Below are 56,972 nucleotides of genomic sequence, written 5' to 3'. Positions count from 1 at the left end.
CCATAACAACGGCCGCACCGAAGGACACGTGAACCGCATCAAGATAATCAAACGACAGATGTACGGCCGCGCGAAATTCGACCTCCTCCGCAAACGCGTCCTACTCGCGTAACCGGCCATCACGGAAATTGCGCCAAAACCGAATTACCTGATTGCTCACAGTGAGAGCCCATGTCGACCAGCACAGTGCCGTAGACGTATCTGCGGCGCAGCGCGAAGTCGTCGACCCCCACCGCTGTTATCATCACCCGATGACGAGTGCTCGGGCAGGGCACGCACCATGCGTAGCAGCGTCGTCCGACTCACCGCAACACCGACCCGCTCGGCGAGTCGCGCGCCCGCACGGCCCGCGAGCGCCACGCCGATCGCCTCCAGTACCCGGTGCAGCAGCATGCTGCGCCGGCCATACCGGACGGTCAGCTCCTCGACCTGCTCGACGAACGTCCGGCGCGCGCACGCGCCACGGTGCAGAGGAATCGCCGTACTCGCAACCGGATCCGCACCCGCTGGCTACCGATCGCGGCGTCCGAAAGAACGCGCTCGTACCGGCTATGGACACGACTCGACCGTTCACCACAGCCCGGACAGGAAGCTGCCCCTGGCACGGACTCGCGCGCGGATCTCGACAAAGCCGTCAACCAACCGGGTGATCTCTTCGATCACGACACCAGCCAAGTGCGTTAGCAGGACACGAAGGCTTCCACGGTCACATGGCCGCCATGATCATGCCTACCAAGGCCGTCTCATCGGCAACACGCGCAACACCAGCATCACGAAATGTGTGCCAGAACCCGGAAACCACCCGTCGCGTCGCGCCGGCCGACGGCTACCGGGCCGACCTACGGTCGAGCCTGGCGGTCGTGACGGCGGGGCAACGGGTGTCGGTCGCCGACCTCGACAGCGGCGACCTGTGGCCGCTGTCGGTGCCGGACGCCACGGGTGCGTGCCTCGACCCCGGCGGCGCGAAGGTGGCGTACGTACGTGAGCGCGCGCTGCGGCTGGTGGACGTGGACGGTACGAACGACGCCGTGCTCGTCGAGCCGGAAGGGCCGGACGTCAGCATCGGGCTCGCGGAGTTCGCGGCGTGGACGGCGGTCGAAGGCGGCCGCGGCTTCTGGTGGGCGCCCGACGGCCAACGGCTGCTCGCCCTCCGCGTGGACGAGAGCCCGCTGCCGGTCCTGCACCTGGCCGATCCGGCGCAGCCGGACGTGGAACCACGCCGCTGCCGGTATGCCGCGGTGGGGGCGGCCGGTGCGGACGTGACGCTGCAGCTGGTCGGGCTGGATGGCACGGCACGCGAGGTGCAGTGGGACCGCGACGCCTTCGAGTACCTCGTGCGGGTCGAGTGGCAGCACGGCAACCCGCTGCTCGCCGTGCAGAGCCGGGACCAACGCCGCGTGCAGCTGCTCGAGGTGGCGCCGCAGACAGGCGCCACCTCGGTGGTCCGCGAAGTCACCGACCGCGCCTGGGTGACGGTGCCTGCCGGGGTTCCGGCGCGCACGGCGGCCGGGGAGGTCGTCTGGGTCGAGCGCGACCACGACACCGACACGTACCGGTTGCTCGTCGACGGCGCGTACGTCACGCCACCCGGCCTGCAGGTGCGGCACGTCACCGCGTCCGACGACACCGTCACATTCGTTGCGCAGGACGACCCCACGGAGATGCACGTCTACGCGTACGACGGCACGCTGCGCCGGCTCAGTGCGGGCAGCGGTGTGCACGACGGGCAGCGCCGAGCCGGTACCACCGTGCTCGAGAGTCGCACCTGGGACGGGCAACGCACGTCGGTCGACGGTCGGGCCCTGGCGGCCGAGGCGGAGGCGCCGAAGCTCGAGCTGCGGGTCGAGCTGGTCCGCGCGGGTGCGCGTGAGCAGCGGACCGCGGTCTTCCGGCCGTCCTGGCACGAGCCGGGTGCGGGACAGTTGCCGGTGCTGATCAACCCGTATGCCGGTCCCGCGCTGCAGGTGGTGTTGGCGTGCCGTTCGTGGCACTACCTGCTGTCGCAGTGGTTCGCCGAGCACGGCTTCGTCGTGCTGACCCCGGACGGGCGCGGCACGCCTGGCCGCGGACCGCTGTTCTAACGCGCGGTGCACGGTGACATCCTCCGGCCCGTACTCGACGACCAGGTCGACGCGCTGCACGCGGTGGCCGAGCGGGACGGCGATCTCGACCTCGACCGGGTGGCCATCCGTGGCTGGAGCTTCAGCGGCCACCTCGCCGCCGCGGCGGTGCTGCACCGGCCGGAGACGTTCCACGCGGCGGTCGCCGGTGCGCCGGTGACCGACCAGCGGATGTACGACGCGCGGTGGAAGGAGCGGTTCGCCGGGCAGCTCGCCGACCAGCCGGCGGGTTACCGGGAGAGCTCGTTGCTGCCGTACGCGGCGAACCTGTCCAGACCACTGCTGCTCGTCCACGGCTTGCTGGACACGAACGTGTGGAGCCTGCACACGTTGCGGTTGTCCGCGGCGTTGACGGCGGCTGGCAAGCCGCACAGCACGCTGTTGCTGCCCGGCCAGGGGCATCGGCCGTCCGACGAGGACCTGGTGGCGAACCTGCCCCACCTGGAGCTCGCGTTCCTCCGGCAGGCGCTATCGCTCGGGTAGGTGTCCGCGGTCGACGCGGAGCCGGGTGGCGAGGATGGCGGCCTGGGTGCGGCGTTGGATGCCGAGCTTGACGAAGATGTTGGAGATGTAGTTCTTGACGGTCTTCTCCGCCAGGAACAACCGGCTGCCGATCTCGCGGTTCGTGAGCCCCTCGCCGATCAGCTCGAGCACCTGTCGCTCCTGTCGGCTCAGCGCGTTGAGCGGGTCCTGCTTGGCGGCGTCGGCGCGGATCCGGTTCAGCAGCTGGGCGGTGGCGGCGGGGGCGAGCAGCGACTGGCCCTTGGCCGCCGTACGGACGGCGTCCACGATCCGGGTGCCGCGCACCTCCTTCAACAGGTAGCCGGCGGCGCCGGCCATGACGGCCTGCAGCAGCGCGTCGTCGTCGGCGAACGAGGTGAGCATGATGCAGGCGAGCGAGGGGAGCCGGTCGCGCAGTTCCCGGCAGATCTCCACGCCGTTGCCGTCCGGCAGCCGGACGTCGAGGATCGCGACGTCCGGCGCGAGCGCGGGGACGCGGGCGAGAGCCTGCGACGCGTTCCCCGCCTCACCGACGACCTCGATGTCGGGTTCCTCGGCGAGCAGCGCACGCACTCCCTGCCGCACGACCTCGTGGTCGTCCAGCAGGAAAACCTTGATCACGTCGGGCACCCGCCCACGCTACTCACATGTCAAGTTCCTGGGTAGGGACTTGTGTCCCTCGCCGGCGGTTCTACTGCGTCAGGGTGTCGAGGTGGGCCTTCGCCTGCTTCGCCTTCGTGCGCGCCTGGTCGACGGCGTCGTCCGCGGCCGTGGCCGCCTCCTCGGCGGCAGCGACGCGCCGCTCGGCGGCCGTCCGGTCGCGCTCGGCCTCCTCGAGCGCCGCGACCAGCTCCTCGTGACGTGCGATCGCCTCGGTGAGCCGGTGCTCGGCGGCGCTGATCTCGCGGCGGCACGTGGCGGCCTGCTGCTCGGCGTCGTGGACGAACCGGGTCGCCCTGTCGTACTCCTTCCGCGCCTTCGCCAGCTGGAAGTCCGCCGGTGGCGCGCCGGTGTCTGCGGCTGCCGGCGCCGCGGCCGGGAGGCCGAACATCGCGCTGGCGTCCGGTTGCAGCGCAGTGGTGAGCCGCCCGGCGAGCAGCGCCGCGGCCGCGTCCGGCTCGATGAGCGCGGTCTGCACCGTCTGCTCGACCTCGGTGAGCACGGTCTCGCTGGCCGGGTGCTCGAGCTCCGCGGCCACCGTACGTGCCTGCGCGCGCAGGTCGTCGACGAACCGGCGCCGCCGTTGGGCGAGCTCCCGCAGCTCCTCGCCGGCGAGGGTGGCCTGCGCGCCGCGCAGGGCCTCGCCGAGCTCCGCCAGCTCGGCGATCTCCGCCTGCCGGTGTCGCTGCAGCATGTTGCACAGCCAGGCGCTCGTGGACGGCCGCCGCAGCGCGCGGATCGCCTTCGCGGCCACCTTGTCGCCGGCGGCGGCCGCCTCTTTCGCCCGTTGGTCCCTGGTCGCTGTGAACTGGCTCGGGTGCAGTCCGTACAGCTCGTCCGCGACGTCCTCGACACGCGATGTCATGACACCAGTATGCGGGCGGTGACCCGTTACGCGCGGCGATCGTGGTTACCGAGGGGACCGCTATGTCTCATCTCCCGTTCGCCTGGTCGTCGTCCGGGTACGTTTGGCTCGCCGTTGCCGTTTCTTGACTCCGGCGGCTGCCGTCCGCCGGATCGGTGGGAGGGTTGGCGATGGACGAACTGACGAACGCCGGGCGCGTCCGGCCGGCACCATGGACCTGGCTGGTGCTGCTGGCGGTACTCGCAGTGATGGTAGGTGGCATCGTGGGTGGACGCGGCCTGCTCGCCACGTCGCAGCAGTCGGCGGCGCCGGCGAAGGAGGAGGCGAAACCGTTGGTGCTCGGGCACCGCGGTGCGTCCGGTTACCGGCCGGAGCACACCGTGGCGTCGTACGAGCTGGCGGCGCGGATGGGCGCCGACTACATCGAGCCGGACCTGGTCGCCACCAAGGACCACGTGCTGGTCGCACGCCACGAGAACGAGATCTCCGGCACCACCGACGTCGCGGAACGCCCCGAGTTCGCGGACCGGGAGACGACGAAGACCATCGACGGCCGGGAGATCACCGGCTGGTTCACCGAGGACTTCACGCTCGCCGAGCTGAAGACACTGCGGGCGGTCGAGCGGATCCCCGACATCCGGCAGGAGAACACCATCTACGACGGCCGCTACGAGGTGCTGACCTTCCAGGAGGTCATCGACATCAGGAAGCGGCTGCAGAACGAGCTGGGGCGCCCCATCGGCCTGCTGCCCGAGCTGAAGCACTCGACCTACTTCAAGTCGATCGACCTCGACCTGGAGAGCCCGTTCGTGAAGGACCTGCGCGCCAACAAGCTCGACTCGGAGAAGTCGCGCACGGTGGTGCAGTCGTTCGAGGTGACCAACCTGCGCGAGCTGCGTGAGGACTGGGGGCTGCGTATCCCCGCGGTGTTCAACACCTCGGCGTCCGGGCAGCCGTACGACTTCGTCGAGTCCGGCGACCCGCGCACGTACGAGGACCTGCTGCAGCCGGAGGAGCTGCGCAAGCTCGCGGCGTTCGTGGACATCCTGGGGCCGGAGAAGCGCCAGGTCATCCCGTGGAACGACGACGACACACTGGGCGAGCCGACGTCGCTCGTGGATGACGCGCACGACGCCGGTATCCAGGTGATGCCGTACACCTTCCGCGCGGAGAACGAGTTCCTGCCGGCGGACTACCGCACCGGCGATTCCCCCGCCGACTTCGGCCGGGCGATCGCCGAGCAGAAGGAGTACCTGGACGCAGGGGTCGACGGCATCTGGTGCGACCAGCCGGACATCTGCCTGGTGGCCCGCGACGAGTGACGCTGTTGACCTGCCGGGCCCAAAGCTGAGCTTTGGGCCCGGCAGGTCGCCCTTTGGGGTCGTAGCGGTGCGTGTTGGCCTAACCTCTGACCAGGAGGTTTCCCAGTGCGCTATGGGTTCGCGATCGACCAGAGGACGTGCATCGGCTGTCATGCCTGCACGGTGGCCTGCAAGACCGAGCACGAGGTACCTGTCGGGCAGTTCCGTACGTGGGTGAAGTACGTCGACCGCGGCGAGTTCCCGACGTCTACCAGGGACTTCGCGGTCATGCGGTGCAACCACTGCACCGATGCGCCGTGCGTGAAGATCTGCCCCACCGGGGCGCTGTTCACCCGCGACGACGGCATCGTCGACTTCGACGGTGACAACTGCATCGGCTGCAAGAGCTGCCTGCAGGCGTGCCCGTACGACGCGATCTACATCGACGAGGACACGAAGACCGCCGCGAAGTGCAACTTCTGCGCGCACCGGGTCGACAACGGGTACGAGCCGGCGTGCGTGGTGGTCTGCCCGACGCACTCGATCTGGGTCGGTGACCTGGACGACAAAGACAGCGGCATCTCCCGGCTGATCGACAGCCACCCGACCGCCGTACGGGCGCCGGAGCAGCAGACCGGGCCGAACGTCTTCTACCTGGGCGCCGACCGTGCGGTGCTCGACCCGCTCGAGGCACCCGCGGACAACGGCTACCTCTATTCGACTCCCGACGCGCACACAGCCGAGGTGGCCGGCGACCTGGTGCGCGACTCGCGTGAGCACGCCACGACGACGCTGAACACCGCGCACCCGCGGCCGTGGGGCTGGCGGGTCACCACGTACCTGTGGACGAAGGCCGTCGGCGCGGGCGCCATGCTGCTCGCCGTCATCGCGCACCTGGTCGGTCTGGAGCTCGGCGGCCTCGGTGACGTGGTCGCGCCGGTGCTCGGGCTGGTCGGCGCCGCGACCACCGGCGGGCTCCTGGTGTGGGACCTGAAGCGGCCGGAGCGCTTCTTCTACATCTTCACCAAGCCGAACCTACGGTCGTGGCTGTTCTGGGGGGCCGTCGTGCTCGCCGTCGGGTCGGCGCTGTTCGCGCTGTGGCTGTTCGTGGCGATACTCGCCGCGGCGGGCGCGATCGGCGCCGGTGGCGCCGCCACCGCACGGACCTGGCTCGCCGTGCCGACGCTCGCCGGCGCGGTGCTGATGACCGGCTACACGGGCTTCCTGTTCGGCCAGGCGGAAGGACGCGACCTCTGGCAGTCGCCGCTGCTGTTCTGGCACCTGATCGTGCAGGCGCTCGCCACCGGCGGCGGCGCGATGGTGGTGTTCGCCGGGGCGTTCGGCCTAGAGACCGACGCGATCACGTTCCTCGTGCGTACGTTCGCGCTGGCGACCGTGGGCCACGTGGCCATGCTGCTGCTCGAGTACTACGGCCGTCATCCGACGAAGAACGCCGCCGCTGCCGCACACATGGTGCTGCGCGGCCGCTACGCGAAGCTGTTCTGGAGCGGGCTAGGCGCCGCGGTGCTGTCCGTCGCGCTTGCCGCGGCCGGCTGGACCGGTGCGCTCGCGCTGCCCATCGTCGCCGGCCTGCTGGTGCAGTTCGCGCTGCTCGCGTACGAGAGCGTGTTCGTCCGTGCCGGCCAAGACGTCCCACTGTCCTGAAGGAGTTTCCGTGACAGAGCTGCTGCCCGGCGCGCGCACGCACGAGCACCTGCGCAACTTCCCGCCACCGGAAGACTGGGACAACCACGTCGAGTACGACGCGAAGGCACATCCGCGCAAGGTGCCGCGCAAGTACATGCTGATCCCCACGACGTGCTTCAACTGCGAGTCCGCCTGCGGCCTGCTCGCGTACGTCGACAAGGAGGACCTCTCGGTCAAGAAGGTCGAGGGCAACCCCGCGCACCCCGGCTCGCGCGGCCGCAACTGCGCGAAGGGCCCGGCAACGGTCAACCAGATCAACGACCCGGAGCGGATCCTGCACCCGTTGCGGCGTACGGGGAAGCGTGGTGGCGGCGGCTGGGAGCAGGTCAGCTGGGACGACGCCCTCGACGACATCGCAGGGCGGATCAGGACGGCGATCCAAGAGGACCGGCACGAAGAGGTCATGTACCACGTCGGTCGGCCGGGCGAAGACGGCTTCGCGGAGCGGTTCCTCGGGGCCTGGGGTGTCGACGGGCACAACAGCCACACCAACGTCTGCTCCTCGGGTGCGCGGTTCGGCATGACGCTGTGGGGTGGCTACGACCGGCCGTCGCCCGACCACGCCAAGGCGAAGGTCATCCTGCTGCTGTCCAGCCACCTGGAGACCGGGCACTACTTCAACCCACACGCGCAGCGCATCATGGAGGGCAAGCAGTCCGGCGCGAAGCTCGTCGTGATGGACCCGCGGATGTCGAACACCGCGAGCCACGCCGACGTCTGGATCGCGCCGTGGCCCGGCAGTGAGGCGGCGATCCTGCTCGCGGTGGCCTCGCACCTGTTGCGCACGAGGAGGATCGACGAGGCGTTCCTGCGCCGCTGGCTGAACTGGCGTACCTACCTCACCGAGCGGCACCCGGACGCAGAGCCGACGTTCGAGGCGTTCCTCGACCGGCTGGAGGCCGACTACGCCGACTACACGTTCGAGTTCGCCGCCGAGGAAGCGCAGGTGCCCGTCGAGCGGATCCAGGAGCTGGCCGAGCTGGTCGCAGACTCCGACCACCGGCTCGCGTCCCACGTCTGGCGCTCGGCGTGTGCCGGCAACTACGGCGGCTGGCAGGTCGCCCGCGCGCTGTGGTTCGTGCTCGCACTCACCGGCTCGATCGGCACCGAGGGCGGCACCAGCCCCAACGGCTGGAACAAGTTCATCCCGCACGGCCCGGACATGCCGGGCGCGCACGACCACTGGAACGAGCTGGCCTGGCCGCCGGAGTTCCCCACTGCTACGAACGAGATGTCCATCCTGCTGCCGCACTTCCTGCAGGAGGGCCGCGGCAAGCTGGACGTCTACTTCAGCCGGGTGTTCAACCCGATCTGGACGTACCCGGACGGGTTCACCTGGATGCGCACCCTGTCGGACGAGGACAAGGTCGGCGTGCACGTCGCGCTCACGCCCAACTGGTCGGAGACCGCCGAGTTCGCCGACTACGTGCTGCCGACCGGCCACTCGACCGAGCGGCACGACACGCACTCGTACGAGACGCACTCCGGGCGCTGGCTCGGGTTCCGCCAGCCCGTACGTCGGGTGGCGATGGAGAAGCTGGGCAAGGAGTTCGACGACACGAGAGACGTCAACCCGGGCGAGGTCTGGGAGGAGAACGAGTTCTGGATCGAGCTGTCGTGGCGGATCGACCCGGACGGCTCGCTCGGTATCCGTAGGCACTTCGAGTCCCCGTACCGGCCGGGCGAGAAGGTCACCGTCGACGAGTACTACCGGTGGGTGTTCGAGAACCAGGTGCCGGGTCTGCCGGACAAAGCCGAGGCCGAGGGCAGGACGCCGCTGGAGTACATGCGCAAGTACGGCGTGGTCGAGGTGGCCACCGACCTGTACCGTCAGGACGAGCGGCAGCTGAGCGAGGCCGAGCTCGACGGCGCAGAGCCGGACGCCGACGGCGTGCTGCGCAAGCCGACGACCGAAGACTCGGTGCCGCCGCTGATCGGCGAGGCGGGCGCGGTCGGCGTGCAGCACGAGGACGGCACGGTCAGCGCCGGCTGGCTGACCCCGTCGCGCAGGCTCGAGGTGTACTCCACCATGATGCGCGACTTCGGGTGGGAGGAGCACGCGACGCCTGGCTACATCAGCTCGCACGTCGCGCGGAGCAAGATCGACCTCGAGCGCGGCGAGCTGGTGCTCGTGCCGACGTTCCGGCTGCCGACGCTGATCCACACCAGGTCCGGCAACGCGAAGTACCTCAACGAGATCTCCAACTCGCACCCGGTGTGGATGAACACCCGCGACGCGCAACGCAACGGGCTGAAGACCGACGACCTGGTGCGGATCAACACCGCGATCGGGTACCTCGTCGGCCGGGTATGGGTCACAGAAGGCATCAGGCCAGGCGTGTGCGCGCTCTCGCACCACATGGGGCGGTGGCGGCTGCACGACGCCGAGGGCAGCCGGTGGGTCTCCGGCCTGGTGGACATCACGCACCCGGACGGCGAGGACTCCTGGCTGCTGCGGTACAAGGGCGGCGTGGAACCGTTCGAGTCCGACGACCCGGACTCGTCGCGGATCTGGTGGTCCGACCCCGGCGTGCACCAGAATCTCGCGTTCGGCGTGCAGCCGGACCCGTGGTCGGGCATGCACTGCTGGCTGCAGAAGGTGCGGGTCGAACCCGCCAAGTCAGGCGACCAGTACGGCGACGTGTACGTGGACACGCAGCAGTCGTGGGCGGCGTACCAGGAGTGGATGGCCGAGGCGCAGCCGCGCACGGGTCCTGACGGCCAGCGGCGGCCGGAGTTCATGATGCGCCCGGTGAAGCCGAAGCGGCGCGCGTTCCGGGTCGAGCAATGAGCCTCGGGCTGCGGCGCAGAGCCGTCGACGTCGACCGGGTGCGGGCCGCGGTCGCTGCGGTGCCCGACCCGGAGATCGGCATGTCGCTCGGCGAGCTCGACATGGTGCACGACGTGTCGGTGGACAGGCGCGGGCAGGTGACGGTCGCGGTGCGGCTCACCACGATGAACTGTCCGCTGGCCGACGAGATCCGGGCTGCCGTAACGCAGGCGGCGGCGTCGGTCGACGAGGTCGCCGGCGTCGACGTCCGGCTGGACACCATGGACAACAGGCAGCGTGCGGCCGTGGGGGAGAAGCTGCGCTCGACGCAGCGTCCGCTGCACTCCGCGCTCGGCGGCGGCCCTGCGGTGTACGCGGTGGCCAGCGGCAAGGGCGGGGTCGGCAAGTCCACCGTCACGGCGAACGTCGCGGCGGCGCTGGCCCGGCAGGGCAAGCGGGTCGGTGTGCTCGACGCGGACGTGTGGGGTTACTCGATGCCGCAGCTGTTCGGCGTGCGGCGTGCCCCGATCGCGTTCGAGGGCGTCATGCTCCCGGTCACCGCGTACGACGTGGCGTTGATGTCCATCGGGTTCTTCGTCGAGGACGACCAGCCGGTCGCGTGGCGCGGCCCGATGCTGCACAAGGCGCTGGAGCAGTTCATCGCCGACGTCTACTGGGGCGACGTCGAGGTGCTGCTCGTCGACCTGCCACCCGGCACCGGCGACATCACGCTCTCGGTGCTCGAGCTGCTGCCGGACGCCGCGCTGCTCGCGGTCACCACGCCGCAGGTCGCCGCGCGTTCGGTCGCGTCCCGGGTGGGCAAGCTGGCGAAGGAGTCCGGCATGCCGATCGCCGGGGTGGTGGAGAACATGTCCGCCGCCGTGTGCAAGGACTGCGGCGCGCACAGCGAGGTGTTCGGCTCAGGGGGTGGCCAGCTGCTCGCCGAACAGCTGGACGCGGAGCTGTGCGGCCAGGTGTCGTTGTCCGTAGAGCTGCGCGAGGCCGGCGACCGAGGTGTGCCAGCCGTGCTCGACGCCCCAGACTCGGCGTCGGCGGTGGAGCTGCGCAGGGTCGCGGAGGCGCTGCCGGTGATGCGCCGCAACGTGGTCCGCCGCCCGCTCCCGCTGAGCGTCACGTAACGGCTAACCCGGGTGCTGCGGGTTGGCGCCGCCCATGGCGACGGCGACGACGTCGCGGAGCAGGCCGGTGAGGCGACGGCCGGCGGGCCAGATCACCCGGAGCTTGCGGTTCAGCTCGACGCCGTCGATCTCGATCGCGCGCAGCCGGCCGTCGGCGAGCTCCTCGGCGACCGCGAGCGAGCTCAACACGGCGGGTCCGAGGCCCTCCTCGACGGCGGCCTTGATGGCGGTGGTCGACGAGAGCTCGACCAGCGGCCCCACGATCGGCGCGTACAGAGCGAGCATCGCCTCCAGGGTGTCGCGGGTGCCCGAGCCGGGTTCGCGCTGCACCAGCGGCGTGCCGGCGAGCTCGCTCGCCGGGATCGGCCGGCGCCTGCGGGTCCACGGGTGCCCGGGCGCGACGACGACCGCGAGCCGGTCGCGGGCCACCGTCCGCTCGTGCAGCCCGGCCGGGAGGTCGGGGCTCTCCACGAAGCCGAGGTCGGCGCGGTCGGTGAGCACCAGGCGGGCCACCTCCGTGGAGTTCGCGACGCGCAGCGCGACGGTGGTGTCGGGCCGCCGGCCGTGCAGCTCCGCCAGCCAGTGCGGCACCAGGTACTCCGCGGTGGTCATGCTGGCCGCTATCCGCAGCCGGCCCTCGTGCTTCGCGCGCAGCGCCGCCACCCCGGCGTCCAGCGAGATCGCCGCACTGACCACCCGTTTGGCCCAGTCGGCGACGACCGCGCCCTCCGCGGTGAGCTTCGAGCCGTGCGCGGAACGCTCGATCAGCGGCAGGCCGAGCAGCCCCTCGAGGTGGCGGATGCGGGAACCGGCGGCCGGCTGCGAGATGCCGTGCTCCTTCGCCGCACGGCCCAGGCTGCCGAAGCGTGCGACGCCGAGCAGCAGGTTCAGCGCGCCGATCTCCGGTGTCCTCGCCGGCAGCGGGCCGCCGAGGCGCGGGGGCTCGTCGGTTGCTTCGGGGAGCAGCGACTCGGTCATGAGGAGACGTTCGGCTCCCATCGGTCGGGCACACGCGAATCGTCGTCGACTCTACCGCGGGCCGGTAATGTGCCCGCGTAGCCGGGATAGGAGCAGCCAATGACGGGTCGGGCAGTGTTGGTGACGGGTGCCTCGAGGGGCATCGGTCGTGCGGTGGCGGCGGCGTTCGCGGAGCGCGGTGACCGGGTGGCGGTGCATCACCGCGGGAACCCCGAGCTCGCCGAGCAGGTGCGGCAGGAGCTGCCGGGCGAGGGGCACCTGGTGGTGCAGGCAGACGTCGGCGATCCGCAGGCGGCGCGCCGCATGGTGGACGAGGCCGCAGCGGGCCTCGGCGGCCTGGACGTGCTGGTGAACAACGCCGGGGTGATGATCCAGTCGCCGGTCGAGAGCGCGGGCTACGACGAGTGGTGTGCCGCGTGGGCGAGCGTCGTCGGCACCAACCTGTTGGGTGCGGCGAACGTCACCTGGTGTGCGGTGCAGCACCTGCGCGAGCGGGCCGACGCGCGCATCGTCAACGTCTCGTCCCGCGGCGCGTTCCGCGGTGAGCCGGCCGCGCCCGCGTACGGTGCGAGCAAGGCGGGGCTGAACGCGTTCGGGCAGTCGATCGCGAAGGCGCTCGCGCCGCACGGCATCGGGGTGGCGACCGTCGCGCCTGGTTTCGTCGAGACGGAGATGGCCCGGCCGGTGCTGATGGGGGAGCGCGGTGAGCAGACGCGTGCGCAGAGCCCGTTCAACCGGATCGCCCGCCCGGAGGAGATCGCCGCTGCGGTGGTCTGGCTCGCCTCACCGGAGGCGGAGTGGGCGAGCGGCGCCGTCCTGGACATGAACGGCGCCTCGTACCTGCGTACCTGACCGGCGTGTCGCGGCGCGTGGAGCGCTCGGTCGTGCCAGATTGGCTTGCGTGAGTTGGGGGAGACACCGCGTGCGCGTACGCGGTGTCGTTTGGTGCAGGTGGGGCACCTGGGGCACAATAGGAGTCGCGCAGTTGTCGAATCTGCTGGCAGGGCCGCTGGGGAAGGCGTTCCACGCCGGGAGAAGGAGGCAACTGTGACGGCACGCGGCGTCTTGTACGTCCACTCTGCGCCGCCCGCGATGTGCCCACATGTGGAGTGGGCCGCGTCGGGCGTCCTTGGCGTACGCGTTTCCCTCGAATGGGCCCCGCAATCGGCGTCTCCTGGCACCATGCGTGCCGAGGTGTGCTGGCAGGGGCGGCCAGGCACGGCAGCGCTGATCGCCTCGGCGATGCGCGGCTGGGACCGGGTGCGCTACGAGGTGACCGAGGACCCCAGCGAGGACTGCGACGGCTCCCGGTTCATGTGGACGCCTGCGCTTGGCATGTTCGCCGGCGTCACCGGCGTCGAGGGCGACATCCTGGTCTCCGAGCACCGGCTCCGCGCGGCAGTGGTCGCCACCCAGGACGGCCAGAGCACGCTGCGCCACGAGGTAGACCGCCTGCTAGGCAGCCCCTGGGACGACGAGCTGGAGCCCTTCCGCTTCGCCGGCGACGGCGCCCCCGTGCGCTGGCTGCACGCCGCCATGTAACCCGCAGCCGTCGCTGACTACAGGCCTCTGCGGGCGGCACCGCCTTGCGGCGCAGTTGCGAATGGTCGCCGCTGACTACAGCGCTAGCTGGGCTGCGAACGGCGCGCGGTCGACTACGGGCCCTCTGCGGGCGGCACTGCGGCGCTCCACCGAACTCACCGGCTGTTGCTGACTACCCCCATGTGCGGGCGGCTCACGGTCGTCCTGGCCGCCTCTACGCGGCCAGTGTCGCGCTCCGCAGGCCGCGAGCGGCCGCCCCTGTCCCCGCACGGCGCGTGCCTGCACGCCGCCCGGGAGCTACTGGCGCGCGGTCAGCTGCGACACCTCGCCGGTTGCCGTCACACCGCGACGGCTCTCGGCTACGGCGCTAGGCGGGTGGCTTGAGGTTGTTGCCTTCGCCGCCTTCGTCTTCTGCGTACTCGTCGACGGTGTCGTTGCGCAATGCCTTGAAGAGCTTCGCGGCCTTCGCGTCGTCCATGAAGAGCACCGCTTGGCCGGCGACCATGCCGCCGCCCCTGATCGGCAGGGTGAGGAACGTGAGGTCGTCCTGGCGGGTGTTCCGGTAGTGGAAGGCCAAGGAGCGCAGCATCCCGCCGCTGACCGAGTCGTCGACGGTGATCGACTTGCTCGTCGCGTCGAGGAGCTGGTCGAGGCGGCGGGGGCTGGCGAGTACGTCCTTGCTGCGCGCCCGGTCGAGCAGCGCCAGCAGGAAGGCCTGCTGCCTACGGATCCGGTCCAGGTCACCGTTCGGCAGGCCGCAGCGCTGCCGTACGTACAGCAGTGCCCGCCGGCCGTTCAGGTGGTGCTTGCCCTTGCGCCACACGGTGCCGTTCGAGCAGTCGGTGACCGTACGGGGCACGGTGACGTCGACGCCACCGACGGCGTTGGTCATCGTCTTGAAGCCGGCGAAGTCGATGGCGGCGTAATGGTCGATCGGGACGCTGGTGAGCTGTTCCACGGTACGGACGAGCAGCCGCGGCCCGCCGTACGAGAACGCCGCGTTGAGCCTGCCCTTGCCGTGGCCGGGGATGTCCACCCAGGTGTCGCGTGGCAGCGACGTGACGGAGATCTGCTCGTTGTCCTCGGCGAGGTGCACGATCATCATGGTGTCGGTGCGCTGCGCGCCCCGCTGCCACAACGGCCCTTTCGCGTCCTCGCCCGAGGTGCCGTCCTTCGCCCTGGTGTCGGAACCGACGACCAGCCAGTTCTGCGCCTCTACGTCGAGCGCCTTGTTCGGCCGGTCCTTGCGGTTCTCGTCGATGACGCCCTTCTCGCGCGCGACGTTCTGGTCGTAGCGGTGCATGGTGTAGCCGTAGCCGGTCGCGGCGGCGGAGACCAGGAGCAGCACCACGCCCAGCGCGACCAGGAGTCGCTTGGTGCGTCGGCGTGCCCTGCTGGGCACGGGCGCTCGTTCGGTGCTTTTCGGCATGCGTCGCCCCCGGATCGGCGGTTTAACCTACCAGCCTATGGACGCTCGAGGGTCGACTGCGGTGGTCAGCGAAGCACGCCGTCGAGCACTGCGCATTGTCAGCGCGTGACTACAGCAAAATTCGCCGTATACCGGTACATGCTCGGCGATCGGCGCACCCAGCCGAGCCGGCGGTCACAGCGGGATGTTGCCGTGCGTGCTCGTGCCGTCCGGGGCGGTGGCGATCGCGCCGGCGATGGCCGTCCGGGTGTCCGCGGGCTCGATGATCTCGTCGACGACGCCGATGTCCTTGGCCCGGGCGATACCGCCGCTGATCCGCTCGTGCTCGTCGGCCAGCTCCTGCTCCACCTGCGTCAGCTGGTCTTCCGGTACCTCGGCCAGCCGCCTCCTGTGCAGCACCCGGATCGCGGCGACGGCACCCATCACCGCCACCTCGGCCTGCGGCCAGGCGAACACCTTCGTCGCGCCGAGCGCGCGGGAGTTCATGGCGATGTACGCGCCGCCGATCGCCTTCCGCGTCACGAGCGTCACCCGCGGCACGGTGCACTCGGAGAACGCGTGCAGCAGCTTCGCGCCGCGGCGGACGATGCCGTCCCACTCCTGTCCGACGCCGGGCAGGTAGCCAGGGACGTCTACGAGCACCACCAGCGGCACGCCGAACGCGTCACAGGTACGGACGAAGCGCGCCGCCTTCTCTGCGCTGGCCGCGTCCAGACAGCCGCCGAGCCGCATGGGGTTGTTCGCGACGACACCGACGGTGCGGCCGCCGAACCGGCCGAGAGTGGTGACCACGTTCGGCGCCCAGCGGGGGTGCAGCTCGAGCCCCGGCTCGTCCAGGATGGCGTCGATGAGCGGGTGTACGTCGTAGGCACGTTTGGGGTTGTCTGGCAGCAACACGCCGAAGTCGCGGGCCTCGACCTCGCCCATCTGGCCCTGTGCGCCGAGCAGCGCCGCGAGCTGTCGTGCCTTGGCGAACGCGTCGTCGTCGTCCTCGCTGACCACGTGCACCACACCGCTGCGCCTGCCGTGCGGCTCGGGTCCCCCCAGCCGCAGCATGTCCACGTCCTCGCCGGTGACGCTGCGCACCACGTCGGGGCCGGTGACGAACAGCCGGCCGCTGCTGCCGCTGAGCACCACGAAGTCGGTGAGCGCGGGACCGTACGCGGCGCCCCCGGCGGCCGGGCCGAGCACCACGGAGATCTGCGGCACCTTGCCGGACGCGAGCGTCATGGCGTGGAACACCCGGCCGACCGCGTCCAGGCTCTCCACGCCGTCGCGCAGCCGCGCGCCGCCGCAGTGCCACAGGCCGATGATCGGCACGCCTTCGGCGACGGCCGTCTGGTAGGCCTGCACGACGCGGGTGCAGCCGTCGATACCCATCGCGCCGCCCTGCACCCTGGCGTCGCTGGCGAACGCGATGGCGGGTGCGCCGTCGATCATGCCGCGGCCCACGAGGAAGCCGCTGTCGTCTTCCGCACTGATCAGCGCCAACGTGTCGGCGTCGAAGAGGCGGGCGAGGCGGACGCGCGGTTCGCGCACGTCGACTTCGGTCGCCGAGGTGGAGTTGGCGGTGACCGTCACGAAACGACCTCCAGAGTGTGCAGGCTTCGTTGGGGTGCCGTGCGCCGTGGGTGTGCGGCGCAGCGGCTGTCAGTTGTGCGTGGCGAACGCGACGATCGCGTTCGCGCCGCCGAATCCGAACGCGTTGTTGAACGCCACCAGCCGCCCGTCGGGCAGTGTGCGCTTCTCGGTGGCGATGTCCAGCGACATCTCGTCGTCGAGGTCGTCCACGTTGATGGTCGGTGGCACCACCCGGTGGTGCAGCGCCAGCACGGTCGCGAGCGACTCGATGGCGCCGGCCGCGCCGAGCAGGTGCCCGTGCAGCGACTTGGGTGCGGTGATGACCAGGTTGTCTGCGGCCTCGTTGCCGAGCATCGCCCGGATGGCGGTCGCCTCTGCGACGTCACCGAGCGGTGTGGACGTCGCGTGCGCGTTGATGAGCGCCACCGACGCCGGCTCGACGCCGGTGTTGGCGAGCACGGCCTTGATCGCGCGCCTGATGCCGTTGCCCTCCGGCTCCGGCTGGGCGATGTGGTGCGCGTCGTTGCTCAGCCCGTAGCCGAGCACCTCGGCGTAGATGGTGGCACCCCGCGCCTGCGCCGACTCCAGCGACTCGAGCGCGAGCGCGGCGGCGCCCTCGCCCATGACGAACCCGTCCCTGCCCTTGTCGAACGGGCGGGAGGCCCGCTGCGGCTCGTCGTTGCGCTTGGAGAGCGCCATCATGTTCGCGAACGCCGCAAGCGGGAGCGGGTGGATGACCGCCTCCGTGCCGCCGGCGATGACGACGTCGGCACGGTTGTCCACGATCATCTGGTACCCGTTCGCCACGGCCTCCGCGCCGGACGCGCACGCGCTCACCGGCACGTGCACGCCGGCCTGCGCGCCGAGATCGATACCGACGGCACCCGCAGGCCCGTTCGGCATCAGCATCGGGACGGTCAGCGGGCTGACCCGCCGCGGCCCCTTCTCCTTCAGGTTGTCGTACTGCGCCAGCAACGTGGTGAGACCACCGATGCCGGTCGCCATCACCACGCCGCGGCGTTCCGGCGGCGTCTGCGGGTCGCCGGCCGACTGCCACGCCTCCCGGGCGACGATCATCGCCATCTGCCCGGACCGGTCCAGCTTGCGGGCCTCGACCCGGTCGAGCACGTCGGTGGGTTCCACCGCCGCCCGGCCGGCAATGCGTGCCGGCAGGTCGGCGAAGAGCTCGTCGGTCAACGCGACGACCCCCGAGGTACCTGCCAGCATCTCCGTCCACGTGCTGCCGGCGTCGGCGCCCAGGGGAGAGAACGCGCCAAGCCCGGTGACCACTACACGTCGGTCAGCGCCCATCTGCTGCTACTCCCTCCTCGTCGCTGTTCGAACCGGCTCGCCGCACCGTCAGCTGGCTTGCTTGATGTAGTTGACGGCGTCGCCGACCGTGCTGAGGTTCTTCACGTCGTCGTCGGGGATCTTTACGTCGAACTTCTCCTCGGCGGCGACGACGACCTCCACCATGGCCAGGGAGTCGACCTCCAGGTCGTCGGTGAAGCTCTTGTCCAGCTGGACGTCCTCGGTCGGCACGCCGGCGATCTCGTTGACGATGTCCGCCAGGCCGTTGAGGATCTCCTGCTCGCTTGCTGCCATCTGGCTGTGCTCCTTCTCGTGGTTGGTTGCGCACCCGCGGACGCGGGCGTACTTCTGTTGTCCCGTGGTCGACGTCAGGGGATCATCGCCACCTGGGCAGCGTAGGTGAGACCCGCGCCGAAGCCCACGAACAACGCCAGGCCGCCGCTGCTCACTTCACCGCGTTCCAGCAGCGCGCCCATCGCGAGCGGGATCGACGCCGACGACGTGTTGCCCTGCCCCTCGATGTCCTTGGCGACCACGACCGAGTCCGGCAGCTTCAGGCCGCGGGCGAGCACGTCGATGATCCTCGTGTTCGCCTGGTGCGGGATGAACGCGGACAGCTCCTCCGGCTGCACACCGGCGCGCTCGAGCGCCTTCTTGGCGACCGGCACCATCTCGTAGCTGGCCCAGCGGAAGACCTTCGGACCCTGCATCCGCAGCGCCGTCGGCGGCAGCGCCTTGCCCTCCTGGGCGGCTTGGAACACCTCGATGTAGTTGGGCTCCTGCTGCACCGTCTCGATGCGGGCGCCGTCGCTGCCCCACGCCACAGGACCGATGCCCGGCTCGTCGGACGGGCCGACCACCACGGCCCCGGCGCCGTCGCCCCACAGCATGGCCATGGTGCGGTCGTACGGGTCGATGATCTCCCTGAACCGTTCAGAGCCGATGGTGAGGACGTACCGCGCCGTACCTGCGCGCACCATGTCGTTCGCGGTGGCGAGCGCGTACGCGAACCCGGCACAGGCGGCGTTGAGGTCCATGGCGCCGGCCTTGGTCAGGCCGAGCCGGTCCTCCACCTCGCTGCTCGCGGCCGGCGTCTGCATGTGGTGCGTGCAGTTCGCCACGATCACCAGGTCGATGTCCGCGGGGTCGACGCCGGCGTTCGCCAGCGCCTTCTCGCCGGCGGCGGTGGCCATGTCGGCGACCGTCTCGGTGTCCGCCCACCTGCGGGTGATGATGCCGGTGTGGCTGCGGATCCACTCGTCGCTCGAGTCGATCTGCGGCGCCACCTCGTCGTTGGTGACGACGCGGCTCGGGCGGTAGGTACCGAGAGAGAGCATGCGGGCGCCGGGAACGGCGGGTGCGACCTTCACGAGGACACCTCCGGGTGCAGACGGACGAGGGGCTGGCCGGGCGAGACGGGGTCGCCGTCCTCCACGAGCCACTCCACCACCGTGCCGCCGTGTCGTGCGGTGATCGGTTGCTCGTTGCGGCGGGCGACGAGGCTGCCGATCTCGCCGCCTGTCGGTACGGTGCTGCCGGGTTCTGCGTCGCCGCGGCGGAACGTGCCGGCGGCGGGCGCGACCACGAGCCGCCAGGTCGGCTGGTTCTCCAGCGGGCTCGGCTCACCGTGTTCCTCGACGAGCTGCTTGGCCCTCGGCAGGCCGTCGGGGGTCTTCAGCGCCAGCGTCTCCACGCCAGGCAGCGCGCGCTTGATCAGCCCGGTGAGAGTGCCGGCGGGCGGCATCTCGATGACCGCGGTGACCCCGAGGTCGCTCATCGTGCCCATCACCTGGTCCCAGCGCACCGGCGCCGCGACCTGCTCCACCACCCGGTCCAGCACCTCCGTGCCGCTGTGTACGACGCTGCCGTCGTAGTTGGACAGCACCCTCGTCCGCGGGTCCCTGGTGGTCATGGCGGACGCGTACGCGCGAAGCCCGTCCACGGCGCTGCCCATGTACGAGGTGTGGAAGGCGCCGGCCACCTGCAGCGGGCGCAGCCTGGCGCCCTCCGGCGGGTCGCCCTTCAGCTTCTCCAGGTCGGGGAACGCGCCGGCCGCGACGACCTGCCCGGCGCCGTTGATGTTCGCGGGGGTGAGGCCGTACTCCTCCAGCTTGGCCAGTACGGCGTCCTGCTCGCCGCCGAGCACCGCCGTCATGCCGGTGGGGGTGCGGTCAGCGGCGGCGGCCATCGCCTCGCCGCGCTCCCGGACGAAGACCATCGCCTGTTCCGCGGAGATGACGCCGGCACCGGCGGCCGCGGCGATCTCGCCGACGCTGTGCCCCGCGACGGCGCCGACCTTGCGGAACGCGTCCACCGGGTGTGGGAACAGCGCGAGCGCGGAGACCAGGCTCGCCGCGACCAGCAGCGGTTGGGTGACCGCCGTGTCGCGGATCTCGTCCGCGTCCGCCTCGGTGCCGAACCGCACCAGGTCGAGCCCGGCGCAGGTGCCGAGCCAGTGCAGTCGGTTCCGGAATCCGGGGAGCTCCAGCCACGGGGTGAGGAAGCCAGGGGTCTGAGCGCCCTGGCCGGGCGCGACGAGAACGAGCATTACTCCACCCTGCCGGCCCGGGCACCCCGCTGTGGCTGGTGTCCGGTACGAAGTTGGATGTCAAACAATTGTAGGAGACCTACAACGGCGGCGACCAGGAATTGCGCGAGCAGGTGTTACGCGGGGTCGCCTAGCCGGCCGAAGGCGAGGGCGAGCCGGAGCGTGAAGGCGCCGCGCGACGTGGTCGGCGGGTACCCGGTGACCTCCGTGACCCGGCGTAACCGGTACCGGACGGTGTTGGGGTGTACGTACAGCGTCCGGGCGCATGCCTCGAGCGAGTGGCCCTGGTCCAGGTACGCGCCGACGGTCTCGAGCAGCACCGGGTTCGCGGTCAGCGGCTCGTACACCTCCCGCACCAGGTGCTGGCGGGCCGCCGCGTCCCCGTCGAGCGCGCGTTCCGGCAGCACGTCCGCGGAGGCGATCAGCCGCGGCGCGTCCGGCCAGGCGATGACCGCACGCTCGGCGGCGAACGCCTCCTGCGCCGACCGCACCGCCGCCCGCAGGTCGGCGACGACCGGGCCGACCACCACCGGGCCCTTGCCGAACTCGTCCGCGAACTCGGCGGCGACCGCCAGCGGGTCGCTGACGCTGCCGAGCAGGATCGCCAGGTGGTCGCTCTGCACCCCGGCGAGCACCTCCAGGTGGGCGTGCCTGGCCCGCCGGTGCACGTTGCTCACCGCGGTCTCCGGGTCGGTGTCCGGCCGGCTGCCGACGACCACGACGATCCGATCCGGGGCCGGCCAGCCGAGCGCGGACGCGCGCGAGGCGATCGACTCGTCCGCCTCGCCGCGCAGCACGGCGTCCACCACCAGGGCCTCGAGCCGGGCGTCCCAGGCGCCGCGGGCCTCCGCCGCCTGCGCGTACACCTGGGCGGACGCGAACGCGATCTCGCGGGAGTAGACGAGCAGTGCCTCGCGCAGCCCGGACTCGTCGCCGGGGGCGGCGAGCTCTGCCACGTACGACTCGACCAGCTCGTGGGTGGCTCGTACCAGCTCCACGGTCTGCTGCAGGCTCACCTTCCTGGCCAGCTCCCGCGGCGCGGTGCCGAAGACCTCGCCGAAGACCTTGGGCTGCCTGGTCGGGTGCCGCAGCCACTCGGTGAACGACGCGATACCTGCCTGGGCGACCAGCCCGACCCAGGAGCGATCCTCGGCCGACATGGCGGCAAACCAGGGCAGCTGTTGCTCCATTCGCCCGACCGCCTTCGTCGCGAGCTCACCGCTGGCGCGCTCGAGTCGGCGGATCGTGGCGGCACGCTGCCGTTCCACGTTCAGCAGCGTATCGCTGTCACCGGGAGGGACGCGTAGTCGCGTGCGGCCTGTGTACACACCCGTTCACCCCGAAGCGACGTAGCCAGGGGGTACGGTCGTGCCGTGGAACCCGTCCAGGCGATGGAGCGGATCGCCTTCCTCCTCGAGCGCGCCGACGAGCCGACCTACCGGGTGCGTGCCTTCCGCGGTGCGGCCGACGTGCTGCGCGAGCTCGCGCCAGGGGAGCTGGAGCGGCGGGTCGCGGCCGGCACCCTGCAGGAGCTGCCCGGCATCGGCAAGGTCACCGCGACGGCGATCGCGGAGGCGTACGCGGGGGAGGTGCCGGTCTACCTCAGGCGGCTGGAGGCGACCGAGGGCACCGACCTGAGCGCGGCGGCCGCCGAGCTGCGGGCCGCGCTGCGCGGCGACCTGCACTCGCACTCGGACTGGTCCGACGGCGGCAGCCCGATCGAGGTGATGGCCGCGACGGCGCGCGACCTCGGGCACGCGTACCAGGCGGTGACCGAGCACTCGCCGCGGCTGCGGGTCGCGAACGGCCTGTCCGCCGAGCGGCTGCGCAAGCAGCTCGGCGTGGTGCGCGAGCTGAACGAGCAGCTGGCGCCGTTCCGGCTGCTCAGCGGCATCGAGGTGGACATCCTCGCGGACGGCAGCCTGGACCAGGACGAGGACCTGCTCGACCAGCTCGACGTGGTGGTGGCCAGCTCGCACTCCAAGCTGGACCTGCCGGAGCGCGAGATGACCAAGCGGATGGTGCTCGCCGTCGCGAACCCGCGCGTGGACGTACTGGGGCACTGCACGGGGCGGAAGATCAAGGGGAAGCGGCGCAACGAGTCGACCTTCGACGCGGAGATCGTCTTCGAGGCGTGCCGGCGGTTCGGGGTGGCGGTGGAGATCAACTGCCGCGCCGACCGGCAGGACCCGCCGAAGCGCCTGCTGCGGCTGGCGGTGGAGGCGGGCTGCATCTTCACCATCGACACCGACGCCCACGCCCCCGGCCAGCTCGACTGGCAACCGAGCGGCTGCGAGCGCGCCGTGCTGTGCGGCGTCCCGCAGGAACGGATCGTGAACACCTGGAGCCCGGACCAGCTGTTGGCCTGGACCCGCGACCGGGAGCTGCCCGGCTGAGCCCGGGTGCCGCCTACTGGAAGCCGAGCCTGGCCAGCGGCTCGACCAGCTTGCGCTCCTCGTAGCTGAGGTGCGACAGCAGGGCGTCGCTGAGCACGTCCACCGTCTCCTTGAGGTCGGCGATGTCGCCGGTGCCGGCGACCAGCGCGACCAGCGCACGGTCGACGCTCTCGAGGACCTCGTGGATGGTGTGGTGCTCCTCCTCGAGCCGGTCCAGCACCGGCACCAGCCGGGGGTCGGAGCGGCGCAGGTGCGGGAAGACCTGCACGTCTTCCAGCGTGTGGTGCATGGTGACGAAGCGGCAGTAGTTCGCGCAGTACGCGCCGAGCGCCCAGTTGTTCTGCCGCATGCTCATCGTGTGCAGGTGGGAGCGGGCCTGACCGGCCGACAGCTCGCCCGCCGCGACCTGGTCCGCGAGGCTGCGCAGCTGCGCGAGCTCGTCCCGCAGGGGGTCGTGCACGTCGACGAGTGGCGTCCGGACGCCTGCTCGTGCGGTGTGTACTGGCGGTCGGTATCCGGTGCCGGGACAGAGGGCCGCGTGGACTCGTCCCACACCGCGGTCTCGCTCTGCCTCGTCCCGTCGTCGGGCGTGGGACGTACCTGAAGTGGCGGCATGGCTCCGGTTTCGCGATCAACTGTTGGTATTACGAACTAAATTAGCCATCGCACAGCGGGTCGTCAAAAGCCGTCGTCCACAACCGGGACGGAAGTACGGCCTAGAAGTACGGGGTGATGATGCCGAGGTCGCCGACGTCGAGGCGGGGGACGGGGAACGCGGTGCGCCACGGCCGCAGCAGCACCTTGTACTCGCGGCGGGACAGCGTCGGTCGCGCGAAGGCGCCCGCGACCGCGTCACGCAGGGCCTTGAGGCCATCGTTGGCGGCGTCCGGGTGCTCCGCGTCGGCGAGGGTGTCGCGGAAGGTCGTGGTGATCGACTCGAACGTGCGCAGCACGTCGACCACCAGCGGGCACTCGGGATCGAGCGCACGGTCTCGCGCGCTCGCGACCTCGGCGGTGTTCGTCCACACCTCGCCGAGCAGGTACAAGTCGTCGACACCGAGCAACGGGATCTGCCCGACGATGCCGGTGATCTCGTCCAGGTTGGGATGCTTGACCAGCTCCGTCACCGGGCGTCGGCGGCCTGCGAGAAAAGAAGGTCTCCACGACATGGCCAACCTCCGCAGACAGCGACACACATTCCGTCGAGTGTCGCCGACCATAGCTCGGGACGTCCCGTAGCGCCAGTCTCGCAACTACGGGCCGTGGCGGTCAGGCGTCGCCGCCGGACTCGCCGGGGTCCGCCGCCTGGACGTCGTGCAGGTGGTAGGTGTCGATCGCCTGCTGCAGGACCTCCTGCTTCACGTGGCCCTGCTTGGCGAGCTGGGTGAGCACCCCGAGCACGATCGACTCGGCGTCGATGTGGAAGTACCTGCGCGCCGCGCCGCGGGTGTCGGAGAATCCGAACCCGTCCGTGCCCAGGGCCAGCCAGTCGCCAGGCACCCAGCGGGAGATCTGGTCAGGTACGGCACGCATGAAGTCGCTCACCGCGACGATCGGCCCGGTCGACTGCTCGAGCGCCTGCGTCACGTACGGCGTACGGTGCTCGTCGTCCGGGTGCAGGTAGTTCCACTCGTCGCACTCGACCGCGTCCCGGCGCAGCTCGTTCCAGGACGTGACCGACCACACGTCGGCGGCGACGCCCCACTGCTCGGCCAGCAGCTGCTGCGCCTGCACCGCCCACGGCATGCCGACGCCGGACGCGAGGATCTGCGCGCGCGGCTGTTCGGCGCCGTCCGCCCCGGTGCGGTAGCGGTACATGCCCTTCAGCAGGCCCGTCACGTCCAGGTCCGCGGGCTCCGCCGGCTGCTCGAGCGGCTCGTTGTAGATCGTCAGGTAGTAGAAGACGTTCTCGCCGTTCGGGTGCTCCTCCGACGACGAGTACATCCGCCGCAGGCCGTCCTGCACGATGTACGCGAGCTCGTACGCCCAGGCCGCGTCGTAGTGCACGCACGCCGGGTTGGTGGACGCGAGCAGCGGCGAGTGGCCGTCCGCGTGCTGCAGGCCCTCGCCGGTGAGCGTAGTGCGGCCCGCCGTGGCGCCGAGCAGGAAACCGCGGGCCATCGAGTCCGCGGCGGCCCACATCTGGTCGCCCGTACGTTGGAAGCCGAACATCGAGTAGAAGATGTAGACCGGCACCATCGGCGTGCCGTGCACGGCGTACGACGTGCCGGCGGCGATGAACGAACCCATCGCGCCGGACTCGGTGATGCCCTCGTGCAGCAGCTGGCCCTGCTCGGACTCGCGGTACGAGAGCAGCATGCTGCGGTCCGCCGGCTCGTACTGCTGGCCGTGCGGCGCGTAGATCTTCTGCGAGGGGAACAGCGAGTCCATGCCGAAGGTGCGGAACTCGTCCGGCGCGATCGGCACGAACCGCTTGCCCAGGTCGTCGGACTTGATCAGGTCCTTGAGCAGCCGGACGAACGCCATGGTGGTGGCGATCTTCTGCTTGCCCGAGCCCTGTTTGAGCTCCTTGTACACGTCGTCGCCCGGCAGCTTCACCGGCTTGGCGCGAACGATCCGCTCGGGCAGGAAGCCACCGAGCTGACGGCGCCGCTCCATCATGTACTGGATCTCGTCGTCCTTCTCGCCCGGATGGTAGTAGGGCGGCAGGTCGGCCTCGAGGGCCTCGTCCGAGATCGGCAGGTACAGCCGGTCGCGGAACTCCTTCAGGTCGTCCTTGGTGAGCTTCTTCATCTGGTGCGTGGCCATCCGGCCCTCGAAGCTCTCCAGCGTCCAGCCCTTGATCGTCTGCGCGAGGATCACCGTGGGCTGCCCGACGTGCTCCCGTGCCGCCTCGAACGCCGCGTAGACCTTCCGGTAGTCGTGCCCGCCGCGGGAGAGGCGCTGCAGGTCCTCGTCGGAGAGGTCGGCGACCATCTTGCGCAGCCGCGGGTCGTCACCGAAGAAGGTGTCCCTGATGTACTCGCCCTCGCTGATCACGTACGTCTGGAACTGACCGTCCGGCGTCGTGTTCATCTTGTTTACCAGGACGCCGTCCACGTCCTGGGCGAGCAGCGGGTCCCAGTCACGACCCCAGATGACCTTGATCACGTTCCAGCCGGCGCCGCGGTACAGCGACTCCAGCTCCTGGATGATCTTGCCGTTCCCGCGGACCGGGCCGTCCAGCCGCTGCAGGTTGCAGTTGACGACGAAGGTGAGATTGTCCAGCTCCTCGCGGGCGGCCAGCGAGAGGGCGCCGACCGACTCCGGCTCGTCCATCTCGCCGTCACCGACGAACGCCCATACGTGCGAGTCCGAGGTGTCCTTGATGTCGCGGTTCTGCAGGTAGCGGTTGAACCGTGCCTGGTAGATCGCGTTCAGCGGGCCGAGGCCCATGGACACCGTCGGGAACTCCCAGAAGTCCGGCATCAGCCGGGGGTGCGGGTACGACGGCAGCCCGCCGCCGGCCGTCGACCGCTCCTGGCGGAAGCCGTCCAGCTGCTGCTCGCTGAGCCGCCCCTCCAGGTACGCGCGGGCGTACATGCCGGGAGAGGCGTGGCCCTGGATGTAGACGTGGTCGCCCGACCCGCTCTTCTTACCGCGGAAGAAGTGGTTGAAGCCCACCTCGTAGAGGCTCGCCGCGGACGCGTAGCTCGCGATGTGCCCGCCGACGCCGAGACCCGGCCGGTTCGCACGGCTGACCATCACCGCCGCGTTCCACCGGATGTACGCCCGGATCCGCCGCTCGATGTACTCGTCGCCGGGGAACCAGGGCTCGCGCTCCGGCGGGATCGTGTTGATGTAGTCGGTGCTGCGCAGGGCCGGCACGCCGACCTGGCGCTCCCTCGCCCGCTCGAGCAGGCGCAGCATCACGTAGCGCGCCCGGGTGCGCCCGTGCGCGTCGATGACGCTGTCGAGGGACTCCAACCACTCCTCGGTCTCCGTCGGGTCGATGTCCGGGAGCTGGCTGGGAAGCCCGTCGCTGATTACGTGAAACCGCTTGCGTTCGGCAGACAACGTAGTCTCTTCACCTTCGTCTCGGCTTTTGGCCAGCCTGCAGAGGCTTGTGACCCTCGCTATCCCATCATCTGCCTTCTGACCGCCAACTGGGTAGTCGGGTGGCCCAGCTGTCTGCCCGGGAGGAGGGAACTGGTCGAATGGAGGCATGCAGACGCGTGTGATCGAGGTCGCGACGGGTAACCGAGAGGCGGTGATCGACCTCAGCGGCGAGTGCGACGCGTTCCTCAGGGACATCGGTGCTGGTGACGGCCTGCTGCACGCCTTCGTGCCGCACGCGACCGCCGGGCTGGCCCTGGTGGAGCTGGGGGCGGGCAGCGACGCGGACCTGCTGGCCGCCCTGAAGGACCTGCTGCCGGCCGACGACCGGTGGCAGCACGCGCACGGCTCGCGGGGGCACGGGAGGTCACACGTGCTACCCGCGTTCATCGCCCCCTACGTCACGGTCCCCGTGCTCGGCGGGGAGCTTGCACTGGGGACGTGGCAGAGCGTCACCCTGGTGGACGTGAACGTCGATAACCGCTCGCGACGAGTACGGTTCAGCTACCTTCCCGGTTAGTTGAATCATCACATTGTGGCTGTGGCGACTTGCGCACCGTGTGTCACTTGTGTGGACTGTCGCCACAATCGTGAAGAACGGCGGAGAACCGAAATGAGGAGGACCGAGCAGTGAGCGCGACCGCGGAGCACGCGGACGGGCAGGACAACTCAGCCGTCGACCGGCTGGGGCTCAAGCCAGGCCAGATCGTCCAGGAGTTGGGATACGACGACGACTGCGACGACGCGCTCCGCGCGGCCGTCGAAGAGCGCATCGGCAGTGAACTCGTCGACGAGGATTACGACGATGTAGCGGACGTCGTGCTGCTGTGGTGGCGCGAGAGCGACGGCGACCCGGCCGACGGCCTGCTCGACGCGCTGTCCTCCCTCGTCGACGGCGGCACGGTCTGGCTCCTCACGCCCAAGGCCGGCCGCGAGGAGCACATCGAGCCGAGCGAGATCAGCGAGAGTGCGGTGAGCGCCGGCCTGCAGGCAACCAGTAGCGTGAGTGCAGCAGCGGACTGGGTCGGCACCCGGCTGGTACCCCCACGGGCGAAAGGTAAGCGATGACCGACGGCAGCGCGGACACCGAAGCGGCGCTCAGCGGGGCGCTCCCCGTCGGCGCCCAGGCGCCCGAATTCGAGCTCACCGACCAGTTCGGCGCCACCACACGGCTGGCGGACTTCCGCGGCGACAAGGCCGTCCTCCTGGTCTTCTACCCGTTCTCCTTCACCGGCGTCTGCACGAGCGAGATGAAGGCGCTGCAGAAGCGGATCGAGGACTTCCAGAACGACTCCGTGCAGGTCCTCGGTGTCTCGTGCGACTCCGCGTTCGTGCAGCGTGTCTTCTCCGAGCGGGAGCGCCTCAGCTTCCCGGTGCTCTCCGACCACTGGCCGCACGGCGCCACCGCGCAGCAGTACGGCGTGTTCGACGACGAGCTCGGCGCCGCCCGCCGCGGCACCTTCGTCATCGACACCGACGGCGTCGTCCGGTGGCAGGTGCTGAACGCCATCCCCAACGCCCGGAGCAGCGAGGCGTACGTCGAGGCGCTCGGCGCCTTGTAAGCTGCAGCACTGGCGGGCGCATAGCTCAGCGGTAGAGCACCGCCCTTACAAGGCGGGAGTCACTGGTTCGAACCCAGTTGCGCCCACGGGCCGGCCTCCCCTGCTCGGTGGCTTTGACCACCTTCGCGGGGCCGCGACTTCTTTACGGGGCCGAGCCCCCGTACCCCCCACGTTCCCTGGTCATTGTGGAAGCGCTGGTGGTTGGGGGCCTCGCTTCGCTTCGGCTTGCGTTGGTGGGTGCCTGCATGGCTCGCTTGGCTCGTTCGGCTAGCGGGGTAGGGGTTTTTCGAACCAGTGGTGGGCGTAGGGCTCGGGGTTGAAGGCTGGGACCTCGCGGAAGCCGGCGGCCCGGTAGAGGCCGATCGCCTCGGTGAGGGCGCGGTTCGTCTCCAGGCGGAGGGTGTGGACGCCGTGGTCGGTGGCGCGCGCCTCCAGCTCGGCGAGCAGCCGGCGGCCGAGGCCGAGACCACGGCTGCCAGCGGCGACCCACATCCGCTTCACGTCGGCGTAACCGGCCGGGTGGAGCTTGAGGCCGCCGCAGCCCACCGGCTCGGCGTGCAGCGTCGCGACCAGGAACAGGCCCGCGGGAGCCGTCAGGTCGGCGGCGTCGGCGGGCATGGTCTGCGCCGGCTCGAAGCCGCCCTCGAAGCGTTCCGCCAGCTCGGCGAAGTACGCCTGCAGGCAGTGGCGGGCGTCGCGGCGGCGGGGGTCGACGACGTCCACGTGGACCATGGACGCGACCAGCAGCTGCTCGGCCTCCGTCAGCGCGCCGACCAGGCGGGCGCGCTGGCGGTCGTTGAGCGGGGCGAGGATCGACGTCGCCAGGTCGTCGGAGCGCCGGTCCAGCTCGGCGCGCTCGGCACGGCCGGCCGCGGTGAGGTGTGCCGTACGCACGCGTGCGTCGCCGCCGTCGGTTCGCACCGTGACGAGCCCCTCGGCCGTCAGGGCGCGCAGCAGCCGGCTGAGGTAGCCGGAGTCCAGGTCCAGGCGGGATCGCAGGGCGCGGACCTCGGTGCCGTCCGGGCCGATCTCCCAGAGCACCCGTGCCTGCCCGAGCGGTCGGCCGCCGGCGAGGTACGCGTCCTCGAGGGCACCGACCCGCTGGGTCACCGTGCGGTTGAAGCGGCGCACCTGCGCGACGAGAGCCGAGTCCATCCTCTGACTTTAGTCAGAGAATGGCCGATCGTCACCTCCGGTCGACGGCGATGGCCCGGTACTCGGTCGTCGGCTCCGGCGGCACGGCGAACCTGGCCAGCGGGATGTACACCTGGTCGGCGAAGAGGCCGGCCGTCGTGGGGGACTGCATCTCCATCCGCGGGTCGGCGATCCGCTCGACGACCGTGCCGCGGGTGCCGGACGCGTTCACCTCGAGCAGCGACGCGGCATTCGTCATGCCGCTCTGCACGACGTAGGGCTTCCGGCCGTCGAGCAGCAGGCCGTCGCCGGCGGGCACCAGCTCGCCGCCGAGGTCGACCTCCGTGGTCACGCCGGACGCCGGGTCGATACGGAACAGCTTGCCGGTGTTCGACTGGACGGCGAGCAGGCCGCGGCGGTCCGGGGGCGACTCGATGCCGTTCAGGTTGAACCCCTCCTGGTAGCTGAGGTCGCCGGTCAGGTCGATCCGCTTTACGGCGTCCTGGCCGGGGATCCCGTCCCGTAACGGCAGCTTGTAGAGGACCTGCTGCCTGGAGCCGGTGAACCAGGCGCCGCCGCCCGCGGGCGTCACGTCGTTGACGAACGTGTCGGTGCTCTCCGCCAGCTGCTAGCTCGCCAGGACGTCACCGGACCTGGTGACGACGATGCGTGCGTCGCCGGCGGCGCCGCCCGCGATGAACAGCCGGCCGTGGCCGTCGGTCTTCATGCCGACCGACGGGGTGCCGGGGCCCTCGCTGACCACCGTGCCGCGGCCGGTGAGCAGGTTCGCCCGGTAGATGGAGCCGTCGGCGAGCGAGCCGAAGTACGCGACCGGGCCGGGCCCGATGGCGATGCCTTCGGGACGGAACCCGTCCGGCAGCTGGATCTCGTCGGGCAGCGGCGACCGTACGGCGTGCGCGGGCGCCGCGACGGCAACAGGGGCGAGCAGCCCGAGTACGGCGGTGAGCGTGGCGACGACGGACCGGGTGACATGGGCACTCCCGAGCTGCGAGCTGGCGGCAGGTCGCGCCGGGGCCCACCCGGCCCGACCGACCGACAGTAACCTCATCCGGACCCGCCAACAGCCGTCGTGACCCGTTCGAGACCGAGCCACCCGACCGAGATGACCATCTGCCACAACCACCGGCCCACGCCGGGCTCGGGCCGGGTGCTACAGGCCACTGACCGGGTTCGGGTGCGCCGGCTGGGGTGGGTCTACCGCTCGGTTCTGGCTCCGGGTCGGGTGTGCCGGCTCGTGGTGGGCTACCGGGGTCGGGCGTGCCAGTAAGGGTCCGGGCTACCGGAGCGGGTTGGGGTGTGCCTGTCGGCTCGGCGCTGGCGCCGGCTCGTGGCGCCTACCGACCGGCTTCGGGCGTGCCGGTTCTGGGTAGGTCTACCGGCTTGGCGCCGGCTCGTGGCGCCTACCGGGCCGGGTTCGGGTGTGCCGGGCCGGGGCGAGGGCTAGCGGGTCGGGTCGGTGCTTGGGTGGGTGTCGCCGTTGGCTTCGCGGAGGATGCGCATGGACTCGGCCAGGGCGACGGTTGCGGTGGGGCCGAGGGGCTCGAGCAGGCGGCGGCGGAGGATCTGCGCGCAGACCTCGCGCGCCTCCTCGGCCAGGGTGCGGCCGCGGTCGGTGAGCTCGGCGTAGATGACCCGCCGGTCGTCGTCGCAGCGGACGCGTTCGATGAGGCCTACGCGGGCGAGGCGGTCGGCCACCTTGGTGAAGCCGCCGCTGGACAGCGCAGCCTCGCGGGCGAGCTTGGTCATCGGCATCCTGTACTCGGGGTGTCGCAACAGCCTGATGAGGATGTCGAACTGGGCGGGCGGCAGCCCGAACCGTTCCTCGATCTCGCCCATCAGGCCGCGGTGGGTGTTGGCGTAACCCTCGATGACCAGGCCCCACCAGCTGACCACCTCGTCGGTGCTGGCTGCGCTGTCGACTTCTTGGACACCTGGCTGGTTGGTCACCGCGACCTCCGATCGGATGCGTGTCCTGTCCGCTCACAGTGTAACCGATTATTTCCACGGGAATATCTTGCACGAAAGATAAATTGAGAATAGCGTCGAACACATGCTCAACGGCACAGCGGGAGGATCCTCATGACGCTGGCAACCAGTGGTCTGCACCACGTCACCGCCATCGCCGGCGACCCACAGCGCAACGCGGACTTCTACCTCCGCACCCTGGGGCTGCGGCTGGTGAAGACCACCGTGAACTTCGACGACCCGGGGACCTACCACCTCTACTACGGCGACCAGGCGGGCCGGCCCGGCAGCCTGTTGACGTTCTTCCCGTGGCGGGACGTGCCCGCCGGACGCCGGGGGAACGGCCAGGCGACGACCACCTCGTTCTCCGTGCCCGAGCAGTCCATCGGCTGGTGGCGCGACCACCTCGAGAAGCTCGGCGTCTCGGTGAGCCGGGTCCAGAGCCGCGACGGCGAGGACACGCTCACCTTCCGCGACCCGGACGGGCTTGCCCTGTCCCTCGTCGCGCACCCGGGCGGCGACCCGCGCGACCCGTGGGAGAGCCCGTTCGTGCCCGCGGAGCACGCGGTCAAGGGCCTGCACTCCGTCACCCTCGCGGTGGCCAGTGAGGACGCGACGCTGGGCATGCTGACCGAGATGGGTCTCAAGCCATCCGCGCAGGAGGGCAACAGGATCAGGTACGCGGCCGGCGACGGTGGCGCGGGCACGTTGGTGGACGTGCTCGTCAACCCGCGGGCACCGCGTGGGCTGGTCGCGGGTGGCACCGTGCACCACGTCGCGTGGCGGGCGCCGGACCAGGTGACCCAGGCGCAGTGGCGCAAGGAGCTGCTCGGCGAGGGCGTCCACGTCACGGAGATCAAGGACCGGCAGTACTTCACCTCGATCTACTTCAGGGAGCCAGGCGGCACGTTGCTGGAGATCGCGACGGACGACCCGGGCTTCGGGATCGACGAGCCGCTGCTCGAGCTCGGCCAGGCGCTGAAGCTGCCGCCGTGGCTGGAGCCCAACCGTGACCAGATCGAGCACGTGCTGCCCGAGCTGAAGCTGCCGAGCGCCGACGAGGCGCAGGCGAAGCCCGCGGAGGCACTGTGACGGACAACGGGTTGAGCCTGGACTACCGGGTCCACGCCGGCAGCGACACCGGCCCGGTCCTGCTGTTGCTGCATGGCACCGGAGGTACGCCCGACGACCTGGTCGGTCTGGGGCGCCAGCTGTTCGGTGACGCACCGATGCTGGCGCCCGCCGGCCCGGTGTCGGAGTTCGGCGCGGCGCGCTGGTTCCGCCGGCTGGCCGAGGGCGTCTTCGACACCGACGACGTCGTCGAGCGCGCCCACCAGCTCGCCGACTTCGTCGCTGCGGCGACCGAGCGGCACGGGCTGGTCGGGCGGCCGTTGATCGCCATCGGCTTCTCCAACGGGGCGAACATCGCCGCCGCGACGCTGTTGCTGCGGCCCGAGGTGCTGCAGACCGCAGTGCTGTTCTCCAGCATGCTGCCGGTGCCGCAGCCGCCCGCGCACGACCTGAGCGCGACGAAGGTGTTCCTGGCCAACGGCACCGCCGACCCGATGGCGCCGATCGCGTCGACCGACCAGCTGGTGAGCGAGCTGCAGCAGCGGGGCGCGGACGTCGGCACGTACCGGCACCCGGGCGGTCACCAGATCACCGTGGACGCACTGGCGGCGGCCAGGGACTGGGCGAAGGAACTGGTCGCAGCCTAGGCCGCGCCGCGGTTGCGTTCCCTGCGGTTGATGGCGAAGGCCAGCGGCCAGGTGACGGCGAGCATGGCCGCGGTGGCGGCGAACGTCCACGGGTAGCCGGCGGCGCCGGCGAGCAGGCCGAGCAGCATGGAGCCCGCGCCGGTGCCGGCGTCGACCGCCATGTTCCACACCGTGCTGGCCTTGTCGAAGCCGGCCGGCTCGACGCGGGCGAACATGGCGCTGAGCGTGGTGTTCTGCACCGCGCCGTACCCCCCGCCGAACGCCAACCCGCCGACCGCCACCGCCACGACGGCGAGGGCGGCCGAGTCGGTGACGGTGACGGCGGCGAGCGTCAACATACCGAGACCGCTGACCGCCACGCCGGGGCCGAGCAGCACCGGTCTGCGGTGGCTGTCGGTGAACACACCGGCGAGCCAGCGGCCCACCACGATGCCGACGCCGTAGCCGAGCAGCCCGACGGTCACCGCCACGGTCCGGTCCACTGCGGCCGGCAGGAAGGTCACGTACGCGCTGCTGGCCAGCGCCCCGGCGAGCACTACGAGGAACGGCGCCGCCAGCTCGGCCGGTCGCACCGAGGCGACCGCGTTCGACGTACGGGGTGCCCGGCGTGCGCGCGGTGTGCGGGTGCGGATGCGCATCGCGAGCGTGATCGCCGCACCGACGAGCGGCAGCGCGCCACCGACGGCGAAGACCACGGGGAAGCTCACCTGCTCGGTGAGCCATGGCCCGGCCGGCAGCCAGATCACGTTCGGCAGTCCGATCGCGAGCCCGAACTGGCCCAGGCCGCGCCCGCGGCGATGGGCGGGGAGCAGGTGTGCGACGAGCGCGCTCCCGGTGACCACCACCAAGGCGAACCCGATACCGCGTACCACGCCGACGGTGATGAGCGCCGGCAGCCAGCTGGTGGGCGCGTACGCGAACACCGGCAGACCGAACAGCAGCGAGCCGAGCGCCAGCGTCTCGCGGTGGCCGAGCAGGCGGAGCACCGCCGGGGTGCCGAACTGAGCGACGACCGTCGCCAGTAGGAACGCCGCGTTGGTCGCGCCGATCCCCGCCGGCGCCGCGCCACCGGCCTGCGCCCACAGCGGAACCACGGGGAGCAGCAGGCCGTAGCCGCTGGCTGTCGCGAGGGCACTGACGAGTAGCAACCGGAAATCGCGCCTGTGCTCCTCCATCGGCTCGAGCATAGGGTTCCCGACGCCGGCGCGCCGCACGCACGGGGTACGGTGCAGACTCACGAGGAGCACCGACGAGGCCGGAGTTGTCATCCAGTGAAAGCCGCCCCTGACGCCCAGCGGCGTCTGCTAGACCTGCAGGCGCTCGACAGCACACTCGACCAGCTCGCGCATCGCAGGCGGACACTGCCCGAGGTCGCGCGGGCGATGGAGCTGACCGATCAGGTCACGAAGCTCGGTGACGAGTTGATCTCCGCGGACGCCGCGAGGTCCGACCTGGAACGCGAGCAGCGCAAGGCGGAGGCCGACGTGGAGCAGGTGCGCTCGCGGGCGGCCAGGGACCAGCAGCGGCTGGACTCGGGCGCGGTGAGCTCACCGAAGGAGCTGGAGAGCCTGCAGGGGGAGATCGCGAGCCTGGGGCAGCGGCAGAGCGTCCTCGAGGACGCCGAGCTCGAGGTGATGGAGCGGCTGGAGACGACCACCACGAAGATCGCGGAGCTGACGTCAGAACGCGACTCGGTGCAGCAGGAGCTCGACGAGGTCACGGCGACCCGCGACGCGGCGTTCGGCGAGATCGACGCCGAGCATGGCGAGCGGGCGGCCGAACGGGCACAGCTCGCACAGCAGATACCCGACGAGCTGCTGAAGCTGTACGAGAAGCTGCGTCAGCAGCACGACGGTGTCGGTGCCGGCCGGCTCGAGGGCAGCCGGTGCGGCGGCTGCCATCTCACCCTCAACCCCGCCGAGCTCTCGCGGGTCAGGAGCGCACCCGAGGACGAGGTCGTGCGGTGCGAGGAGTGCCGCCGCATCCTCGTGCGCGCGGGCGAGGCCAGATGACCGAGCATCCCGTCGACCTCCCGCGCTCCGCTCCTCGCTCACGTGCGGCTGGTGTACCGCCCACCCGTCTTATTCTCGCTACGATGCTCACGCGGGAGGTCTCCTCGTGACCACACTGCTGGTCGAGGCCGACGGCGGCTCCCGCGGGAACCCTGGGCCGGCCGGGTACGGCGCCGTGGTCAAGGACGCCGGTAGCGGCGAGGTGCTTGCCGAGGTCGCCGAGGCGATCGGCAAGGCGACGAACAACGTGGCCGAGTACGGTGGGCTCGTCGCCGGGTTGCGTGCGGCGGCGGAGATCGATCCCGCCGCCGAGCTCGAGGTGCGGATGGACTCCAAGCTGGTCGTCGAGCAGATGCGCGGCAACTGGAAGGTGAAGCATCCGGACCTGAAGCCGCTGGCGATCGAGGCGAACGGGCTGGCGCGTACGTTCCGGCGGGTGAGCTACGTGTGGGTGCCGCGCGAGCGCAACGCGCACGCGGACCGGCTCGCCAACGAAGCCATGGACGCCGCACAGCCAGGCGCTGCGCGGCGGGCGGCGCCGAAGGCCGCGGAGCCGGCCGCCGACGAGGAGCAGGCCCGGGCGTTCATCCCACCCGCTCTCGGCACGCCCACCCGCACGTTGCTGCTGCGGCACGGTGCGACGGCCGCGTCGACGGACGGGTGGTTCAACGGCGTCGCCGACGAGCCACTCACCGAGGGCGGCCGCGAGGAGGCGCGCGCGGTCGCGCAGGCGCTGGCGGCGGGTGAACCGATCGACGCCATCGTGTCGTCGCCGCTGCGGCGGGCCCGCGAGACGGCGGACATCGTGGCGAGTGCGCTCGGGCAGACCGTCCGCGAGGACGACGACCTGCGCGAGGTCGACTTCGGCTCGTGGGAAGGCCTCTCGCTCGCCGACATCACCGCCAAGTACGCCGCCGAGTTCGAACGCTGGGCGTCCGAGGTCGCCGCCGCGCCGCCCGGCGGGGAGAGCCTGGTCGACGCGCGCACGCGCGCGAACCGGGCGCGTACCAAGCTGCTCGCCAGGTACCAGGGCAAGACGGTGCTCGTCGTCGCGCACGGCCTGCTGCACTCGGTGCTCGTGTCGATCGCGCTCGACGTCCCTGTCGAGGTGATCTTCCGGCTGCGGATCGAGACCACCGGGCTGTCCGCGGTGGACTGGTACGCGGAGGGGTTCGCGCGACTGCGGGCGTTCAACGACATCAGGCACCTCGCCTGAGCTAGTCTCGGCGCATGCTGTCCGTCGCCGCGTGGTGCACCCCGCCGTTGCCGCTTTACGGCCTGGACCACGAGCGCGGCGACCTGCGTCCATAACACCTTCCATCGCCCGAGGTTCTTCGTCCCACGCGATGGAAGGTGTTCTCCGATGCGTTCGTTGTCGAACGTCCTGTCGACGAAGCAGGTGCCGCGGCTGCTCCTCTCGATGGTCGTCGGTCGGTTGCCGACCGGTATGGCGGCGTTGGCGATCGTCCTCGTCACGCGGGCGCACGGTGCCGGCTACGCGGTCGCCGGTGTGCTCGCCGGGGTGTACGCGGCGAGCCAGGCGGTCGGTGCGCCCGTCCTCGCCCGTGCGGTCGACCGGTGGCGCCAGTCGCCGGTGCTGCTCGGCAGCGCCGCCGCTTCGGCCGTCGGGTTCTTCTGTGTCGGCGTCCTCGACGTGGGCAGCCAGGTGGTGCCGGCCGCCGCGGCCGTCGCGCTCGCCGGGTTCGCCACGCCGCCTCTGGAGCCGTGTCTGCGCGTGCTGTGGTCGGACCTGCTCCGCGGTGCCGACGTGCAGGCTGCGTACTCGCTCGACACGGCCATGCAGGAGCTGATCTTCACCTTCGGTCCGCTGGTCGTGCTCGGCTGCGTCGCCGTCTTCGGACCGGCCGGTGGCCTCTTCGGTGCCGCGGTGCTGTGTCTCGCCGGCACCGTCGTGTTCGCGTCCGCCGCGCCGAGCAGGCGGTGGCGCGGCGAAGCTGTGGTACGGCACTGGGCCGGGCCGTTGCGATCCGCCGCCCTGATCAGGCTGTTGTGTGCGGTGGCGTTCGTCGGGCTGACCATCGGCACGTTCACGGTCGCGATCACCGGGCACGCCGAGGCGGTGAGCACACGCTCATCGGCGGCCTGGTTCATCGCTGCCAACGCGTTCGGCGCGCTCATCGGTGGGGTGGCGAACACGGCGGTCCGACCGAGCAGGGACCCGTCGCGTCGGCTGCTCTGGCTGCTGCTGGCGCTCGCTCTCGGTTACCTTCCGCTCATCCTGGCGCCCGGCGTGGCCGGGACGTTGCCGCTCGCGTTCGTGAGTGGAATCGCACTGCCGTCGGTGCTCGCGACCGCTATGGTGCTCGTCGACTCACTCGCTCCGGCCGGCACCGTGACGGAGGCGTTCGCCTGGGTGGTTACCGCGTTCGGCGCCGGCTTCGCGCTCGGTTCGGCGCTCGCCGGCGTCGCTCTGGACGGCGGTGGCTATCGCGTGGCGATCGCGGTGGCGGTCGTCGGCGGCCTCGTCGGGGCGGGTCTGGTGATCGTGCGGTTGACGTCACCCGCAGTTGTACGCTCCGCGCATTGAAGGTGTCGGGGAGCGTTCGTCTTCTAAACTTAGGCATGCAGTCCTAATGAACCGCGGAAGGCAACGATGTCGCGTACCGACGCGAAAGCCAAGCGAGCGCAGGTGCGCGAGAGTACGCGACAACTGCTGATCTCGACCGCTACCGAGTTGCTGCGCGAACGCGGCAGTGCCGGGCTGACCATGACGGCTGTGGCGCGGCGCGCGGACGTCGCCGTGCGTACCGTGTACAACCACTTCCCTTCGGCGGAGAAGTTGATCGTCGCGACGATGACCGCCGTGTCGAAGCGGTTCGCCGCGTTGCGTCCGGACCGTACGGAGCTCGACGAGATGCCGCCGCTGGAGCTGCTGCGAACGTTCATCGCGCGGTGGTACGCGGAGCTCGCCAGGATCGAGCACACGCTGGACGCGGTGATGAGCGTCCGCGGCTCCGCTACGCTCGACGAGGCGCTCAACGAGGGCAGGGAGCTGCGGCTGCGCTACCTGCGCGTGGTGCTGGCGAAAGCGGAGGAGTGCGGGCAGCTGCGGGTGCCGCTGGACGACGCGGTCGCGGTGGCGTACACGGCGACGAGCTACCAGAGCTGGGTGTCGTTCGTGCCGCAGCTCGGGCTGAGCGTCGGTGAGGCGGCGGAGCTCGCCACGCGCTGGATCACCGGGTTCGCGTTCCGGCCGGACTGTGCGGCCGAAGCGAACGGGACGGGGAACAACTAGCCGAGGCGTAGGGCTAGGCTGGTGCTTGCGGACGAGCCAGCCGGGCGGTCGCGTGGATCCGTCCACGAGGAAAGTCCGGACTCCGCAGGGCAGGGTGGTGGGTAACACCCACCCGGGGTGACCCGCGGGAAAGTGCCACAGAAAGCAGACCGCCGGTGCGGTACGCCGCAGCGGTAAGGGTGAAACGGTGGTGTAAGAGACCACCAGCGTCCGGGGTGACCCGGACGGCTCGGTAAACCCCACCCGGAGCAAGGCCAAGAGGGCTCAGGCGAAGCCTGGGCCTGCGCAGGCGTTCGAGGGCGGCCCCGCCCGAGCCTGCGGGTAGGCTGCAGGAGGCTGTCGGCAACGGCAGCCCTAGATGGATGGCCGCCCGCGCGGACCCAGGTCCGCGCGACAGAATCCGGCTTACAGGCTGGCTCGTCCGCCCGCCTCACGGCAGGGTGAGGATCTCCGTGCCCTCGTCCGTGACCAGGATCGTGTGCTCGAACTGCGCGGTGCGCCTGCCGTCGCGGGTGACGACGGTCCAGTCGTCGTCCCACATGTGCCACTCGTGGGTGCCCAACGTGATCATCGGCTCGATGGTGAACGTCATTCCGGTCTCGATGACCACGTCGAGCTGAGGGTTGTCGTAGTGCGGCACGATCAGGCCGGAGTGGAACGTGGTGCCGATGCCGTGCCCGGTGAAGTCGCGCACGACGCCGTAGCCGAACCTGCGTGCGTACGACTCGATCACCCGGCCGACGACGTTCAGCGCACGGCCGGGAGCGACGGCGCGGATGCCGCGCCTGAGGGCCTCGTGCGCCCGCTCGACGAGCAGACGGGACTCCTCGTCCACGTCACCGGCGAGGAACGTCGCGTTGGTGTCGCCGTGCACGCCGCCGATGTACGCGGTGACGTCGATGTTCACGATGTCGCCGTCGGCGATCACCGTGGAGTCGGGGATGCCGTGGCAGATGACCTCGTTCAACGACGTGCAGATCGACTTCGGGTAGGCGCGGTAGCCGAGCGTCGAGGGGTAGGCGTCGTGGTCGCAGAGGAACTCGTGGCCGACCCGGTCGAGCTCGTCGGTCGTGGTGCCGGGCTGGACGTGCTTGCCCATCTCCTGGAGCGCCTGTGCGGCGATCCGGCCGGCGACGCGCATCCGCTCGACGGTCTCCGCGTCCTTGACGTCGGACTCGCCCAGCGTCGGCGCCGGCTTCCCGACGTACTCCGGCCGGGGGATGTGTGCGGGCACGTCGCGCGTCGGTGAGAGCCGACCTTTGGTTACAGGCACGTGCTCGAGTCTAACTGCCTGGTCGCTCGCCGCATCGCCTGGCGGTCACGCCTAGGCTGGAGGGATGGACGAGCAGCAATGGTGGTACTGCCTTGTGCACAAGGCCGTGGAACCGGCCGAGGGCTGCCGCAACGCGGACCGGCTCGGACCGTTCGCCACTCGTGCGGAGGCGGAGAACGCACTCCGGCTGGCCGAGCAACGCAACGAAGCGTGGGAGCACGACCCGCGGTGGAGCGACGATGACTGACCCGACAGCACGATGGGGGCCGGGCGAGATGCCCAGCCCCCATCGGTCACGCTGACGGTTATCGCCTGACGGCGCGCTTCGCCGCGGTCTTGCGGGCCGGGGCCCTGCGGGCCGCGGTCTTCTTTGCGGCGGTCTTCTTCGCCGGTGCCCGCTTGGCGGTCTTCTTTGCTGCCGTCTTGCGGGCGGTGGCCTTCTTTGCGGCCGTCTTCTTGGCGGCCCTCTTGGCTGGTGCCCGCTTGGCGGTCTTCTTTGCGGCGCTCTTCTTGGCCGCTGCCTTGCGAGCGGTCGCCTTCTTTGCGGCCGTCTTCTTCGCCGGTGCCCGCTTGGCGGTCTTCTTTGCTGCCGTCTTGCGGGCGGTGGCCTTCTTGGCGGCCCTCTTGGCTGGTGCCCGCTTGGCGGTCTTCTTAGCGGCGGTCTTCCTCGCCGGTGCCTTGCGAGCGGTCGCCTTCTTAGCGGCCGTCTTCTTCGCTGCCGTCTTGCGCGCGGTGCTCTTCCTAGCGGCCGCTGTCTTCTTGGCGGTCGATTTCTTTGCAGTGCGGGTCGCTGCGCCCTTGCGCGCGGCGCTCTTCTTGGCAGCGCCCTTCTTAGCGGGTGCCATTCGGTGTCGCCTCCGTAAGTGTCTACGAGTACTGGTCAATGAACTCGCTGAACAAAACCATGCATCGAAGTGTGCAGTTTTACCAGTAGCCACGCGCGTTTCTTTGCAAGGGGGTTGAGTTGGCTGTTCCGGAGCTACCTGCACGTATGTCTGCTACATTGGCTAAAACCATTGGTGTGAAAGGGTTTTCGCTCAATCGACAGTGCTTGGGCCGCTGATCGCTTCTAGTGCACGTGCTAGACGCGCTCTGATACGTCCACGGCGATTCGTGGTCTCACCAGCCGCAAGGTTGACGAGGTGTTGCACCGTCTCGAACGCGACCGTCGTGTCGCCCAGATCGGGTACTGGGACGTTCGACTGATGCGGTGGCACGGTGATCGGTGCCGTGACACTCAACGACTCGTGTGCGATCGAGTTGAGGTCGTCGTCACCACCGTCGATGCTGAACACTGCGCCGCCACTCTTCTTGGCGTCGTCGACGCGTTCGAGCAGACGCGGTGGTGTGGCCGTGGGAGCGACGACGAGAACGAGATCGCCGCGGCGTACGTAGTCAAGACGGCGCATGCCCATGGTGAGGTGTTGTGGTCCCTCACGCGGTGGAGTCCACCGTACGAGCACCGGCGAGATCTCCGGGATCCCTTCCCAACGCGCGGTCTCGTCGAGGTGTGCGGCGAGGTGCCATGGTTCGTCGTCCGGCGTACCGACGAGTAGTAGCCCGGACGGGTTGCGGCTCACACGACGCATGCCCGCGGCGAAGTCGCTGACTCGATCGGGCCATTCGGTCGGCTGCAACAGCAGTCTGAGCATCGCCGCGGTCGTCGCATCCACACCTTCATGGTGCCCCGTGTGCACGGTGCGCGTCCAACGCATCGACTGAGAGTGCGAGTATGCCTGCATGGCTCCCCGCGAGCGCGTCCGTGACGACACCGGTGTCGAGGTGGCGGTGCCTTCGCCTGTCCGGCGTGTCGTGTCGTTGGTGCCGTCGCTTACCGAGAGCGTCGCGGTCACCGCGCCGCAGCTACTCGTTGCCGCGACCGCGTGGTGCACGCACACTGCGGACACGGAACCGGTGCGGGTGGGCGGCACGAAGAACCCCGACGTCGCGGCCGTCGTGGAGCTCGCTCCCGACCTGGTGCTGGCCAACTTCGAGGAGAACCGCGACGTCGATCTCCATGCCTTGCGCGCAGCGGGTCTCGCCGTGTGGGTGACGAAGTGCACCACGGTCGTCGAGGCGTTGGCGAGCCTGACGCGGATGTTCCGCGCGCTCGGTCTCGACCGCCCGGCCTGGTTGGCGACGGCGGAACAGGTGTGGAGCCTGCCGTACGTAGGAGCGCGGCGTACGGCGGTCGTGCCGATCTGGCGGCGGCCATGGATGGTGCTCGGCAGTGACACGTTCGCCGGTGACCTGTTGCGCATGCTCGGCGTGGACAACGCGTACGCCGGGCACGAAGAACGCTACCCGCGCGTGCCGCTCGCCGAGCTGCGCGCTGCGGCGGGACTCGTGGTGCTGCCGGACGAGCCCTACGCGTTCTCCGCGACCGACGGTCCGGAGAACTTCGAGAGCCACTCGGTGGCGCTCGTCAGCGGCCGCCACCTGACCTGGTACGGCCCTTCGCTGGTCGAGGCACGCCACGTGCTGACCGAACAGCTCGGCGGCGTCTAGGGGCGTGCTAGCGCTCGTACGGGCGCAGCTCGCGCTCCCACAGCACCCGTGCGTGCACGTCGCGGAGCTTGACCGTGAGGTGCTTGCTCTGTGCGTCGATGTGTACCTGGCCGAAGAACTGGTAGTCGGTGGCGGGGGAGACGTTCGCCTCCGTCGGTGCCTTGACGAAGACCTGCTCGCAGCCGAACGTCGAGTCCAGCTCGAGCTGCGGGAAGCCACCGGCGTGCAGTGGACCGGAGACGAACTGCCAGAACGGGTAGAAGTCCGTGAACGTCGCTCGTGCGGGGTCGAAGTAGTGTGCGGCGGTGAAGTGCACGTCGGTGGTCAGCCAGACCACGTTGCGGATCTCTTCGCGCTTCAGGAAGCTGAGCAGCTCGGCGATCTGGATCTCCCGGCCGAGCGGCTCGCCCTGGTCGCCCTGTGACACGGCTTCGAAGTCGTCGCCGTCTGGCACCACCATGCCGAGCGGGAGGTCGTTCGCGATGACCTTCCATGTCGCCCGCGACCTGCTGAGCTCGTCGCGTAGCCACTCGGCCTGCCGGTGGCCAAGCACGCCGCCGTTGTTGAAGGTCTGCTTGTTGGCCGAGTTCGGGTCCTTGTACCAGCGCATGTCCAGCACGAACACGTCGAGTAGCGGGCCGTGGTGGATCACCCGGTAGATGCGGCCCTCCTCGTCGTGTCGCGCCGCGATCGGCGTGTACTCGTGCCACGCCTGGTTCGACCGGGCGGCGAGCACGTCGACGCGCCGCTCCGTGTACCTGTCGTCGTCGTGGATCTCGCCCGGCCACCAGTTGTTCAGCGTTTCGTGGTCGTCCCACTGCTGGATCTGCGCAACATCGGCGTAGAACGCGCGCAGGTTGTCGTCGAGCAGGTTGTACTTGTAGTTGCCGCGGAACTCGGCCAGCGTCTGCGCGACGTTCGACTTCTCCTCGGTGACGACGTTGTGCCACGTCGTGCCGTCGGGGAGCGCGACCGTCTCCTCCAGCGGGTTGTCCGCGTAGATGTTGTCACCGTTGCACAGGTAGAAGTCCGGATCGAGGTCGCGCATCGCGGCGAAGATCCGGTAGCCGCCGCGATCGCGGTCGATGCCCCAGCCCTGGCCGGCGAGGTCGCCGGACCACAGGAACGACACGTCGCTCGCACGTGCCGGAGGCGTACGGAGGTGGCCGGTGGCCGGCTCCCCGCTGCGGCGGTCGTCGGACGGGTCGACGGGGGTGATGCGGTAGTGGACGTCCCTGCCGGGTGGCAGCGCCGTGAGCCGCGTCTTCCCGGTGTAGTCGGAGTCTTCGCCGAGGTGCGCGCCCGGCAGCGTGCGCGACCGGGTGAACTCGGGGTCGAGGCTGACCTCGACGAGCATGCGGGCGGGGCGGTCGCTGCGTGCCCAGACCGTCGCCGAGGTCGCGCCGACGTCGCCGGATTGCACGCCGTGCGTCAGTGCGGGCCGGCCGCCGCGGACCAGGGCGGGTGCCCGGCGCGGCACAGCGTTCGCAGGTAAGGACGACGGGACGAGCAGCGCGCCGCCGGTGACCAGGCCGCCGACGAGCACCGACCTACGGGACAGCGGTGCACTCGACATGACGGCCACCTTCCGCGGCTGGAGCATCAGCAGCTCAAGGAGTACCCCACGGCGTTGAACGGCCGATGCCTACCAGGTGATCGTGCGGCAACGTGTCCACCATAGGACAGCAGTGCAACCGCGGGCATTCGGCGGCCAGCTGCGAATACGCACGGTGCTACCATCCCGGCATGGCAGCTGCAGGCGGCATAATCGGTCTTCTCCTCGGCCTGGTCATGATGGCGATCGGCCTCGTCGTCATGTACTTCATCGTGAAAGCGGCGGTGAAGAACGGCGTGCTCGAAGCGCTGGACGACCCACGGGCCACGGTCGGCACGCACCGGCTCATCACCCAGCTGCGCGGCGGCGCGCAGCAGCAGGTGCCCGGTGGGAACCAGCAGCTCGGCCAGTACCCACCGCAGTAGGCGTCACTTCCGCCCTTCGCTCCACGCGTTCGTGATCGGCTGGCGCCGGTCGCGGCCGAAGTTGCGCTCGGAGATCTTCGGTCCTGGCGGGAACTGCCGCCGCTTGTACTCGGCCCGGTCGACCATCGCCGTCACCCGGTCGATCAGCTCCGGGTCGTGTCCCCGCTCGATCAGCTCGGCCCGGCCGAAGTCGTCCTCGACGTAGTCGTCGAGCAGCGCGTCGAGCTGCTCGTACGGCGGGAGCGAGTCGCTGTCCTGCTGGTCGGGCGCGAGCTCGGCCGACGGCGGCTTGCTGATGACGTTCTCCGGGATCGGCTGCGCGTGCCCCTGGCGTTCGGCCTCCGCGTTCCGCCAGCGCGCCAGCGCCCACACCGTGGTCTTCGGTACGTCTTTGAGCGGCGCGTAACCGCCCGCGGAGTCGCCGTACAGGGTGGAGTAGCCGGTGCCGAGCTCGCTCTTGTTGCCGGTCGCGAGCGCGAGGTGGCCCTCCTCGTTGGAGACCGACATCAGGATCGTGCCGCGGATGCGCGCCTGCAGGTTCTCGGCGGCGATCCCGTGCAGGCTCACCTCGCTCGAGAACGCCTCGTACATGCCCCTGATGGGGTGGACGCGGTAGTCGACGCCCTGCCGCTTGGCCAGGTCCTCGGCGTCGGTCAGCGAGTGCTCGGTGGAGTACTGCGACGGCAGCGCGAGCGTGTGCACGCGGTCCGCGCCGAGCGCGTCCACCGCGATCGTGGCGACGAGCGCGGAGTCGATGCCGCCGGAGAGGTTCAGGACGGCGGACTCGAAGCCGTTCTTGCGTGCGTAGTCGCGGGTGCCGAGCACCAGCGCCTGGTAGACCTCCGCCAGGTCGTCGAGCGGGTCGGCGACGCTGGGGGTGAGCGGCGTGTACCTCTCCGGCGGCTCGGTGGAGATGACCACGCGGTCCACGCTCGGCGTGAGTGCCGTGGCGTCCTGGGCCGCCGCCTTGAGCTCCAGGTCGACGGTCAGCAGGTGCTCGGTGAACTGCGGGGCACGCGCGACGAGCTCACCCTTCGCGTCGACGACGAGCGAGTCGCCGTCGAAGATCAGCTCGTCCTGGCCGCCGACCATGTTGACGTACACCAGCGGGCAGCCGACGTACTGTGCGCGTCGGGCGCACAGCTCCAGCCTGGAGTCGTCCTTCAGCCGCTCGTACGGCGAGCCGTTGATGGCGAGGACGAGGCCGACGTCGGCGGTACGCGCGTAGATCGACGGGCCCTTCTCCTGCCACAGGTCTTCACAGATCATCAACGCGATGTCGACGCCGTGCACGCGTGCCACCGCCAGATCCTCGCCGGGGACGAAGTAGCGGAACTCGTCGAACACGCCGTAGTTCGGCAGGTGGTGCTTGGCGTAGCGCACGATGACCTTGCCGCCGTGCACGAACGCGCCGGCGTTGAGTGGTGCGATGGGCGGCTGCCCGGCCCGCTGCGAGCGGCCACCGATCACGTCGAGATACCCGACGACGACGGTAATGTCGCCCAGGCCGCGCTCGGCGAGCTCGGCGGCGAGCTGGTCGAGCTGGCGGCGAGAGGCGTTGCAGAACGACTTGCGCAACGCGAGGTCCTCCACCGGGTAGCCGGAGAGGTGCATCTCGGGGAAGACCACCAGGTGCGCGCCCGTCGCGGCGGCGTCGCGCGCCTTGGCCAGGACCTGGTCGGCGTTGGCGCGCAGGTCACCTACCGTCGGGTTCGTCTGGGCGAGTGCCACTCGTAGCTGGGTCACGAGGCGATGCTATTTCCCGCCGGCGAAAACTGCCTAGGGGGCGACGGGGTGGCTCTTCCGCCGTCGGATACGCAGCACGACCGCGCCGGTTACCAGCGCCGCCGCGAGGACTGCGACGAGGACGAGTGGGTGGACGACGACGCCCGGGGTGATACTCGTCTCGCCGATCACCCGCACCCGTTGGTTGCTGCCGTCGACGACGTACAGCTCGCCGTCCGGGCCGGCCGCGACCGCGGTGGGTTCGTTCAGCTGGGCTCTGCCCGCGGGCTTGCCGTCGCCGGCGAAGCCGCCGCCGCCGTAGGTGGTGCCGTCCTCGCCGCCGCCTTCGCGGAACTCACCGGTTCCCGCGACCCGCCTGACGACGTGCGTTCCAGGTCGATCGCACGGACCCGGTGGTTGGCCTTGTCGGTGAGGTACAGCGTGCCGTCGGCCACGGTCAGGTCGCTGATCGCGCCGAACTGTGCGGAGTACGCCGTGGCCCCGTCGCCGGCCACGCCGACGCCGCCGGCCTGGTAGCCGGCGAACGTGGTGATCTTCCCGGTGCGCTTGTCCACACGCAGCACCTGCGGGCCGATGGAGACGTACAGCCCGCCGCCGGGGCCGATGGCCAGGCCGACCGGGCCGTTCAGCCGGTCGGTCTCCTCGCCGTACTCGTCCGGGTCGTCGGCGACGACCGTCTCGCACTCGTCGGCGTCCGGTTCCAGCCGGCAGATCCGGTCGGCTGCCCCGTCGACGACGTACAGGTCGCCACCCGCGTCGAAGGCCAGCCCGGTCGGGTTCACGAACTCGTACCGGCTGCCTGGCATGGTGTCGATCGTGCCGTCGTCGAGGTCGACGTACCTGATGGCGGTCTCGTCGCCGGTGTCGTCGGCGAAGTACAACCTGCCGTCAGGACCAAGCGCGAGTGAACGCGGTGTGCTGAGGTACGCCTCGGTGGCCTTGCCGCCGTCGCCGTTGTCCTCCTCGTCGTACGGGCGGATGTCCGGCCGGCCGGCCAGGGTGCGGACGACGCCCGCACCGAGGCCGACCGTGCGGATCCTGTCGTTGTCCGTGTCGGCCAGGTAGAGCGTGCCGTCGTCGTCCACGACGACGTCGCCGGGATTCCTGAGGTCGACCTCGTCGAACTCGTGCACGTCGCGGTAGAACGGGCCGTCTTCTTCTTCGTCGCCGGTGTCGTCGGCGGGTATGCGCCGTCCGCTGCCGACCAGGGTGTCGATCGGTTCGCTTGCCAGCCGGTGGTCGGGACGGGTGGCGTGCTCCGCCTCGGCGACCATGCGGATCCGGTAGATCTGGGCGTCGGTGAGGTAGAGCTGCCCCGCCGGCCCTACCGCGATACCGATACCCATCGGCGCGCCGGCGATGACCGAGTCCGTCGGTTTGCGGCCGTCGCCGACCGGGGCGTCCTTCTCGCCGCCGGCGTAGGCGCTTACGTCCTTGGTGGCCAGGTCGAGCCGGTAGACGCGGTCGTAGCCGGCGATGTAGAGGGCCTTGCCCTCGGGGTCGAACGCCAGGTCGGACGGGTCGTGCACCTCGGGTGCGCGGGTGACCGCTCCGGCCACGGTCTCGATGGTGTCCTTCGCCGGGTCGGCCACCCGCACCAGGTCGGTGGCCGCCTCGGCGAAGTAGACCTTGCCGGACGGGTGGACGGCGACCGTGTCGGGGCGGACGAACGTCTTGGTGGCGCGCTTCGTCCCGACGGCAGGTTCGGGGAAGGCACCGACCTCCTCGGGTAGCGCGTACCCGGCGATGGTGCCGATCTTGCCGGTGTCGGCGTCGACCATGCGCACGCGGTAGTTCAGCGAATCGGTGATGTAGAGGTTGCCGTCGGCGTCTACCGCGACGTCTTTCGGGTAGTAGAGCAGCGCCTTGGTCGCCTTGCCGCCGTCGCCGCCGAAGTGCCTGTCCTTGACGCCTGTCCCGCCGCTGCCGGCGACGGTTCGGATGGTGCCGTCGTCCGGGTCGATCGCCCTGATCCTGTGGTTGCCGGTGTCGGCGACGTAGAGCGTGCCGTCGTTGCCGACCGTGAGTCCGCGTGCGCCGTAGATGTAGCCACTGGACTCGCGGCTGGAGAAGGTGGCCTTCTTCGCGGGGCCGCCGTCGCCGCTGAAGCCGGACTTGCCGGTGCCGGCGATGGTGGTGATGGTCTTCGTCCTCGGGTCGACGGCGCGGATCCGGTGCCCGGCGAGTACGTACAGGGTGCCGTCAGGTCCGGTGGCGACGTCCACCGGTTCCGCCAACCCGGCCGTGCGGGCCGGACCGCCGTCGCCAGTGTTGCCAGGGTCGCCGGTGCCGACGACCGTGTCGATGACGAGATCGCCTGCCGCCACCGGCGGTCGCTCGGCCGCACGCGACGGCTCGCCGCCGAGCTGGCCGAGGAGAGCCGCCCCGAGCACGGTGAGCGCCGCGAAGGTAGCGGCGGACCGGCTCATGCTGCCCCGGCGCCGGTCGGCTGGTGCTTCCTGCGCCGCCACCAGACGCGCAGCACGATGGCGGCGGCGATCAGCAGGACCGTGATGACAGCGATGGTGACGAGGGGGTGGACGACGATGCCGGGGGTGATCTCGGTTTCGCCGATCACCCGTACCCGCCGGTTGCTGCTGTCGACGATGTACAGCTCGCCGTCCGGGCCGACGGCCACCGCGCTGGGCTCGTTGAGCTCGGCCTTGCCGGCTGGCTTGCCGTCGCCGGTGAAGTCACCGCCGCCGTTGATGGCGCCGTCGCTGCCGCCGCCTTCGCGGAGCTTGCCGGTTCCCGCGACCCGCCTGACGACGTGCTGCTTCAGGTCGATCGCACGCACCCGGTGGTTGGCCTTGTCGGTGAGGTACAGCGTGCCGTCTGCGACGGACATGTCGGCGATGTAGCCGAACGAGGCGGAGTACGCCGACCCGCCGCCTCCTTCGACGCTACGACCGAACACGTAACCGGCGAACGTGCTGACCTGCCCTGTTCGCTTGTCGACGCGCAGGATCTGGTTGCCGTTCGCGACGAGCAGGGCGCCGCCTGGGCCGATGGCGAGGGCGGTGGGGCTGACGAACCGTTCGGTCTCCGCGCCCGGACCGCTGCCGGGATCGTCGGCGACGACCGTCACGCACTCGTCCGCGTCCAGCTCCAGCCGGCAGAGGCGCTGGGCGTCGGCGTCCAGGACGTACAGGTCGCCCTTCCCATCGAACGCGAGGCCGGTGGGTGCGGTGAACTCGTACCGGCTGCCGCGCAGGGTGTCGATCGTGCCGTCGTCGAGGTCGACGTACCTGATCATGGTCTCGTCGCTGGTTTCGTTGGCGAAGTACAGCCGGTCGTCCGGGCCGAGGGCGAGCGCGCGCGGATCCTCCAGGTACGCCTTGGTCGCCTTCCCGCCGTCGCCGTCGCCGTCCTCGTCGTACGGACGGTAGTCCGGTCTGCCGGCCAGGGTGCGGACGACACCGTCGTCCGGGTCGACCATCCGGATCATGTCGTTGCCCGTATCGGCGAGGTACATCGTGCCGTCGTCGGCTACCACCACGTCGCTGGGACTCTGCAGGTCGACGTCGTCGAGCGCGTGTGCGCCGCGTTCGAACGGCCCGTCCTCGTTGTCGCCGAAGTCCTCGGCCGAGGTGCGCTTCCCGCTGCCGACCAGGGAGTCGATGCGTTGGCCGGCCAGCCGGTCGTCGTCGCGGACCGGGTGCCGCGCCTTGCGGACGCTGCGGACGCGGAGGTTCCGCGAGTCGGTGAGGTACAGCTCACCCGCGGGGCCCATCGCGACACCGCGCGTGCTGGACGAGAGCTGCTCGCCGAGGTACGCGTCGGTCGGTCGGCCGCCATCGCCGAGCGCTTCCGCGGCACCGCCACCGGCGTATGTACGAACCTTGTTCGTGGCCAGCTCGAGCCGGAAGATACGGGCCTTGCCAGGGTATTCGGCGAACGGGTCGGTGCCGGCGACGTAGAGCGCCTTGCCGTCGCGGCTGAACGCGAGCCCGGTCGGGCCTTGTACTTCCGCCGCCGATGTGCCCCTGCCTGCGACCGGCTCCATGGTCTTCTTCTGCCGGTCGACCACCAGCACCTGGTTGCCGGTCTGGTCGGAAACGTACACCCGGCCGGACGGGTGTACGGCGATCCCGTCCGTCGAGACGTACGTGTCGGACCGACCGATCGTGCTGATCTTCCCGGTGTCGGCGTCGACCAACCGCACGCGAGAGTTCTCCGAGTCCGCGATGTAGAGGTTGCCGTCGGCGTCGACCGCCACGTCCTTCGGGTTCTGGAGCCGGGCCCTGGTGGCCTTGCCGCCGTCGCCGCTGAAGCCGCCTTCCTCGCCCCGGCCGCTGCCGGCGACGGTGCGGATGGTGCCGTCGTCCGGGTCGATCGCCCTGATGCGGTGGTTGCCGGTGTCGGCGACGTAGACGGTGCCGTCGCTACCGACCGCGAGCCCGTTGGCGGGGTACGAGTTCTCGTACCCGGAGAACGTGGCCTTCTTCGCGGGGCCGCCGTCGCCGCTGAAGCCGGACTTGCCGGTGCCGGCGATGGTGGTGATGTCCTTCGTCTTCGGGTCGACGGCCCTGACCTGTTGCCCGGCGAGGACGTACAGGGTGCCGTCCGACCCGGTGGTGACGTCCATCGGTTCCCTCAACCCGGCGGAACGCGCCCGGCCGCCGTCGCCGGTGTTGCCCACGTCGCCGGTGCCTACGACGGTGTCGATGACCAGGTCGCCCGCGCTCACCGGGGCGCGTTCTGCGGCGTGCGACGCCTCGCTGACCGGGCCGAGAAGGGTCGCGCTGACGACGGCGAACGCGAGGAAGCCAGGTACGGCCAGTCGTCCGATCTCGGGGGGCAAACCCGTCACGCAGAGACCTCCTCGGTTGGTGGAACCGCGCCGGACGGCGTCGGCGTCAGTGATGCCATCCGGCGTCTGCCGGTTCCAGGTGGAGAGCTCACTGGCCGTGCCGAGGGATGCAGGCGCAGGTGAACCTGTAGGAGGATAGGCGGCGGCGGTTATAGGTCGGCCATAGTTGGCCGGCGCGGGGCGGAGGAAAGCCACTTGACGGACCGGCCGGACTGCCGGATTCTCGGGCCACTCGAGGTGCTCGTCGAGGGCTGCCCGATTCGGCTCGGTGGGCAGCGACCGCAGGTGCTCCTCGCCACGCTCGTGCTCGACGGGGGCCACCCGGTGTCGACCGAGCGGTTGGCGGAGGCGGTGTGGGGCGCAGAGCTGCCGACGTCGCTGCGCGCACAACTGTCCATCCACGTCTCGACGTTGCGCAAGGCGTTCGGTACCGCCGTCATCGACACCGTGCCGGGCGGCTACCGGCTGCGCAGGGACGCGGTGCGGGTCGACGCGTACGAGGCGGAGAGCCTCGTGGAGCAGGCACGTGCGGCGGCTGCCGCAGGACGTACCGGCGAGGCCGTCGACCTGCTCGCCGCCGCACAGCGGCGGTGGCGCGGCCCGGTGCTTGCCGGGCTGGACAGTTCGTTGGTCGCGGCTGCCGCGACGCGGTTCGAGGAGCTGTGGCTGACCATCGTGGAGGAGCGCGCACGGCTCGAGCTGGACCGCGGCGGGCACGTGCCGTTGATCGGGGAGCTGACCGCCGCGGTCGGTGCCCATCCGTACCGCGAGCGGTTGCGCGGTCAGCTGATGGTGGCGCTGGCGAGGTCGGGACGCGCCGCGGACGCGCTCGAGGTCTACCGCGAGGGGCGCCGGGTGCTGGTCGACGAGCTCGGCGTGGAGCCGGGGCCCGAGCTGCGGCAGCTGGAACAGCGGATCCTGCTCGGCGACGAGGACATGGACGTCGGGGAGCGCGACTCGCATGTCCTGGCCGGCGCTCCCGCCGGCCAGGACCCGCCCAGCCGGCCGGTGCCCACCGAGTTGCCGAACGCGCTCGTCACCTTCACCGGGCGGACGGCGGAGGTGGCCGCGCTGAGCGCGTCGTTGCCCGCCGCGGACGGTCGGCCGATCGTCGTCAGCGGGCCGGGCGGGGTCGGCAAGTCCGCGCTCGCGATCGCCGTCGCGCAGCGCGTCGCCGACCAGTTCCCCGAGGGCCAGCTCTACGCCAACCTGCACGGCACCACGCCGCACACCACGCCGCCCAGCGGCCATGACGTGCTCGCCCAGTTCCTCCGGTCGCTCGGGGTGCCGGCCGCGGATGTGCCCGTCGACGCGGAGACGGCGGTGGCCAGGTTCAGGGAGCTGACCGCCGACCGGCGACTGCTCGTTGTGCTCGACGACGCCGCGGACGCCACGCAGGTGCGCAGGTTGCTGCCCGCAGGCAATTCGAGCACCGCGCTTGTGACGAGCAGGCGCAGGCTCGACGCCCTCGACACCGCGGAGCACCACCAGCTGGACGTGCTGGCCGCGGCCGAGGCCGAGGAGCTGCTCGCGCGGATCGCCGGGCCGCACCGGTTGGACGCGGAGGCCGGCGCCGCCGCCGACCTGGTGCGGCTGTGCGGGCGGCTGCCGCTCGCCGTCGCCATCGCGGGCGCGCGGCTCGCCGCGCGGCCCTCGCTGTCGGTGCAGGCGCTCGTCGAACGGCTGGCGGTGGAACGCCGGCGGCTGGGCGAGCTGCGCGTCGACGACCACGACGTACGGGCGAGCTTCGCGGTGAGCTACGCGGACCTCGACCGCCCCGAGGTGGCACGGATGTTCCGGCTGCTCGGCGTGCTCGACGGCTCGACGGTCAGCGTCGAGGTGGCCGCGGCGCTCGCGGACGTCCCCGTCGCCCTGGCCGAGGACCTGCTGGGCGAGCTGGTCGCCGCGCAGCTGGCCACCCGCACCGGGGAGCGCTACGGGCTGCACGACCTGCTCCGGCTGTTCGCCAGGGAGCTCGCCGAGGTCGAGGACGGTCGGCGCGGGTGCGCCGCCGCCCTGCGCCGGGCGATGCACTGCTACGTCGCCACTGCGCACACCGCGGCGATGGTCGTCGCGCCGTGCTACCGCTGGCGCCTCGAGCTCGTGCCGGTCGAGCTGGTGCATCCCGGCGTCGCCCTGTCGTCGGTGCCAGAGGTCAACGCGTGGATCGAGGCGGAGCGGGAGAACCTGCTGCTCGCGGCCGAGCAGGCGGCGGTCGGCGACGAGCCGGCCGTCGCGGTGAGCCTGGCGGTCGCGCTTGACATGCCGCTGGAGAACCGCGGCAGGTGGCGGGAGCAGCTGGTGGTGTCTGAGATCGTCCGGCGCGCGGCTGAGCGCACGCAGGACCCGCACCACCTCGGCCTCGCACACAACGACGTCGGGTGGGCGCTGTCGGCGCTCGACCGGGTCGCCGACGCCATCCCGCCCTTCGAGCATGCGCTGGAGATGTGGCGTGCGGTGGGGCACCTCACCGGTGAGGCCCTCACCCTGCACGGCCACGGCGTGGCCTGCCGGGCGCTCGGCCGCCACGACGACGCGCTGGCGAGCCTGCAGCGCGCAGAGACGCTGGCGGAGCAGCTCGGCGACCGCGGCCGCCAGGCGATGTGCCAGAGCGCGATCGGCCTGACGTACCAGCGCCTCGGGCAGTACGACGACGCCATCGCGGCACACGAGAAGAGCGTGGCGATGGCGCGCGAGGCGAGCAGCTGGCGGACCGAGCTGATCGCGCTCGGCAACATGGCCGAGGCGTTCCGGCTCGCCGGCGAGCTACGTACGGCCGTGCGTACCTTCAGGGAGGTGCTCGAACGGGGACGGTCGGCTGACTACGCGGGCACCTACTGGGAGGCCGAGCACCTGTGGGGGCTCGGCATGGCGCTGCACGACCTGGGCATCGGTGGCCGGGAGTGCTGGCTCGCCGCCGCCGACATCCTCGCCGACCTCGGGCTGATCGGCGCGGAGGAACGTGTCGTGATCGGCCGCGAGCCGATCCCCGCGACGCCTGACGTCATCGCGAGCCAGCTATGAGCAGGACGGTGCGTTGCCGCATCCTCGGCCCGCTGGCCGCCGAGGTGGCAGGTGCGGAGGTGGACCTCGGCGGGCCGCGGCCGCGGTCGCTGCTCGCCGGCCTGCTCCTCGACGTCGACCGGGTGGTGGACCCGGAGTCGCTGATCGCGGCCATCTGGGGCGACCGGCCGCCGGCGTCGGCGCGCGCATTGCTCTCGGTGCACGTGTCGGCGCTGCGCAAGGCGTTCGTCGCCGCCGGCTGCGCGGACGAGGTGATCGAGACGGTCGGCAGCGGCTACCGGGTCAGGTCCGACACCGTGGCGCTGGATGCGCACCTGGCTGCACAACGCATCGAGACGGCACGGTCCGCCGCCGGGGCGGGGCGGCACGGCGACGCCGAAGAGACGTTCCGCGCCGCGCTCGACCTGTGGCACGGACCGGTGCTCGACGGGCTGTGCAGCCCACCGATCCGCGCCGGTGCGCAGCGGCTGGCCGAGCTCCGGTTGGCGGCCGCCGAGGAGTGGGCCGAGCTGGCGTTGCTGCTCGGGCACCTCGACGCCGTCGCCGACGCGCTGCCCGCCGTGCTCGCCGAGCAGCCGTTGCGGGAACGCGCGCGGGCCCAGCTGATGCTCGCCCTCGCCCGGTTGGGCAGGAAGGCCGACGCCCTCGAGGTGTACGAGCAGGGCCACCAGCTGCTCGTCGAGGAACAGGGACTGGAGCCCGGGGCGGTGCTGACCGACCTGCGCAACGCGATCGACGACGACGCGCTGCCCACCCAGCTGGCCGGCGCGGCGGCCGCCGTGGACTCGTACCGGCTGGTCGAGCTGCCGCCCGCGGTGCCGCACTTCACCGGCCGGCAGACCGACCTCGCCGTGCTCGACTCGTTGCTCGACCACTCGACCACTCGACCAGGCACCTGGCCGTGATCAGCGGTGCCGCGGGGACCGGGAAGACGACGTTGGCGCTGCAGTGGGCACACCGGGTGGCGGAGCGGTTCCCCGACGGGCAGCTCTTCGCCGACCTGCGTGGCTACGACCCCGAGGTCGAACCGGTCGAGCCCGGTGCCGTGCTCGAGCAGTTCCTGCGTGCGCTCGGGGTGTCCGGCGAGGCGTTGCCGGCGACGGTGGCGGAGCGTGCCGCGCTGTTCCGCAGCACCGTGCACGGTCGCCGGCTGCTGGTCCTGCTGGACAATGCGGCGTCCGCGAACCAGGTGCGCCCGCTGCTGCCTGGCTCGAGCAGCTGCTGTGTGCTCGTCACGGCACGTCGGCGGCTGGAAGGCCTGGTCGTAGGCGAGGGTGCGCTCGCGGTGCCGGTCGAGATGCTGTCCGACGCCGAGTCGGCCGCCCTCGTGCGGGACGTCGTGGGTGTGGACCGGCTGGACGCCGAACCTGTCGACGTCTCCGCGCTTGCCGCGCTGTGCGGTGGGCTGCCGCTCGCACTGCGGGTCGTCGCGGCGCGGCTCACCTCGGCGCCGAACGGCACGGCACAGCAGGTGGTCGACCGGCTGGCCAGTGAACGCGACCGGCTGGACCAGCTCAGCCAACAGGAGCTGCAGGTGCGCGGCAGCTTCGAGCTGTCGTACCGCGACCTGTCGCCTGGGGCGAAGGTCGCGTTCCGTCGGCTCGGCCTCGTCGACACGCCTGGCGGGTTCGCGCCCTGGTTGCTCGCGGCGCTCGGCGACTGCACCCTCGCGGCGGCCGAGGACCTCTGCGAGGAGCTCGTCGACGCGCAACTCGTGCAGCCGCTCGGCACCGACCTCGCCGGCAAGACGCGGTACCGCTTCCACGACCTGGTGCGGTTGTTCGCCCGCGAACGCGCCGGGACCGAGGAGGCGAGGGACGCGGTGGACGCCGCGGTGGCCAGGGTGTTCGGCGGCCTGCTCGCCATGGCCGACGAGGCGCGGCGGGTCGAGTACGGCGACCCGACGGGCGGCGGCCTGCGCGGTGCGACGGCGTCGTGGCTGCCGCAGGACCCCGAGGGTGCCGATCCGCTGCGCTGGTTCGAGAGCGAACGCTCCAACCTGGTGGCGGCGATCCGGCAGTGCGCCGAGCGCGGTTGGCACGAGGTCAGCTGGGACCTGGTGGTGCGCTGGCTGTTCATGTTCGAGGCCCGCGCGTACTACGACGACTGGCAGACGGTCACCGAGTACGCGCTGCGCGCCTGCCGGGAGGCGGGCAGCGCACGCGGCGAGGCGAGCATGCTGTACTCGCTCGGCGTGCTCGAGCTCAACCGTCGCCGCCTGGACGAGGCCATCGCGCCGCTGACCGACGCATTGCGTACGTTCGAGCGGATCGGCGGCAAGCGCGACCGTGCGGCGACGATGCGGCACCTGGCCACTGTGCAGATGTTCCGTGGTGAACACGAGCGCGGGCTGCAGGGGCTGGAGACCGCCTGTGCGCTCTTCGCGGAGCTCGGCGACGGGCTGGCCGAGGCCAACGCGCTCGGCCACATCGCGTACGTGCACACCCTGGAGCAGCGCTTGGATGTCGCGGAGAGTCTGCTCGACCGTGCTCTCACGAAGCCGCAGGCGACCGGCCGCCCGCGGGCGCAGCTGTTGAAGCGGCTCGCGGAGGTGTACCGCCTGCAGGGGCGCGCCGCGGAAGCGGCGCAGGTGGGCGAGAGCGCGCTGGGGATCGTCCGGGAGGCGCGCGACCCGGTCGGCGAGGCGTACGTGCTCCACGCGCTCGGCGAGGTGAAGGCCGACCTGGGCGAGGGCGCCGAGGCGGAGCGGCTGCTCCGCGAGGCGCTGGTGATCGCCCGTCGGGTGGGCGAGCGGCTGATCGAGGGGCGGGTGCTGCTCGCACTCGGTCGCCTCGACACGGCCGAGTCGGTGGAGCTGTTGACGGCCGCAGTGGCGGTCTTCGACGAGATGAGCGCGGCCGCGTGGCGCGAGACGGCGAGCAAGGCACTTGCCGAACGCCGGTAGCTACTTCGATCTGAAAAAGTCGGGGCGTGGCGGTCTCTGAGTGGGGGTTTGTTCGTCGAGAGGATGGCCTCGAACCCTTGGGTGTGAAGGGGTCGAGGCCATCGTGTTTCGTACTGTAAATGATCAGCCGACGTTGTGGGATTCGGTCCTG

48 protein-coding genes, 1 tRNA gene, 1 other RNA gene and 2 pseudogenes are annotated in these 56,972 nt (G+C 70.8%); 26 read left to right on the top strand and 26 right to left on the bottom strand.

The genetic code is table 11. The annotated features are described in order from the left end of the window. Positions 1–416: 416 nt before the first annotated feature. Positions 417–638 (bottom strand): hypothetical protein, encoded by a 222-nt coding sequence (locus GEV07_16650; GenBank protein ID MQA04279.1) that lies wholly within the window; start codon positions 636–638, stop codon positions 417–419. 72 nt (positions 639–710) lie between these two features. Between GEV07_16650 and GEV07_16645 the strand changes: the two genes are divergently transcribed. Continuing rightward, positions 711–2,081, top strand: coding sequence for a hypothetical protein (locus GEV07_16645; protein MQA04278.1), 1,371 nt, complete (start codon positions 711–713; stop codon positions 2,079–2,081). 6 nt (positions 2,082–2,087) lie between these two features. Beyond that, positions 2,088–2,603, top strand: coding sequence for a prolyl oligopeptidase family serine peptidase (locus tag GEV07_16640; protein MQA04277.1), 516 nt, complete (start codon positions 2,088–2,090; stop codon positions 2,601–2,603). Here the strand turns inward: GEV07_16640 and GEV07_16635 are convergent. Together GEV07_16635 and GEV07_16630 are read right to left on the bottom strand one after the other, a co-directional pair. Further along, positions 2,589–3,242: a response regulator gene (locus GEV07_16635; GenBank protein ID MQA04276.1), complete on the bottom strand. Its 654-nt coding sequence runs from the start codon at positions 3,240–3,242 to the stop codon at positions 2,589–2,591. The genes GEV07_16640 and GEV07_16635 overlap by 15 nt on opposite strands. Before the next feature lie 70 nt (positions 3,243–3,312). After that, the gene (locus tag GEV07_16630; protein MQA04275.1) at positions 3,313–4,146 is read right to left on the bottom strand and encodes a hypothetical protein; all 834 of its coding nucleotides are present in this window, start codon (positions 4,144–4,146) and stop codon (positions 3,313–3,315) included. A gap of 248 nt (positions 4,147–4,394) precedes the next feature. On the opposite strand from GEV07_16630, the gene GEV07_16625 reads away from it, so the two are divergent. The 4 genes from GEV07_16625 (at position 4,395) to GEV07_16610 (ending at position 11,063) form a co-directional block, all read left to right on the top strand. After that, on the top strand, positions 4,395–5,468 hold the full coding sequence (locus tag GEV07_16625) for a glycerophosphodiester phosphodiesterase (protein ID MQA04274.1): 1,074 nt from the start codon (positions 4,395–4,397) through the stop codon (positions 5,466–5,468). A 105-nt stretch (positions 5,469–5,573) separates the two neighbouring features. Further along, on the top strand, positions 5,574–7,112 hold the full coding sequence (locus tag GEV07_16620; protein ID MQA04273.1) for a 4Fe-4S dicluster domain-containing protein: 1,539 nt from the start codon (positions 5,574–5,576) through the stop codon (positions 7,110–7,112). 10 nt (positions 7,113–7,122) lie between these two features. After that, positions 7,123–9,945 (top strand): molybdopterin-dependent oxidoreductase, encoded by a 2,823-nt coding sequence (locus GEV07_16615; GenBank protein ID MQA04272.1) that lies wholly within the window; start codon positions 7,123–7,125, stop codon positions 9,943–9,945. After that, a complete protein-coding gene (locus tag GEV07_16610; GenBank protein ID MQA04271.1) occupies positions 9,942–11,063 on the top strand; it encodes a P-loop NTPase in 1,122 nt (373 codons plus the stop codon). Before GEV07_16615 ends, GEV07_16610 begins: the two co-directional genes overlap by 4 nt. 3 nt (positions 11,064–11,066) lie before the next feature. On the opposite strand, the gene GEV07_16605 is transcribed toward GEV07_16610, so the two are convergent. Further along, positions 11,067–12,041 carry a LysR family transcriptional regulator gene (locus GEV07_16605; GenBank protein ID MQA04270.1) on the bottom strand — a complete coding sequence of 325 codons (975 nt, stop codon included), beginning with the start codon at positions 12,039–12,041 and terminating at the stop codon, positions 11,067–11,069. Between the two features lie 99 nt (positions 12,042–12,140). Between GEV07_16605 and GEV07_16600 the strand changes: the two genes are divergently transcribed. Then, on the top strand, positions 12,141–12,893 hold the full coding sequence (locus tag GEV07_16600) for an SDR family oxidoreductase (GenBank protein ID MQA04269.1): 753 nt from the start codon (positions 12,141–12,143) through the stop codon (positions 12,891–12,893). Between the two features lie 195 nt (positions 12,894–13,088). Then, positions 13,089–13,583 carry a DUF3145 family protein gene (locus GEV07_16595; protein ID MQA04268.1) on the top strand — a complete coding sequence of 165 codons (495 nt, stop codon included), beginning with the start codon at positions 13,089–13,091 and terminating at the stop codon, positions 13,581–13,583. Positions 13,584–13,950: 367 nt separating this feature from the next. On the opposite strand, the gene GEV07_16590 is transcribed toward GEV07_16595, so the two are convergent. The 7 genes from GEV07_16590 to GEV07_16560 all read right to left on the bottom strand — a co-directional run bounded on the left by GEV07_16590 (position 13,951) and on the right by GEV07_16560 (position 21,642). Then, entirely contained in the window at positions 13,951–15,012 is a 1,062-nt protein-coding gene (locus GEV07_16590) for a LytR family transcriptional regulator (protein MQA04267.1), read from the bottom strand. Between the two features lie 174 nt (positions 15,013–15,186). Continuing rightward, positions 15,187–16,593, bottom strand: coding sequence for an acyl-CoA carboxylase subunit beta (locus tag GEV07_16585; GenBank protein MQA04266.1), 1,407 nt, complete (start codon positions 16,591–16,593; stop codon positions 15,187–15,189). 69 nt (positions 16,594–16,662) lie between these two features. Next, on the bottom strand, positions 16,663–17,904 hold the full coding sequence (locus GEV07_16580; protein ID MQA04265.1) for a beta-ketoacyl-ACP synthase II: 1,242 nt from the start codon (positions 17,902–17,904) through the stop codon (positions 16,663–16,665). 48 nt (positions 17,905–17,952) lie between these two features. Continuing rightward, complete coding sequence (locus GEV07_16575) at positions 17,953–18,198, bottom strand: acyl carrier protein (protein MQA04264.1); 246 nt, start codon at positions 18,196–18,198, stop codon at positions 17,953–17,955. A 74-nt stretch (positions 18,199–18,272) separates the two neighbouring features. Then, on the bottom strand, positions 18,273–19,241 hold the full coding sequence (gene fabH, locus GEV07_16570; GenBank protein MQA04263.1) for a beta-ketoacyl-ACP synthase III: 969 nt from the start codon (positions 19,239–19,241) through the stop codon (positions 18,273–18,275). Between the two features lie 29 nt (positions 19,242–19,270). Next, on the bottom strand, positions 19,271–20,452 hold the full coding sequence (locus GEV07_16565) for an acyltransferase domain-containing protein (GenBank protein MQA04262.1): 1,182 nt from the start codon (positions 20,450–20,452) through the stop codon (positions 19,271–19,273). Positions 20,453–20,568: 116 nt separating this feature from the next. Then, on the bottom strand, positions 20,569–21,642 hold the full coding sequence (locus GEV07_16560; protein ID MQA04261.1) for a PucR family transcriptional regulator: 1,074 nt from the start codon (positions 21,640–21,642) through the stop codon (positions 20,569–20,571). A 201-nt stretch (positions 21,643–21,843) separates the two neighbouring features. Between GEV07_16560 and GEV07_16555 the strand changes: the two genes are divergently transcribed. Continuing rightward, positions 21,844–22,848, top strand: coding sequence for a PHP domain-containing protein (locus GEV07_16555; protein ID MQA04260.1), 1,005 nt, complete (start codon positions 21,844–21,846; stop codon positions 22,846–22,848). 13 nt (positions 22,849–22,861) lie between these two features. Here GEV07_16555 and GEV07_16550 read toward each other — a convergent pair. The 3 genes and pseudogenes from GEV07_16550 to aceE form a co-directional block, all read right to left on the bottom strand. Then, a pseudogene (locus tag GEV07_16550) lies at positions 22,862–23,463 on the bottom strand (hypothetical protein). 101 nt (positions 23,464–23,564) lie between these two features. Then, entirely contained in the window at positions 23,565–23,975 is a 411-nt protein-coding gene (locus tag GEV07_16545; protein ID MQA04259.1) for a hypothetical protein, read from the bottom strand. Positions 23,976–24,117: 142 nt separating this feature from the next. Then, positions 24,118–26,865, bottom strand: coding sequence for a pyruvate dehydrogenase (acetyl-transferring), homodimeric type (gene aceE / locus GEV07_16540; GenBank protein ID MQA04258.1), 2,748 nt, complete (start codon positions 26,863–26,865; stop codon positions 24,118–24,120). Between the two features lie 148 nt (positions 26,866–27,013). On the opposite strand from aceE, the gene GEV07_16535 reads away from it, so the two are divergent. From GEV07_16535 to GEV07_16520, 4 genes are all read left to right on the top strand, one after another. Beyond that, on the top strand, positions 27,014–27,424 hold the full coding sequence (locus GEV07_16535) for a YjbQ family protein (GenBank protein MQA04257.1): 411 nt from the start codon (positions 27,014–27,016) through the stop codon (positions 27,422–27,424). A gap of 110 nt (positions 27,425–27,534) precedes the next feature. Further along, positions 27,535–27,972, top strand: a complete 438-nt coding sequence (locus GEV07_16530; protein ID MQA04256.1) for a DUF3052 family protein — start codon at positions 27,535–27,537, stop codon at positions 27,970–27,972. Next, entirely contained in the window at positions 27,969–28,466 is a 498-nt protein-coding gene (locus GEV07_16525) for a redoxin domain-containing protein (GenBank protein MQA04255.1), read from the top strand. Before GEV07_16530 ends, GEV07_16525 begins: the two co-directional genes overlap by 4 nt. A gap of 14 nt (positions 28,467–28,480) precedes the next feature. Further along, positions 28,481–28,552 (top strand) — tRNA-Val (locus GEV07_16520). A gap of 181 nt (positions 28,553–28,733) precedes the next feature. Here GEV07_16520 and GEV07_16515 read toward each other — a convergent pair. From GEV07_16515 to GEV07_16505, 3 genes and pseudogenes are all read right to left on the bottom strand, one after another. After that, complete coding sequence (locus tag GEV07_16515; GenBank protein ID MQA04254.1) at positions 28,734–29,621, bottom strand: GNAT family N-acetyltransferase; 888 nt, start codon at positions 29,619–29,621, stop codon at positions 28,734–28,736. Between the two features lie 31 nt (positions 29,622–29,652). Continuing rightward, positions 29,653–30,669 (bottom strand): annotated as a pseudogene (locus GEV07_16510) (superoxide dismutase). A gap of 392 nt (positions 30,670–31,061) precedes the next feature. After that, complete coding sequence (locus tag GEV07_16505; protein ID MQA04253.1) at positions 31,062–31,457, bottom strand: MarR family transcriptional regulator; 396 nt, start codon at positions 31,455–31,457, stop codon at positions 31,062–31,064. 243 nt (positions 31,458–31,700) lie between these two features. On the opposite strand from GEV07_16505, the gene GEV07_16500 reads away from it, so the two are divergent. Further along, a complete protein-coding gene (locus tag GEV07_16500; protein ID MQA04252.1) occupies positions 31,701–32,678 on the top strand; it encodes a ring-cleaving dioxygenase in 978 nt (325 codons plus the stop codon). Further along, on the top strand, positions 32,675–33,304 hold the full coding sequence (locus tag GEV07_16495; GenBank protein MQA04251.1) for an alpha/beta hydrolase: 630 nt from the start codon (positions 32,675–32,677) through the stop codon (positions 33,302–33,304). Before GEV07_16500 ends, GEV07_16495 begins: the two co-directional genes overlap by 4 nt. On the opposite strand, the gene GEV07_16490 is transcribed toward GEV07_16495, so the two are convergent. Then, positions 33,301–34,572, bottom strand: a complete 1,272-nt coding sequence (locus tag GEV07_16490) for an MFS transporter (protein ID MQA04250.1) — start codon at positions 34,570–34,572, stop codon at positions 33,301–33,303. The two genes, GEV07_16495 and GEV07_16490, sit on opposite strands and share 4 nt — an antisense overlap. Positions 34,573–34,575: 3 nt before the next feature. Between GEV07_16490 and GEV07_16485 the strand changes: the two genes are divergently transcribed. From GEV07_16485 to rnpB, 5 genes are all read left to right on the top strand, one after another. After that, positions 34,576–35,316 (top strand): hypothetical protein, encoded by a 741-nt coding sequence (locus tag GEV07_16485; GenBank protein MQA04249.1) that lies wholly within the window; start codon positions 34,576–34,578, stop codon positions 35,314–35,316. Between the two features lie 106 nt (positions 35,317–35,422). After that, on the top strand, positions 35,423–36,532 hold the full coding sequence (locus GEV07_16480) for a bifunctional RNase H/acid phosphatase (protein ID MQA04248.1): 1,110 nt from the start codon (positions 35,423–35,425) through the stop codon (positions 36,530–36,532). 147 nt (positions 36,533–36,679) lie between these two features. Then, complete coding sequence (locus GEV07_16475) at positions 36,680–37,864, top strand: MFS transporter (protein MQA04247.1); 1,185 nt, start codon at positions 36,680–36,682, stop codon at positions 37,862–37,864. A gap of 66 nt (positions 37,865–37,930) precedes the next feature. After that, the gene (locus GEV07_16470) at positions 37,931–38,572 is read left to right on the top strand and encodes a TetR family transcriptional regulator (GenBank protein MQA04246.1); all 642 of its coding nucleotides are present in this window, start codon (positions 37,931–37,933) and stop codon (positions 38,570–38,572) included. A 32-nt stretch (positions 38,573–38,604) separates the two neighbouring features. Then, an RNA gene (gene rnpB / locus GEV07_16465) (RNase P RNA component class A) lies at positions 38,605–38,996 on the top strand. 6 nt (positions 38,997–39,002) lie between these two features. Here rnpB and map read toward each other — a convergent pair. After that, positions 39,003–39,845 (bottom strand): type I methionyl aminopeptidase, encoded by an 843-nt coding sequence (gene map, locus GEV07_16460; protein ID MQA04245.1) that lies wholly within the window; start codon positions 39,843–39,845, stop codon positions 39,003–39,005. A gap of 64 nt (positions 39,846–39,909) precedes the next feature. Between map and GEV07_16455 the strand changes: the two genes are divergently transcribed. Beyond that, positions 39,910–40,092, top strand: a complete 183-nt coding sequence (locus GEV07_16455; protein MQA04244.1) for a hypothetical protein — start codon at positions 39,910–39,912, stop codon at positions 40,090–40,092. Between the two features lie 58 nt (positions 40,093–40,150). On the opposite strand, the gene GEV07_16450 is transcribed toward GEV07_16455, so the two are convergent. Both GEV07_16450 and GEV07_16445 read right to left on the bottom strand, forming a co-directional pair. Then, complete coding sequence (locus GEV07_16450) at positions 40,151–40,690, bottom strand: histidine biosynthesis protein HisIE (GenBank protein ID MQA04243.1); 540 nt, start codon at positions 40,688–40,690, stop codon at positions 40,151–40,153. A 192-nt stretch (positions 40,691–40,882) separates the two neighbouring features. Then, entirely contained in the window at positions 40,883–41,560 is a 678-nt protein-coding gene (locus tag GEV07_16445) for a hypothetical protein (GenBank protein MQA04242.1), read from the bottom strand. 25 nt (positions 41,561–41,585) lie between these two features. Between GEV07_16445 and GEV07_16440 the strand changes: the two genes are divergently transcribed. Beyond that, positions 41,586–42,353, top strand: coding sequence for a cobalamin-binding protein (locus tag GEV07_16440; protein MQA04241.1), 768 nt, complete (start codon positions 41,586–41,588; stop codon positions 42,351–42,353). Positions 42,354–42,360: 7 nt separating this feature from the next. Here the strand turns inward: GEV07_16440 and GEV07_16435 are convergent, their stop codons facing one another. Then, the gene (locus tag GEV07_16435) at positions 42,361–43,929 is read right to left on the bottom strand and encodes an alkaline phosphatase (protein ID MQA04240.1); all 1,569 of its coding nucleotides are present in this window, start codon (positions 43,927–43,929) and stop codon (positions 42,361–42,363) included. Positions 43,930–44,099: 170 nt separating this feature from the next. Between GEV07_16435 and GEV07_16430 the strand changes: the two genes are divergently transcribed. After that, positions 44,100–44,333, top strand: a complete 234-nt coding sequence (locus tag GEV07_16430; protein ID MQA04239.1) for a hypothetical protein — start codon at positions 44,100–44,102, stop codon at positions 44,331–44,333. A gap of 3 nt (positions 44,334–44,336) precedes the next feature. Here the strand turns inward: GEV07_16430 and GEV07_16425 are convergent, their stop codons facing one another. From GEV07_16425 to GEV07_16410, 4 genes are read right to left on the bottom strand one after another with little or no spacing between them, the layout of a single operon-like run. Continuing rightward, on the bottom strand, positions 44,337–46,079 hold the full coding sequence (locus GEV07_16425) for an NAD+ synthase (GenBank protein MQA04238.1): 1,743 nt from the start codon (positions 46,077–46,079) through the stop codon (positions 44,337–44,339). Positions 46,080–46,112: 33 nt separating this feature from the next. Beyond that, complete coding sequence (locus GEV07_16420; GenBank protein ID MQA04237.1) at positions 46,113–46,328, bottom strand: hypothetical protein; 216 nt, start codon at positions 46,326–46,328, stop codon at positions 46,113–46,115. Continuing rightward, complete coding sequence (locus tag GEV07_16415; protein ID MQA04236.1) at positions 46,325–48,508, bottom strand: hypothetical protein; 2,184 nt, start codon at positions 48,506–48,508, stop codon at positions 46,325–46,327. Before GEV07_16415 ends, GEV07_16420 begins: the two co-directional genes overlap by 4 nt. Further along, complete coding sequence (locus tag GEV07_16410; protein ID MQA04235.1) at positions 48,505–50,892, bottom strand: hypothetical protein; 2,388 nt, start codon at positions 50,890–50,892, stop codon at positions 48,505–48,507. The genes GEV07_16415 and GEV07_16410 overlap by 4 nt, the downstream gene beginning before the upstream one ends. 195 nt (positions 50,893–51,087) lie before the next feature. Between GEV07_16410 and GEV07_16405 the strand changes: the two genes are divergently transcribed. From GEV07_16405 to GEV07_16395, 3 genes are read left to right on the top strand one after another with little or no spacing between them, the layout of a single operon-like run. Continuing rightward, positions 51,088–53,916 carry a tetratricopeptide repeat protein gene (locus GEV07_16405; protein MQA04234.1) on the top strand — a complete coding sequence of 943 codons (2,829 nt, stop codon included), beginning with the start codon at positions 51,088–51,090 and terminating at the stop codon, positions 53,914–53,916. Further along, positions 53,913–54,821 carry a hypothetical protein gene (locus GEV07_16400; GenBank protein MQA04233.1) on the top strand — a complete coding sequence of 303 codons (909 nt, stop codon included), beginning with the start codon at positions 53,913–53,915 and terminating at the stop codon, positions 54,819–54,821. Before GEV07_16405 ends, GEV07_16400 begins: the two co-directional genes overlap by 4 nt. Next, positions 54,416–56,821 carry a tetratricopeptide repeat protein gene (locus GEV07_16395; protein ID MQA04232.1) on the top strand — a complete coding sequence of 802 codons (2,406 nt, stop codon included), beginning with the start codon at positions 54,416–54,418 and terminating at the stop codon, positions 56,819–56,821. The genes GEV07_16400 and GEV07_16395 overlap by 406 nt, the downstream gene beginning before the upstream one ends. The last annotated feature ends 151 nt before the right edge of the window (positions 56,822–56,972 follow it).

The organism is Streptosporangiales bacterium, assembly GCA_009379825.1.
Taxonomy (GTDB): Bacteria; Actinomycetota; Actinomycetes; order Streptosporangiales; family WHST01; genus WHST01.
The sequence above is the reverse complement of the archived record's forward strand: the minus strand, read 5'-3'. Positions and strand labels throughout refer to the sequence as shown.

Coding starts and splice junctions, on each gene's coding strand:
- GEV07_16515 (MQA04254.1), bottom strand. CDS start 29,621: ATGGACTCGGCTCTCGTCGCGCAGGTGCGCCGCTTCAACCGCACGGTG.
- GEV07_16590 (MQA04267.1), bottom strand. CDS start 15,012: ATGCCGAAAAGCACCGAACGAGCGCCCGTGCCCAGCAGGGCACGCCGA.
- GEV07_16470 (MQA04246.1), top strand. CDS start 37,931: ATGTCGCGTACCGACGCGAAAGCCAAGCGAGCGCAGGTGCGCGAGAGT.
- GEV07_16440 (MQA04241.1), top strand. CDS start 41,586: ATGGCTCCCCGCGAGCGCGTCCGTGACGACACCGGTGTCGAGGTGGCG.
- GEV07_16600 (MQA04269.1), top strand. CDS start 12,141: ATGACGGGTCGGGCAGTGTTGGTGACGGGTGCCTCGAGGGGCATCGGT.
- GEV07_16575 (MQA04264.1), bottom strand. CDS start 18,198: ATGGCAGCAAGCGAGCAGGAGATCCTCAACGGCCTGGCGGACATCGTC.
- GEV07_16610 (MQA04271.1), top strand. CDS start 9,942: ATGAGCCTCGGGCTGCGGCGCAGAGCCGTCGACGTCGACCGGGTGCGG.
- GEV07_16415 (MQA04236.1), bottom strand. CDS start 48,508: ATGAGCCGGTCCGCCGCTACCTTCGCGGCGCTCACCGTGCTCGGGGCG.
- GEV07_16580 (MQA04265.1), bottom strand. CDS start 17,904: ATGGGCGCTGACCGACGTGTAGTGGTCACCGGGCTTGGCGCGTTCTCT.
- GEV07_16560 (MQA04261.1), bottom strand. CDS start 21,642: ATGGAGCAACAGCTGCCCTGGTTTGCCGCCATGTCGGCCGAGGATCGC.
- GEV07_16625 (MQA04274.1), top strand. CDS start 4,395: ATGGTAGGTGGCATCGTGGGTGGACGCGGCCTGCTCGCCACGTCGCAG.
- GEV07_16645 (MQA04278.1), top strand. CDS start 711: ATGGCCGCCATGATCATGCCTACCAAGGCCGTCTCATCGGCAACACGC.
- GEV07_16475 (MQA04247.1), top strand. CDS start 36,680: ATGCGTTCGTTGTCGAACGTCCTGTCGACGAAGCAGGTGCCGCGGCTG.
- GEV07_16490 (MQA04250.1), bottom strand. CDS start 34,572: ATGACAACTCCGGCCTCGTCGGTGCTCCTCGTGAGTCTGCACCGTACC.
- GEV07_16400 (MQA04233.1), top strand. CDS start 53,913: ATGAGCAGGACGGTGCGTTGCCGCATCCTCGGCCCGCTGGCCGCCGAG.
- GEV07_16565 (MQA04262.1), bottom strand. CDS start 20,452: ATGCTCGTTCTCGTCGCGCCCGGCCAGGGCGCTCAGACCCCTGGCTTC.
- fabH (MQA04263.1), bottom strand. CDS start 19,241: ATGCTCTCTCTCGGTACCTACCGCCCGAGCCGCGTCGTCACCAACGAC.
- GEV07_16630 (MQA04275.1), bottom strand. CDS start 4,146: ATGACATCGCGTGTCGAGGACGTCGCGGACGAGCTGTACGGACTGCAC.
- GEV07_16435 (MQA04240.1), bottom strand. CDS start 43,929: ATGTCGAGTGCACCGCTGTCCCGTAGGTCGGTGCTCGTCGGCGGCCTG.
- GEV07_16555 (MQA04260.1), top strand. CDS start 21,844: ATGGAGCGGATCGCCTTCCTCCTCGAGCGCGCCGACGAGCCGACCTAC.
- GEV07_16445 (MQA04242.1), bottom strand. CDS start 41,560: ATGCGTTGGACGCGCACCGTGCACACGGGGCACCATGAAGGTGTGGAT.
- GEV07_16450 (MQA04243.1), bottom strand. CDS start 40,690: ATGGCACCCGCTAAGAAGGGCGCTGCCAAGAAGAGCGCCGCGCGCAAG.
- GEV07_16605 (MQA04270.1), bottom strand. CDS start 12,041: ATGACCGAGTCGCTGCTCCCCGAAGCAACCGACGAGCCCCCGCGCCTC.
- GEV07_16455 (MQA04244.1), top strand. CDS start 39,910: ATGGACGAGCAGCAATGGTGGTACTGCCTTGTGCACAAGGCCGTGGAA.
- GEV07_16500 (MQA04252.1), top strand. CDS start 31,701: ATGACGCTGGCAACCAGTGGTCTGCACCACGTCACCGCCATCGCCGGC.
- GEV07_16525 (MQA04255.1), top strand. CDS start 27,969: ATGACCGACGGCAGCGCGGACACCGAAGCGGCGCTCAGCGGGGCGCTC.
- GEV07_16430 (MQA04239.1), top strand. CDS start 44,100: ATGGCAGCTGCAGGCGGCATAATCGGTCTTCTCCTCGGCCTGGTCATG.
- GEV07_16535 (MQA04257.1), top strand. CDS start 27,014: ATGCAGACGCGTGTGATCGAGGTCGCGACGGGTAACCGAGAGGCGGTG.
- GEV07_16505 (MQA04253.1), bottom strand. CDS start 31,457: ATGGGCGAGATCGAGGAACGGTTCGGGCTGCCGCCCGCCCAGTTCGAC.